Origin of the sequence: Burkholderia sp. MSMB1078WGS (assembly GCF_001528895.1) — a bacterium.
In the GTDB taxonomy this organism is placed as follows: domain Bacteria; phylum Pseudomonadota; class Gammaproteobacteria; order Burkholderiales; family Burkholderiaceae; genus Burkholderia.
Genome location: NZ_LPDI01000089.1, coordinates 1 through 57,545, shown reverse-complemented (window position 1 = coordinate 57,545; position 57,545 = coordinate 1). Strand labels below are relative to the sequence as shown.

Annotated in this window: 50 protein-coding genes, 1 tRNA gene and 1 pseudogene (1 of these 52 running past the window's edge); 22 read left to right on the top strand and 30 right to left on the bottom strand. The window is 66.0% G+C overall.

The annotated features are described in order from the left end of the window. The 3 genes in view from hutU to hutH are tightly spaced (at most 39 nt apart) and all read right to left on the bottom strand, a layout consistent with a single transcriptional unit that may run on beyond the window. Positions 1–560 carry the start of a urocanate hydratase gene (gene hutU, locus WT24_RS22395; protein ID WP_059791395.1) on the bottom strand. The gene continues 1,129 nt to the left of window position 1, outside the view, so 560 of the gene's 1,689 nt are visible here — the first part of the coding sequence; its start codon is at positions 558–560; its stop codon lies beyond the left edge, outside the window. Between the two features lie 39 nt (positions 561–599). Further along, complete coding sequence (gene hutC / locus WT24_RS22390) at positions 600–1,295, bottom strand: histidine utilization repressor (protein ID WP_027786935.1); 696 nt, start codon at positions 1,293–1,295, stop codon at positions 600–602. Positions 1,296–1,299: 4 nt separating this feature from the next. Continuing rightward, positions 1,300–2,823 (bottom strand): histidine ammonia-lyase, encoded by a 1,524-nt coding sequence (gene hutH / locus WT24_RS22385; protein WP_060035885.1) that lies wholly within the window; start codon positions 2,821–2,823, stop codon positions 1,300–1,302. Between the two features lie 212 nt (positions 2,824–3,035). Here hutH and WT24_RS22380 point away from each other — a divergent pair, with 212 nt between their 5' ends. Beyond that, positions 3,036–3,956, top strand: coding sequence for a glutamate/aspartate ABC transporter substrate-binding protein (locus WT24_RS22380; RefSeq protein WP_060035884.1), 921 nt, complete (start codon positions 3,036–3,038; stop codon positions 3,954–3,956). 21 nt (positions 3,957–3,977) lie between these two features. On the opposite strand, the gene WT24_RS22375 is transcribed toward WT24_RS22380, so the two are convergent. Next, complete coding sequence (locus WT24_RS22375) at positions 3,978–4,733, bottom strand: 4'-phosphopantetheinyl transferase superfamily protein (protein ID WP_060035883.1); 756 nt, start codon at positions 4,731–4,733, stop codon at positions 3,978–3,980. Between the two features lie 128 nt (positions 4,734–4,861). Then, positions 4,862–5,899, bottom strand: coding sequence for an alpha/beta fold hydrolase (locus tag WT24_RS22370; protein WP_060035882.1), 1,038 nt, complete (start codon positions 5,897–5,899; stop codon positions 4,862–4,864). Between the two features lie 327 nt (positions 5,900–6,226). On the opposite strand from WT24_RS22370, the gene WT24_RS22365 reads away from it, so the two are divergent. From WT24_RS22365 to WT24_RS35445, 3 genes are all read left to right on the top strand, one after another. After that, positions 6,227–7,168 carry a LysR substrate-binding domain-containing protein gene (locus WT24_RS22365; protein WP_060035881.1) on the top strand — a complete coding sequence of 314 codons (942 nt, stop codon included), beginning with the start codon at positions 6,227–6,229 and terminating at the stop codon, positions 7,166–7,168. Between the two features lie 164 nt (positions 7,169–7,332). Then, complete coding sequence (locus WT24_RS22360) at positions 7,333–8,565, top strand: MFS transporter (protein ID WP_060035880.1); 1,233 nt, start codon at positions 7,333–7,335, stop codon at positions 8,563–8,565. Then, positions 8,556–8,678: a hypothetical protein gene (locus WT24_RS35445; protein WP_031401989.1), complete on the top strand. Its 123-nt coding sequence runs from the start codon at positions 8,556–8,558 to the stop codon at positions 8,676–8,678. Before WT24_RS22360 ends, WT24_RS35445 begins: the two co-directional genes overlap by 10 nt. 22 nt (positions 8,679–8,700) lie before the next feature. On the opposite strand, the gene WT24_RS22350 is transcribed toward WT24_RS35445, so the two are convergent. Together WT24_RS22350 and WT24_RS22345 are read right to left on the bottom strand one after the other, a co-directional pair. Beyond that, entirely contained in the window at positions 8,701–10,179 is a 1,479-nt protein-coding gene (locus tag WT24_RS22350) for a deoxyribodipyrimidine photo-lyase (RefSeq protein ID WP_060035879.1), read from the bottom strand. A gap of 326 nt (positions 10,180–10,505) precedes the next feature. Further along, positions 10,506–11,486, bottom strand: coding sequence for a hypothetical protein (locus WT24_RS22345; RefSeq protein WP_060035891.1), 981 nt, complete (start codon positions 11,484–11,486; stop codon positions 10,506–10,508). A gap of 455 nt (positions 11,487–11,941) precedes the next feature. Between WT24_RS22345 and WT24_RS22340 the strand changes: the two genes are divergently transcribed. Further along, complete coding sequence (locus WT24_RS22340) at positions 11,942–13,309, top strand: MFS transporter (protein WP_060035878.1); 1,368 nt, start codon at positions 11,942–11,944, stop codon at positions 13,307–13,309. Then, a complete protein-coding gene (locus WT24_RS22335; protein ID WP_060035877.1) occupies positions 13,296–14,342 on the top strand; it encodes a beta-propeller fold lactonase family protein in 1,047 nt (348 codons plus the stop codon). Before WT24_RS22340 ends, WT24_RS22335 begins: the two co-directional genes overlap by 14 nt. A gap of 67 nt (positions 14,343–14,409) precedes the next feature. Here the strand turns inward: WT24_RS22335 and WT24_RS22330 are convergent, their stop codons facing one another. After that, on the bottom strand, positions 14,410–15,447 hold the full coding sequence (locus tag WT24_RS22330) for an AraC family transcriptional regulator (protein WP_059503999.1): 1,038 nt from the start codon (positions 15,445–15,447) through the stop codon (positions 14,410–14,412). A gap of 224 nt (positions 15,448–15,671) precedes the next feature. On the opposite strand from WT24_RS22330, the gene WT24_RS22325 reads away from it, so the two are divergent. Beyond that, positions 15,672–16,781, top strand: coding sequence for a fatty acid desaturase (locus tag WT24_RS22325; protein ID WP_060035876.1), 1,110 nt, complete (start codon positions 15,672–15,674; stop codon positions 16,779–16,781). 31 nt (positions 16,782–16,812) lie between these two features. Here the strand turns inward: WT24_RS22325 and WT24_RS22320 are convergent, their stop codons facing one another. The 12 genes from WT24_RS22320 to WT24_RS22265 form a co-directional block, all read right to left on the bottom strand. After that, positions 16,813–17,436, bottom strand: coding sequence for an HAD family hydrolase (locus WT24_RS22320; protein WP_060035875.1), 624 nt, complete (start codon positions 17,434–17,436; stop codon positions 16,813–16,815). Between the two features lie 123 nt (positions 17,437–17,559). Further along, positions 17,560–18,432: a hypothetical protein gene (locus WT24_RS22315; RefSeq protein WP_060035874.1), complete on the bottom strand. Its 873-nt coding sequence runs from the start codon at positions 18,430–18,432 to the stop codon at positions 17,560–17,562. A 51-nt stretch (positions 18,433–18,483) separates the two neighbouring features. Continuing rightward, positions 18,484–19,140, bottom strand: coding sequence for a TerD family protein (locus WT24_RS22310; RefSeq protein ID WP_006482759.1), 657 nt, complete (start codon positions 19,138–19,140; stop codon positions 18,484–18,486). 99 nt (positions 19,141–19,239) lie between these two features. Beyond that, entirely contained in the window at positions 19,240–20,256 is a 1,017-nt protein-coding gene (locus WT24_RS22305) for a DUF475 domain-containing protein (RefSeq protein ID WP_059791372.1), read from the bottom strand. Positions 20,257–20,299: 43 nt separating this feature from the next. Continuing rightward, the gene (locus WT24_RS22300; RefSeq protein WP_059504010.1) at positions 20,300–21,040 is read right to left on the bottom strand and encodes a VWA domain-containing protein; all 741 of its coding nucleotides are present in this window, start codon (positions 21,038–21,040) and stop codon (positions 20,300–20,302) included. Positions 21,041–21,060: 20 nt separating this feature from the next. Further along, complete coding sequence (locus WT24_RS22295) at positions 21,061–22,164, bottom strand: toxic anion resistance protein (RefSeq protein ID WP_060035873.1); 1,104 nt, start codon at positions 22,162–22,164, stop codon at positions 21,061–21,063. Between the two features lie 343 nt (positions 22,165–22,507). Beyond that, positions 22,508–23,845, bottom strand: a complete 1,338-nt coding sequence (locus WT24_RS22290) for a hypothetical protein (RefSeq protein WP_060035890.1) — start codon at positions 23,843–23,845, stop codon at positions 22,508–22,510. Between the two features lie 46 nt (positions 23,846–23,891). Beyond that, positions 23,892–24,155, bottom strand: coding sequence for a PAAR domain-containing protein (locus tag WT24_RS22285; protein ID WP_027784933.1), 264 nt, complete (start codon positions 24,153–24,155; stop codon positions 23,892–23,894). A gap of 9 nt (positions 24,156–24,164) precedes the next feature. Next, positions 24,165–25,646, bottom strand: a complete 1,482-nt coding sequence (locus WT24_RS22280) for a virulence factor (RefSeq protein WP_179949383.1) — start codon at positions 25,644–25,646, stop codon at positions 24,165–24,167. Further along, a complete protein-coding gene (locus WT24_RS22275; RefSeq protein ID WP_060035871.1) occupies positions 25,643–27,904 on the bottom strand; it encodes a DUF3274 domain-containing protein in 2,262 nt (753 codons plus the stop codon). Before WT24_RS22275 ends, WT24_RS22280 begins: the two co-directional genes overlap by 4 nt. Before the next feature lie 23 nt (positions 27,905–27,927). Next, the gene (locus tag WT24_RS22270; protein ID WP_060035870.1) at positions 27,928–30,705 is read right to left on the bottom strand and encodes a type VI secretion system Vgr family protein; all 2,778 of its coding nucleotides are present in this window, start codon (positions 30,703–30,705) and stop codon (positions 27,928–27,930) included. Positions 30,706–31,122: 417 nt separating this feature from the next. Next, positions 31,123–31,752: a LysE family translocator gene (locus tag WT24_RS22265; protein WP_060035869.1), complete on the bottom strand. Its 630-nt coding sequence runs from the start codon at positions 31,750–31,752 to the stop codon at positions 31,123–31,125. A gap of 339 nt (positions 31,753–32,091) precedes the next feature. Here WT24_RS22265 and WT24_RS22260 point away from each other — a divergent pair, with 339 nt between their 5' ends. Both WT24_RS22260 and WT24_RS22255 read left to right on the top strand, forming a co-directional pair. Further along, entirely contained in the window at positions 32,092–34,272 is a 2,181-nt protein-coding gene (locus tag WT24_RS22260) for a TonB-dependent siderophore receptor (RefSeq protein ID WP_060035868.1), read from the top strand. Between the two features lie 57 nt (positions 34,273–34,329). After that, positions 34,330–34,420 (top strand) — tRNA-Ser (locus WT24_RS22255). A 229-nt stretch (positions 34,421–34,649) separates the two neighbouring features. Here WT24_RS22255 and WT24_RS22250 read toward each other — a convergent pair. From WT24_RS22250 to acs, 3 genes are all read right to left on the bottom strand, one after another. Beyond that, the gene (locus WT24_RS22250; protein ID WP_060035867.1) at positions 34,650–36,665 is read right to left on the bottom strand and encodes a sodium:solute symporter family protein; all 2,016 of its coding nucleotides are present in this window, start codon (positions 36,663–36,665) and stop codon (positions 34,650–34,652) included. A gap of 3 nt (positions 36,666–36,668) precedes the next feature. Beyond that, the gene (locus WT24_RS22245) at positions 36,669–37,013 is read right to left on the bottom strand and encodes a DUF4212 domain-containing protein (RefSeq protein ID WP_059504019.1); all 345 of its coding nucleotides are present in this window, start codon (positions 37,011–37,013) and stop codon (positions 36,669–36,671) included. 82 nt (positions 37,014–37,095) lie between these two features. Continuing rightward, positions 37,096–39,078, bottom strand: a complete 1,983-nt coding sequence (gene acs, locus WT24_RS22240; RefSeq protein ID WP_060035866.1) for an acetate--CoA ligase — start codon at positions 39,076–39,078, stop codon at positions 37,096–37,098. Positions 39,079–39,392: 314 nt separating this feature from the next. Between acs and WT24_RS22235 the strand changes: the two genes are divergently transcribed. The 9 genes from WT24_RS22235 to WT24_RS22195 all read left to right on the top strand — a co-directional run bounded on the left by WT24_RS22235 (position 39,393) and on the right by WT24_RS22195 (position 46,677). After that, positions 39,393–40,301, top strand: a complete 909-nt coding sequence (locus WT24_RS22235; RefSeq protein WP_060035865.1) for a DMT family transporter — start codon at positions 39,393–39,395, stop codon at positions 40,299–40,301. Between the two features lie 112 nt (positions 40,302–40,413). Continuing rightward, positions 40,414–40,998 carry a TIGR00645 family protein gene (locus WT24_RS22230; protein WP_059504025.1) on the top strand — a complete coding sequence of 195 codons (585 nt, stop codon included), beginning with the start codon at positions 40,414–40,416 and terminating at the stop codon, positions 40,996–40,998. Positions 40,999–41,042: 44 nt separating this feature from the next. Next, on the top strand, positions 41,043–42,566 hold the full coding sequence (locus WT24_RS22225; protein ID WP_006478316.1) for a fumarate hydratase: 1,524 nt from the start codon (positions 41,043–41,045) through the stop codon (positions 42,564–42,566). A 193-nt stretch (positions 42,567–42,759) separates the two neighbouring features. Continuing rightward, complete coding sequence (bfr, locus tag WT24_RS22220) at positions 42,760–43,236, top strand: bacterioferritin (protein ID WP_006478315.1); 477 nt, start codon at positions 42,760–42,762, stop codon at positions 43,234–43,236. Between the two features lie 34 nt (positions 43,237–43,270). Continuing rightward, a complete protein-coding gene (gene murI, locus WT24_RS22215) occupies positions 43,271–44,128 on the top strand; it encodes a glutamate racemase (RefSeq protein WP_059791355.1) in 858 nt (285 codons plus the stop codon). Between the two features lie 146 nt (positions 44,129–44,274). Further along, complete coding sequence (locus tag WT24_RS22210; protein WP_011885486.1) at positions 44,275–44,511, top strand: bacterioferritin-associated ferredoxin; 237 nt, start codon at positions 44,275–44,277, stop codon at positions 44,509–44,511. 217 nt (positions 44,512–44,728) lie between these two features. Beyond that, positions 44,729–45,466, top strand: coding sequence for an energy transducer TonB (locus WT24_RS22205; RefSeq protein WP_059504031.1), 738 nt, complete (start codon positions 44,729–44,731; stop codon positions 45,464–45,466). A gap of 34 nt (positions 45,467–45,500) precedes the next feature. Then, positions 45,501–46,235, top strand: coding sequence for a MotA/TolQ/ExbB proton channel family protein (locus WT24_RS22200; protein ID WP_027784946.1), 735 nt, complete (start codon positions 45,501–45,503; stop codon positions 46,233–46,235). 13 nt (positions 46,236–46,248) lie between these two features. Then, the gene (locus tag WT24_RS22195; RefSeq protein ID WP_006478310.1) at positions 46,249–46,677 is read left to right on the top strand and encodes a biopolymer transporter ExbD; all 429 of its coding nucleotides are present in this window, start codon (positions 46,249–46,251) and stop codon (positions 46,675–46,677) included. A gap of 405 nt (positions 46,678–47,082) precedes the next feature. On the opposite strand, the gene WT24_RS22190 is transcribed toward WT24_RS22195, so the two are convergent. Continuing rightward, the gene (locus WT24_RS22190; RefSeq protein ID WP_059791404.1) at positions 47,083–48,057 is read right to left on the bottom strand and encodes a LysR family transcriptional regulator; all 975 of its coding nucleotides are present in this window, start codon (positions 48,055–48,057) and stop codon (positions 47,083–47,085) included. 121 nt (positions 48,058–48,178) lie between these two features. On the opposite strand from WT24_RS22190, the gene WT24_RS22185 reads away from it, so the two are divergent. From WT24_RS22185 to hemP, 3 genes are all read left to right on the top strand, one after another. Further along, positions 48,179–49,051 carry a pirin family protein gene (locus WT24_RS22185; RefSeq protein WP_059504033.1) on the top strand — a complete coding sequence of 291 codons (873 nt, stop codon included), beginning with the start codon at positions 48,179–48,181 and terminating at the stop codon, positions 49,049–49,051. A gap of 101 nt (positions 49,052–49,152) precedes the next feature. Further along, the gene (locus WT24_RS22180) at positions 49,153–49,635 is read left to right on the top strand and encodes an SRPBCC family protein (RefSeq protein WP_059504035.1); all 483 of its coding nucleotides are present in this window, start codon (positions 49,153–49,155) and stop codon (positions 49,633–49,635) included. Positions 49,636–49,776: 141 nt separating this feature from the next. Then, a complete protein-coding gene (gene hemP, locus WT24_RS22175; protein ID WP_034207822.1) occupies positions 49,777–50,022 on the top strand; it encodes a hemin uptake protein HemP in 246 nt (81 codons plus the stop codon). Positions 50,023–50,303: 281 nt separating this feature from the next. On the opposite strand, the gene WT24_RS22170 is transcribed toward hemP, so the two are convergent. The 5 genes from WT24_RS22170 to uvrB form a co-directional block, all read right to left on the bottom strand. Then, a complete protein-coding gene (locus WT24_RS22170) occupies positions 50,304–51,701 on the bottom strand; it encodes a 4Fe-4S binding protein (RefSeq protein ID WP_059504037.1) in 1,398 nt (465 codons plus the stop codon). After that, positions 51,698–52,540 carry an FTR1 family protein gene (locus WT24_RS22165; protein ID WP_059504039.1) on the bottom strand — a complete coding sequence of 281 codons (843 nt, stop codon included), beginning with the start codon at positions 52,538–52,540 and terminating at the stop codon, positions 51,698–51,700. The genes WT24_RS22170 and WT24_RS22165 overlap by 4 nt, the downstream gene beginning before the upstream one ends. A 57-nt stretch (positions 52,541–52,597) precedes the next feature. Then, positions 52,598–52,930 (bottom strand): cupredoxin domain-containing protein, encoded by a 333-nt coding sequence (locus WT24_RS22160; RefSeq protein ID WP_006478303.1) that lies wholly within the window; start codon positions 52,928–52,930, stop codon positions 52,598–52,600. Positions 52,931–52,985: 55 nt separating this feature from the next. Then, a complete protein-coding gene (locus tag WT24_RS22155; protein WP_050018184.1) occupies positions 52,986–53,537 on the bottom strand; it encodes an iron transporter in 552 nt (183 codons plus the stop codon). 225 nt (positions 53,538–53,762) lie between these two features. After that, positions 53,763–55,853, bottom strand: a complete 2,091-nt coding sequence (uvrB, locus tag WT24_RS22150) for an excinuclease ABC subunit UvrB (RefSeq protein WP_059504041.1) — start codon at positions 55,851–55,853, stop codon at positions 53,763–53,765. Positions 55,854–56,111: 258 nt separating this feature from the next. On the opposite strand from uvrB, the gene WT24_RS22145 reads away from it, so the two are divergent. Continuing rightward, positions 56,112–57,311, top strand: coding sequence for an amino acid aminotransferase (locus tag WT24_RS22145; protein ID WP_060035864.1), 1,200 nt, complete (start codon positions 56,112–56,114; stop codon positions 57,309–57,311). 124 nt (positions 57,312–57,435) lie between these two features. On the opposite strand, the pseudogene WT24_RS34555 reads toward WT24_RS22145, so the two are convergent. Then, positions 57,436–57,545, bottom strand: a pseudogene (locus WT24_RS34555) (3-hydroxybutyrate dehydrogenase); the annotation flags it as partial.

Here is a 57,545-nt window from a genome sequence, read left to right as displayed (position 1 = left end):
TGCGCGCCGCCCATCCCGCCCAGACCGCCCGTCAGGATCCAGCGGCCCGACGGATCGCCGTTGAAGTGCTGGTTCGCGACCGAGAAGAAGGTTTCGTAGGTGCCCTGCACGATGCCCTGGCTGCCGATGTAGATCCAGCTACCGGCCGTCATCTGGCCGTACATCATCAGGCCCTTGCGATCGAGCTCGTGGAAGTGATCCCAGTTGGCCCAGTGCGGCACCAGGTTCGAGTTCGCGAGCAGCACGCGCGGCGCATCCTTGTGCGTGCGGAACACGCCGACCGGCTTGCCCGACTGGATCAGCAGCGTTTCGTTCTCTTCGAGATCCTTCAGCGACGCGAGGATCTGGTCGTAGCATTCCCAGTTACGCGCCGCGCGGCCGATGCCGCCGTACACGACGAGCGCATGCGGATGCTCGGCGACTTCCGGGTCGAGGTTGTTCTGGATCATCCGGTAGGCCGCTTCGGCCAGCCAGGTCTTGCAGGTTTTCTCGCTGCCGCGCGGCGCGCGGATCGTGCGCGTCGGATCGAGGCGGGGATCGATGTGTTTCGGATGGTTCATGACGACTGCTCCCGAAGGAAAATGAATATCAATAAGGAATCAGAAATGCCCGGTGAAGCGATAACGGCTGCCGGGATGCCACAGATTCGCCACCGAGGCGACGACGCCCTGCGACCAGGTGCGCCGATGTAAAACCAGACACGGCTCGACGTCGTCCATCCGCAGCTGCTCGCGCCGCTCCGGTGCCGGCGCCGCCGCTTCGATCCGGTACTCGACGCGCTGCAGCGGCGCCGCGCGCATCAGGTACAGGTTCGGCGTCGTGTTCGTGAAATCCTGCTCGGCGTAATCCGGCGCGACCGCCGGATTCACCCATCGTTCTTCGAGCTGCACCGGCTCGTCGTTCTCGAAGTGCAGCACCTGCGAATGAAACAGCTTCGTGCGCACGGCCACCTGCATCTCGTCGGCGAGCACCTCGTCGGCGCGGATCGTGTCGAGCCCGAGCACGCTGGCGCGATACGCATGCCCGCGCGCACCGACTTCCTCGGAGATGCTGCGGATCGCCACCAGCGTCGACTCGTACTTCGGCCGCGCGACGTAGGTGCCCGCGCCCTTCATGCGCGTGAGCACCTGCTCGGCCGTCAACTCGCGCAGCGCGCGGTTGACGGTCATGCGTGCCACCTTGAACTCGCGCGCCAGCTCGTTCTCGGACGGCACCTGGTCGCCCTCCTCCCATTCGCCGGCGTGGATGCGGGCCAGGATGAAGTCCTTGATCTCCTGGTAGACCGGCGCGCTCATCGGCTTACTGTTCCGATGCGAACGAGAACGGTGCGACCTTCGCGAACGCGCGCTCGCCGACGAGCTTCGCGATCACCGCGATGTCCGGCGCGAAATAGTGGTCGAGTTCGTAGTGCGCGACCTGGCTGCGGATGATTTCCATCACCGGCGCGAGCTTCGGGCTCGTGTGGTACGGCGCGCGCAGGTCGACGCCCTGGGCGGCGGCCAGCAGTTCGATCGCGAGGATGTGCTTCGTGTTGTCCGCGATGTCGGCGAGCTTGCGCGCGGCGAACGTCGCCATCGACACGTGGTCCTCCTGGTTCGCGGAAGTCGGCAGCGAATCGACCGACGCCGGGTGCGCGAGCGTCTTGTTTTCCGACGCGAGGGCGGCCGCCGTCACGTGCGCGATCATGAAGCCGGAGTTCACGCCGCCGTCCTTCACGAGGAACGGGGGCAGGCCCGACAGCGTCGCATCGATCAGCAGCGCGATGCGGCGTTCGGCCAGCGCACCGATTTCCGCCGCGGCGAGCGCGAGGTTGTCGGCCGCGAACGCGACGGGCTCGGCGTGGAAGTTGCCGCCCGACAGCACTTCGCCGGTATCCGGGAAGATCAGCGGGTTGTCCGACACGGCGTTCGCTTCGACCAGCAGCACGTCGGCCGCATGGCGCATCTGGTCCAGGCACGCGCCCATCACCTGCGGCTGGCAGCGCAGGCTGTACGGATCCTGCACCTTGTCGCAGTCGCGGTGCGACTGGTTGATCGGCGAGCCTTCGAGCAGTTCGCGGTACGACGCGGCCGCGTCGATCTGGCCTCGATGGCCGCGCAGTTCGTGGATGCGCGCGTCGAACGGCTTCACCGAGCCGGCTGCCGCGTCGACCGACAGCGCGCCCGCGACGAGCGCGGTGCGGTACAGGTCTTCGATCGCGAACATGTTGTCGAGCGCGAGCGCCGTCGACGCCTGCGTGCCGTTCAGGAGCGCCAGGCCTTCCTTCGCCTGCAGCGTCAGCGGCGCGAGGCCCGCGACGCGCAAGCCGTCGAGCGCACTCGCCCGCTCGCCGCGGATGAACACTTCGCCGACGCCGAGCAGCACGGCCGACATGTGCGCGAGCGGCGCGAGGTCGCCCGATGCGCCGACCGAGCCCTTCACCGGAATCAGCGGCAGCACGTCGGCGTTGAACAGCGTGATCAGCGCGTCCATCACTTCACGGCGGATGCCCGAGTGACCGCGGCCGAGACTCGACAGCTTCAGCGCCATCAGCAGGCGCACCGACGAGCGCGCCATCGGCTCGCCGACGCCGACCGCGTGCGACAGCACCAGGTTCTTCTGCAGCAGTTCGAGCTGGTCGTGCGGGATGTGGGTGCTCGCCAGGCGGCCGAAGCCCGTGTTGATGCCGTAGGCCGGCTCGCCCTTCGCGGCGATGTCGGCGACGGCCTTCGCGCCCGCGTCGATCTTCGCGAAGCTCGCCGGGTCGAGCTTCAGTTGCACGGATTCGCGAGCGATCCGGCGCAGTTGCGGGAGGGTCAGGTGGCCGGGGGTCAACGTAATCATGTGAGCAATCCTGTCTAGACAAGTTCGGAATGGATTGAAGTGTAGCCACGTCAACTTGTCTAGACAACCCGTTTTTCGCCGATTTCGACTCGGGAGTTTCCCTGATGCCCCGCAGCCCCGCCGGACTGGCCTGCCAGGACCGGGCATTAACATATGTTGCAATTATTTTGTCTTTGGCAACATACGAATCACCATTCGCTCCGGAGACCGCCATGCCCTTCCCGTCACGATTCGCCGCCCGCGTCGGCGGCCCCCTGCTCGTCGCCGCGTGCGCGCTCGCGTGCAGCGCGCCCTTCGCCGCCGAGCCGTCGTCCGGCACGCTGGAGAAAGTCCGGCAGGCCAACCTGATTTCGATCGGCCATCGCGAAACGTCGGTGCCGTTCTCGTATGTCGATGCGGGCGGCAAGGTCATCGGCTTCTCGCAGGACCTGTGCGACCGCGTGATCGCCGCGGTGAAGGCGCGCACCGGCAAGGCCGACCTGCAGGTGCGCTTCATTCCGGTCACCTCGCAGAACCGCATTCCGCTGGTGCAGAACGGCACCGTCGATCTCGAATGCGGCGTGACGACCAATCTCGCCGCGCGCCATGCGCAGGTCGCGTTCTCGACCACCTTCTTCGTCGCGACGACGCGCCTGCTCACTCGCACGAACTCGGGCATCCGCGACTTCCCCGATCTCGCCGGCAAGACGGTCGTGACGAACCAGGGCACGACATCCGAACGCCTGCTGCGCAAGATGAACGAGGAAAAGAAGATGAACATGCAGATCATCAGCGCAAAGGACTACGGCGAAGGACGCCTCACGCTCGAATCGGGCCGCGCGGCCGCGTACATGATGGACGACGTGCTGCTCGCGGGCGTGCGCCAGCTCGCCGCGAAACCGGCCGACTGGCAGATCGTCGGCACGCCGCAATCGTCGGAAGCCTACGGGTTCATGCTGCGCAAGGACGATCCGCAGTTCAAGGCGCTCGTCGACGGCGTGCTCGTGCAGCTGATGAAAGGCGGCGAGATCAACGCGCTGTACGACAAATGGTTCATGAAGCCGGTGCCGCCGAAGGGGCTGGCGTTCGACTTCCCGATGAGCGACGCGATCAAGGCGCGCTATGCGGCGCCGAACGACGCGCCGCTCGAGTAAGCGCAGCGCGCCAGCCCCGGCCTACGCGCGCGTCCACGCGACGCACGCCGCGTAGCCGGGCGCCGCGTCGAGCCACGCGGCGTCGAACGCCGCGACGCCGGCGGCGGGCGCGGCCGGCTCGACGACCGTCGTCGCAGGCGTCGTGGCGTCGCGCGGCGGCACGACCGCGAACGCGCGCAGCCCGCCGACGATGCCGGTGCCGAGCGCCTTGAGCAGCGCCTCCTTCGCGGACCACACCCGCATGAATTCGCGCTCGCGCGCGCCGGGCGGCAGGCCGTCGAGATACGCGACCTCCGCAGGCGCGCACACTTCGCGCGTCAGCGCGCGCCAGTCGGCCGCGCGATTGCAGCCCTCGATATCGACGCCGACGCGGCCCGCCGGCGCCCACGCGATCAGCGCATGATCGCCTGCGTGCGACACGTTGAAATCGAGCGCCGCGCGATGCATGCGGTCCAGCGACGGCCGGCCCGATGCGTCGACGACGATCGCGACCGCGTGCGCGGCGATGCCGAGCGCCGCGCCGAGCACGTCGCGCAGCGCGGCGCGCGTCGCGGCGCTGCGTACCGCATCCTCATGCCGCAGGAAGCGCGCGGCGCGTGCGCGTTCGTCGTCGCTCAGCGCCGCATACGCGGGCGACACGAGCGGCACGCGCCAGTCGAAATCGAGGCGCGCGACCCGCACGCCGGCGCGCGTCGCGGCGGGCGGCACGTCGAGCGCATGCACGCGCCACGCGTGCGGCGTTGCAACGGGAGAAGCGGAATCGGACGGAATGGACATCGGCGCGCGGCAGCTCGCTGGGCTTTAAGACGAAACGTCCGATGTTAATCGATCGCGCCTGCCTGCGGCGGCTGCCGCCGGATCGGAAAGCAAGCCACGAGAGCGGGGTGACGTTCGGATGCGCCGGGTCATCCGTTCGCGGCCCTGCCCGGCGCGCCGCTCCCCGTCAGCCGTCCGCGCGACGCCGGGTGGAGCGCATGCACGGTGCCCGGCGCATCGGCCGGCAGCACGCCGTGTTGCAGCCAGTACGACGCGACGGGCCACAGCGTGTCGGTGAAGCGGCTATGGAAAAACGCGAAATGGCCGATCGCATCGACGCCGATGTCGGCCGGCGCGATCCGCAGATGCGTGACGTTGCTGCCCGTGTAATAGCCGACCAGCCGCTCAATCGCGTCGACCGTGCCGAACGCGTCGTCGTCGAGGCCGATCGCGAGCATCGGCGCCGACAGCCCCGCGAAGCGCGCCGGCAACGCGGCGCGGCTCGCCGCGCCGTCGTCGAGCACGCTGCCGATGTAGCCATCCTCGAAACGCGGCCGCGAACGCGCCCACGACAGCGCGATACCGCGCGGCGTGTCCTCCATCCAGCCGAGCCGCTTCGCGGGCACGTAGCCGAACACGGCCGCGAGCGCGGGCATCGCGACATGCCACTTCCACCACATGCGGCGCCGCTCGGCGGGCAGGTAATCGCGCCAGTACGCATACTGCGCGCCGACGGTCACCACATGCCGCACGTGCACGTTCGACGCCGCGAGGCCGAGCACGCAGCCGCCGATGCTGTGCGCGACCACATCGAGCGGCTGGCCCGCAAACGCGTCGCGCGCGTAATGCAGCGCGGCCTCGCAATCGAGCCGGCCCCAGTCGAGCCAGGTCGCGCGCAGCTTCGCGAGCTGCGCCGGGCGCGACCCGCCGATGCCGCGATAGTCGTAGACGAGCACGTCGCGCCCCTGCGCGAACAGCCACGCCGCGAAACGAAAGTAGTAGTCGCAGCGCACCGACGTCGCGCAATTGACGACCGTCACGGGCCGCACGCCGCCGCCGCGATGGCGCCAGACATGGCCGCGCAACGGGTAGCCGTCGGCCGCGCGCAGCGTCACGGGCTCGGGCGGCAATGCGCCCGCCGCGCGGCTGCCTGGCGCCGCGCCGCTTTCCTCGTTCGAAATCGTCATCGTGTCTCCTGTCGGCCCCAGTCGGCGCTTTAGCGCTTACTGGCGTCACATGCATCGCGGTCGACCCCAGTTGGCACTTCGGCGCTTACTGGGGTGCCATGCATCGCGGTCGACCTAGTTGGCACTTCAGACCTTACTGGGTTTCGTGCATGGCGGTCGCCCCGGTTAGTGTTTCAGCGCTTACTGGAATCCCATGCTTCGCGGTCGGTCCGGGCGGGCGCCTCGGGCTTACTCAGCCCCTCTTCCGCGATCGACCCGCCTCCATTGAACTTGACGCGTGCCGCGTTCTCAACCAATCTTGCTGCTCCGTTCGCATGAGCCACGCGCATGTCAACGCCACTCGTCCGTCTCCCGTCGCTCGATCTCGTCCGCGGTTTCGTCGCCGTCGGCCGCCGCATGAGCATCACGCTCGCCGCGCAGGACCTGTGCGTCACGCAGTCGGCGGTCAGCCGCCAGGTCCATGCGCTCGAAGCGCATCTCGGCGTCACCTTGCTGCAGCGTGGCTACCGGAAGATCGCGTTCACGCCGGAAGGCGAGCGGCTGTTCCGCGTCGCCGATGCGGCGCTGCACAGCCTGCAGGACACCGTCACGTCGCTCGCCGCCGTGCGCGAGCGCCAGCCCGTGACGATCACCGCCAGCATCGGCGTGACCGCGCTCTGGCTGCTGCCTCGGCTCGGACGGTTGCAGGCGCGGCTGCCCGCGATCGACCTGCGCGTCGCCGCGAACGACAAGGTACTCGATTTGCGCGCCGAAGGCATCGACCTCGGCATCCGCTACTGCCCGCGCGACCGTGCGCCGGCCGGTGCGCTGCGCCTGTTCGACGAGATCGTCGTGCCGGTCGCGCATCCCGCGCTCGCCGCGCGGCCGGTCGCGAGCGCGGCGGCGATCGCCGATCACGTGCTGCTCGAATTCGACGGGCCGCCGCAACCGCATCTGCAGTGGCACGCACACCTGCACGCGGCGGGGCTCGGCGATGCGCGCCCGAAAGGCGTGTTGCGCTTCAACCAGTACGACCAGGTGATCCAGGCCGCGATCGCGGGCCAGGGCATCGCGCTCGGCCGGCTCGCGCTCGTCGCGCCGATGCTCGCCGACGGCCGGCTCGCGGTGCTCGGGCCGCACACGCAAACGCGCTCGGAAACGTACGGCTACTGGCTGTTCCAGCACGATCCGGCCCCGCGCCGCGAAGTCGCGGACGTGCGCGACTGGATACTCGCCGAAGCGGCCGAATGCGACGCTGCGATGCACGCGCACGATACGACGTCGGCCTGAGCCCGCGGCGCGGATGCGCGTGAGCGCAGGCAACGGCCGCCCTCTTCGCATTCCCGTTGCGCATGCCAACCTGACCGAATGATCGCTTGAGCGCCGGCCGCCCCGCTCGTTTAATCGGGATCGAGCGCGGCCGTTTCGCCGCGCGCCTTCATCCGGAGACACGCATGACCCCGATCGAGCAGGAAGTCCGGCGCCGCTGGCTGCCCGTGCTGGCAGGCGGTCTGATCATGGGCGCCGCGCTCGGCATCCGCCACGTGCAGGGCCTGTTCCTCGCACCCGTCTCGCTCGACCACGGCTGGTCGCGCGAAGCGTTCGGGCTCGCGCTGGCGCTGCAGAACCTGATCTGGGGCGTCGCACAGCCATTCACCGGGATGGTGGCCGACCGCTTCGGCTCGGTGCGCGTGATCGTCGCCGGCATGCTGCTGTACGCGGCCGGGCTCGTCACGATGGCGCATGCTGCGTCGACCGGCCTGTTCACGGTCGGCGCCGGGCTCGTGATCGGCGTCGCGCTGTCGGGCTCGGCGTTCGCGTCGATCTACGGCGCGCTGAGCCGCCTCTTCCCCCCCGACCGGCGCGGCTGGGCGCTCGGTATCGCCGGCGCGATCGGCGGGCTCGGCCAGTTCTGCATGGTGCCCGTCGCGCAGGAACTGATCGGCGGCATCGGCTGGCGGCACGCGTTCGTCGCGCTGGCGCTCGTCGCCGCGCTGCTCGCACCGCTCGCCGTGCTGCTGCGCGACCGGCCCGCGCAGGCGGCCGGCGCTGCAGCCGGCCCCGGCCAGTCGATCGGCGAAGCCGTGCGCGAGGCGTTCGCGCATCGCGGCTTCTGGCTGCTGAACGCGGGCTTCTTCGCGTGCGGCTTCCAGCTCGCGTTCATCGCGACGCACCTGCCCGCATATCTGCTCGACCACGGGCTGCCGGCGCGCCACGCAAGCGTCGCGCTCGCGCTGATCGCGCTGACCAACGTGGCCGGCACCTACGCGTGCGGGCATCTGGGCGGGCTGCTGCGGCGCAAGTACGTGCTGTCGGTGCTGTACCTCGTGCGCGCATGCGCGATGGCCGCGTTCGTCGCCGTGCCGCTGTCGCCCGCGAGCGTCTACGGGTTCGCGGCCGTGATGGGGTTCACGTGGCTCGGCACGGTGCCGCTGACGAACGGCGTGATCTCGCAGGTGTTCGGCGTGCACTACATCGCGACGCTGTTCGGCTTCGTGTTCTTCGGGCACCAGCTCGGCAGCTTCTTCGGCGTGTGGCTCGGTGCGGTCGTGTACGACGCGACGCATTCGTACCTGCCGCTGTGGATCGGTTCGATCGCGCTCGGCGTGCTCGCGGCGCTGCTGCACGTGCCAATCGACGACGCGCGTGTCGCGCGCCCGGCATCGGGCAACGCGGCATGGGCATGATCCGCGCGGCACTGGCGGCCGGCACGCTCGCGTTCGTCGCGTGGTGCGGCGCGGCCTACTTCGATTCGGGCGTCGCGTACGCGCTGCTCGAGCACGTCGCGCTCTGCAATTGATGCGGCAAAGCGGAGCGGACGGTCAACGGCGCTTCGGCAACGCCGCCAGCGCATCGAGCGCCCGGGCGCGCGCGGCCGCGTGCTCGACGAGCGGCGCCGGGTAGTCGACGCCGAGCCGTACCCCGGCCGCGTCGAGCGCCAGCGGCGCCCCTTCCCAGGGCGCATGGATCGACGCATCGTCGAGGCCGGCAAGCTCGGGCACCCAGCGCCGCACGTACGCGCCGTCCGGGTCGAACTTCCGCCCCTGCGCGACCGGATTGAAGATGCGGAAATACGGCGCGGCATCGGCGCCGCAGCCGGCTACCCATTGCCAGCTCGCCGCATTGTTCGCGGGATCGGCGTCGACCAGCGTGTCGCGGAACCATGCTTCGCCCGCGCGCCAGTCGATCAGCAGATGCTTGACGAGGAACGACGCGACGACCATCCGCACGCGGTTGTGCATCCAGCCGGTCGTCCACAGCTCGCGCAGGCCCGCATCGACGAGCGGGTAGCCGGTCCGCCCGCGCTGCCATGCACGTAACGCCGCAGGATCGTCGCGCCACGGCATCGCATCGAATTGCGCGCGGAAGTTGTCGGTCGCGAGCGCCGGGAAGTGATACAGCAGCATGTAGCTGAATTCGCGCCAGCCGAGCTCGCTGAGGAATTTGTCGGCGTGCGCCGCATACGCCGCGCCGCCTGCACTCGCGGCGCCCTGCACCGCATGCCACACCTGTCGCGGCGACACGTTGCCGAAGCGCAGGAACGGCGACAGCCGGCTCGTCGTCGGAGGGTCGGGCCGATCGCGCGCCTGCGCATAGCCGGCGAGCGACGTCGTCAGAAACATGTCGAGTCGCGCGTGCGCGCCGGCCTCGTCGGGCGCCGGCCACGCATCGCGCAAGCCGCCGGCCCAGTCCGGCGCATGTGCACGCAACGCGAGCGCGTCGAGCGCCAGCGCGCGGTCGCGCACGGCCTTCGGCCATGGATGAAACGCGATCCGCCCGGGTGCCGGCAGCGGCACGGCAACCATGCGATCTCGCCGCACCGCGCGCCAGTACGCGGTGAACACCTGATACGGGCCGCCGCTGCCCGTCAGCACCTCCCACGGCTCGTTCAGCAGGCTGCCGTTGCTGCTCTCCACCGTCACGCCGCGCGCCTTGAGCGACGCTTTCAGCGCCGCATCCGCGTCACGCTGCAGCTGCGCATAGCGACGGTTCCAGTACACGGCCGCCGCGCCCGTATCGCCGACGAGGCGCTCGATCTCGCGCTGCGCGTCGCCGCGCAACAGCAACAAGCGCCCGCCCTGCCGCGCGAGCGCGGTGTCGAGCCCTGCCAGCGACCCGTGCAGCCACCAGCGCGCCGCACCGCCGAGCGCGGGCCCGGCGCCGGCGCTCGTGTCGTCGACGAAAACGCAGACGAGCGGCCGTCCGGATGCGACCGCGCGCGTCAGCGCGGGCTGATCGGTCACGCGCAGATCGTCGCGGAACCAGACGATCGCGGGGGCAACGGACTGCCGGGTGGACATGGGCAGGCACCTCGATGGCGAAAGCAAAAAGAGACGCGTATTGTCGCGGCTGCGCTGCACAGCGTCGACGCCGGCCGTCTCGGCCAGCACGCCACCGCGCCACCGCGTGCAGCCGCACGATCCGCTTCAATTCGATGGAAATCGCACTGCCGGAAGGCGGCACGCGCGGCATATTTCTCCGGCTGCGGTGCGTCGAGCGGTTCGTGCACACCGCGCACCCGCACGGCCGATGCAACGCCGAACGCATCGCATCGCGCTGCGGCGGCCCCACGGGCCGACCGTGCCGCCGATGCAACCGACCGATCGGGTCATTACGATGCGTCGCGTCAATCGAGCCGGAACGCGGCCTCGAAGCGCTCGGCAAACGCATCGAACTCGGCTTCCGGCAGATGGTTGATGCCGCCCGCGCGCTTGCGCCCGCCGCCGGTCGAGAAGCCGCGGCAGAACTCGTCCGCGCCGATCGGCCGGCCGTCGGGCACGCGTACGCTGACGACGAGCCCGCCGCCTGCGCGCGGCGACAGCACCGCGAGCGCCGCATGCGGCGCGTTGCGCATCCGCTCGTTGGCGAGCATGCCGGTCGCGCGCCGCGCCCACGGGAGATCGGGCATCCGCACGAGCGTCGCGCCCGGCACCTCGCGCACCGGCGCGAGCGCGCATGCGCGCGCCATGTCGTCGCGGTAACCGTCGCGCAGCGCGGCGAACACGGCCGTCTCGCGCACGAAATCGAGCGGATCGATGCACGGCAGCATCGCGTCCGCGAGCGCCGCCGGATCGAAATGCAGATCGCCGACGCACTCGCCGTATGCGTTGTAGTTCAGATAGCGCCCGAGTTCCGCGAGCACGCAACGCTCGGCTTCCTCGACGCCGTGCTCGCGCGCCAGCGCATCGCCGAGCGCCGGCAGCTCGTCGCCGAATGCCGCGACGATCGCCCAGCGCGCGTACCGGCCGCCGAGATGGCGGTTCACGATCGCGCTGGTGCAGACGTCGGCCGCCGTGTCGATATGCGCGTCGAAGCGCGGATGGTCCGGCAGTTCGCCTGCAAAGTGATGATCGAAGTAACGGACCGTCGCGCCGTCGCGCAGCAGCCGCGCGCACGCGTCGCGGTTCTGGTCGTGCGACACGTCGAGCACGGTGACGAGGTCGCCTGCGCCCGCGTCGATACGCTCGAGCAGCCTGATGTCGCGCTTCACGCCGGTCACGAGCGTGCCCTGCACGCGTTGCGCGAGCCGCAACTGCTGAAGCGCGCACAGGCCGTCCGCGTCGCCGTTGAACGCGAACACATGCCGCGCGTACTGGTTGTCCTGCATGATCCGTTGCTCCGTCGTCAAGGCATGAAATCGCCGCGGTTCGCGGCGAGCGTCGCGCCCGTCTCCGGGTTCGCACGCGAGGTATTTTGCCGCAACCGCGAGCGCATCCGTCGATGGAACGTAGCCGCCCTCCGCTGCAAACGGCTGGCGAGTCGCCTGCGCGTCGTTGAACGCGATCGCGCCGAGCTTCTGCCCTTCTTCATATGCGGTACGACCTCCCGCGACGGTACCGCTCGTCGCGACGGCAACTAGCTTGATGTCATACGTCATCAGATGTTTCGAGCAGAACATCTCTTGTCGAAAACTTCACCATCATTGGGAGATTTCCGGGTAAACCCGCGACGCCATCCCCGATACTCCGGCGTACCATGTCATACGACGACGTACTACACAAACCGCCACCCAGACGCCGACGCGGGGCCACCGCCCCGTCCGCCGCCCGACCGGAGACACCGTTGAACCCGCCCTCGTCCGCCCTGCCCGGCCGCGACCCGCTCGCATCCGCCGTCTCGAAAGTGAAGTGGCACGTGCTGCCGCTCGTGCTGATCATGTTCATCGCGAACTACATCGACCGCGTGAACGTCGGCTTCGTCGATCGCCATCTCGAAGCGTCGATCGGCATCGGCGCGGCCGCGTACGGGCTCGGCGCCGGGCTGTTCTTCGTCGGCTATGCGCTGTTCGAAGTGCCGTCGAACCTGCTGATGCAGCGCTACGGCGCGCGCGTATGGCTGGCGCGGATCATGGCGACGTGGGGCATCGTCGCGGCCGCGATGGCGTTCGTGTGGAACGACACGTCGTTCTACGTGCTGCGCTTTTTGCTCGGCGCGGCCGAGGCCGGCTTCTTCCCCGGCGTCGTGCTGTACCTGTCGCAATGGCTGCCGCCGCAGGAGCGCGGCAAGGCGATGGCGATCTTCCTCGGCGGCTCCGCGTTCGCGTCGGTGCTGTCCGGGCCCGTCACCGGCGCGCTGCTGTCGATCCATGGCTTCGGCCTCGAAGGCTGGCAATGGATGTTCCTGATCGAGGGGCTGTTCTCGGTTGCACTGTGCGGCGCGAGCTGGCTGCTGCTGAAATCGCATATCCGCGACGCGACGTGGCTCACGCCGGCTGAACGCACGGCGCTCCAGAACGCGCTCGACGACGAGCGCGCCACGCGCGACGTCCGCTCGAACGTGCCGGTGCGCGCCACCACGCTGCTGCGCGATCCGCAGATCATGCTGTTCTGCTTCCTGTACTTCTCGATCCAGCTGACGATCTACGCGGCCACGTTCTGGCTGCCGACCATCATCCGCAAGATGGGCGGCCTCACCGATTTCCAGGTCGGCCTGTACAACACCATTCCGTGGATGATCGCGATCGGCGCGATGTACGGCTTCGCGGTGCTGTCGTCGAAATGGAAGCATCCGCAGCGCTGGCTCGCGTTCGCGCTCGTGCTCGCCGCGTGCGGGCTGTTCGCGTCGACGTCGCCCGATCCGGTGTGGTCGTTCGCGTCGATCTGCTTTGCCGCGCTCGGCTTCAAGGCGGCGGCGTCGCTGTTCTGGCCGATCCCGCAGGGCTATCTCGACACGCGCGTGGCCGCGGCCGTGATCGCGCTGATCAATTCGGTCGGCAACCTCGGCGGCTTCGTCGCGCCGACGGCCTTCGGCTATCTGAAGCAACATACGGGTTCGATCACGGGCGGGCTGTATGCGCTCGCGATCGCTTCGCTCGTCGCCGCGGTCGCCGCGCTGTTCGCGCGCACGCAGCGGCGCAGCGATCCGCCGCGCGGCCGGCCGGCCGACGAATCCTTCACGCACGCCCCGATGCTCCGCCATGCCGAACACTGACCGCCTGACCGTCGTCGTCTCGAATGCCGCCGACGGCGACCTCGCCACGTTCTCCCTCGCCGGCGACGGCACGCTCGCGCCGCTCGCCCGCTATCCCGCCGCCGACGTCGCGATGCCGATCGCCGTGCAGGCCGACCGCACGCGGCTCTACGTCGCGACGCGCGGCGAGCAGCCGACGATCGTCGCGTTCCGCGTCGCCGCCACGGGCGCGCTCGCGCGCATCGGCACGACCGCGATCGACGCGAGCCATGCGTACCTGTCGCTCGATCGCAGCGGCCGCTGGCTGCTCGGCGCATCGTACGGCGGGAGTTCGCTGAGCCTCTACGATGCGGCACGCGTGCGCGACGGCGACGGCGCGCCGCTGCAAGTTGCGGGCGGCATCGCGAACGCGCACGCGGTGATCGTGTCGCCCGACGACCGTTTCGCGTACGTCAGCTCGCTCGGCTCGGACCGCGTGTTCGGCTTCGCGCTCGTCGAGGACGCCGCCGGCTTGCGCGCGGTCGAACACGGCGAGACGCGCGTGCCGGCCGGCTTCGGTCCGCGTCACCTGCGGTTCGCGGATGACGGCCGCACGCTGGTCGTCGTCAGCGAATTCCAGGGCACGCTCGCAACCTTCGCCCGCGACACCGACACCGGCCGGCTCGGCGACGCACGCGTGAGTGCGCGCCACCCGGCCGTGGCCGAACTCGCGCAAGGCCATGCGCGTCCGCCCGCCCCCGCCGAGCCGTCCGTGTGGGCCGCCGATCTGCACCTGACGCCCGACATGCGTTTCGCGTACGTCAGCGAGCGCACGTCGAGCCGGTTGCTCTGCTATCGCCGCCACGAAGACGGCTCGTTCGAGCCCGCGCACGCGACGGCCACCGAAACCCAGCCGCGCGGGTTCGCGATCGATCCGTCGGGACGCTGGCTCGTCGCCTGCGGCGAACGGTCGGAACACGTGGCCGTGTATGCGATCGCGCCGGACGACGGCACGCTGTCGCTGCACGCGCGCGTGCCGGGAGGCCGCGGCGCGAACTGGATCGCGATCGTCTGAAGGCGGGAAGGCTTGAAGAAGCATCGGCGCGCGAGCGGGCGCCGGCACGCCGATGCGGGCCCGGCGTTCAGCGCCGCTCGCTCGGCGCAACGCCCGTCCAGCGCTTGAACGCGCGCGTGAAATTGGCGCGGTCGGTATAGCCGACGCGCGCCGCGATCTCGTCGACCGGCAGCCGTGTGCCTTCCAGCAGCCGCAGCGCGTCGCGCAGCCGGATCTCGTCGAGCAGCGCCGAATAGGTCGCGCCGTATTCGGCGAGCTTGCGCTTGAGCGTGCGCGCCGACACGTGCAACTCGCGCGCGACGTCGTCGACCGACGGATAGCCGCCTTCGTCGCAGATCAGCAGATTGCGCACGCGCTCGACGATGCTCTCCGCATAGCCGAGCCGCGCGAGCTCCGCCTCGCACTGCTGGACGATCATCTGTGCGGTCTGCGCGTTCGCGGTGCCGATCGGCTCGTCGAGCAGCGCGGCGTCGCAGCGGATGCGGTTCGCGCTCGCATCGAAATGGCAGCGCGGCAGCCGCGCACGATAACGCTCGAACCACGGCGGCTCGGGCCATTCGAAGTGGAGTTCGGCACGCGACTGCAGCGTGCGCCCCGGGGTCGGATACAGCAGCGAATTGAACAGGATCGCGGTCTCGACCAGGAAGTTTTCCACCGCGAACTGACGCAGCCGGCCGAGCGGAAACGCTTCGAACACGTCGATGTCGACGATGCCGTCGAGCTGCGCGAGCCGCACCGAGAAAAACGGCACGCGCGTCGGCAGGTAACGGATGCCGAGCGCGATCGCCTCGCCGAGCGTCGCGCAACTCATCAGCCCGAAGCCGATCAGCCCCGCCTTCGTCAGGCTGCTGCGCAAGCCGATCTCGATCGCGATCGACGGATCGCCGGTCGCATCGAGCAGGTTGAACACGATCGTCGCCTGCTGCAGCGGCGTGATGCGCGCATCGGGCTGCGCGAGCCGGTCGCGCTCGACGCCCGAGCCGGCGAGAATGCGGCCGCCGTCGATGCCGCGCTCCTCGGCCAGCATCAGCATGAACAACGCATACGCGGACGACACCGTCGCCTTGTTCAACTGGCGCGCGGCATCCGGAACGGACGGGACCATGCGGCTCACTCCGGGCGGTTTCGGCGGATTGTAGCGTCGCTGGCCCGCAATGACACCGCGGCGGCACTCTAGCCACGTATCGGCGCATCGACTGCGGATTGCCGGCCAACGTGGCCCGAAATGACACCACCATTGGCACCGCCGGCCCTCGCATGCGCTCCGGCACGCGCCTATGCTTGTCACATCGGCATTGCGCCCTACTCTTTCCGCACGGATTCCGGTCGATGAGCCTACCCGCACGAACCGTCTTTCGAAACGACGCCGACAAGGTCGCGTACGTCCGCCGCGAAGTCAATGCCGCGAGCGACGCGATCCGCGCGCGCTTTCCGCTGCTCGACAACCAGAACCTCGTCGGCGCGACCGTGATGGCCGTGTCGGTGAGCGCGATGCTCGCGATCGCATGGCTGTATGCGCGCGGCGCGATCGCGTGGTACGTCGCGCTGCCGCTCGCCGCGCTCGTCACGTCGCTGATCCACGAGCTCGAGCACGACCTGATCCATCTGATGTACTTCAAAAAGACACCGTGGGCGTATCACCTGATGATGGCGCTGTGCTGGCTCACGCGACCCGGCACGATCAATCCGTGGACGCGCCGGCGCATGCACCTGCATCACCACAAGGTGTCGGGCGGCGAATCGGATCTCGAGGAATTCGGCATCACCAACGGCGAACGCTGGGGGGTGAAGCGCCTGCTGATGATCGCGGACGGCATGCTCGCCGTCGTGCTGCGGCCCGCCGCGATGCGCCGCAAGGTGAAGCAGTACGTGGCCGCGCAGCCGGTGCAGCATCCGTCCGAGCGCCTGCAGTTGCGCGTCGAACAGGTGTCGTCCTACATGCCGATCGGCCACCTGTACTACACGCTATGGCATGCGTTCGTCGTCTATCACGTCGGCCTGTTCGCGCTGCATGCATTCGGCTACGCGGTGACGGTGCCGGCCGTCGTCGAGCACGTGATGCGCGTCGTCGATTTCCTGGCGGTGGTGTGGCTCGGGCCGAACTTCGTGCGCAGCTTCTGCATCAACTTCGTCAGCTCGAACATGCACTATTTCGGCGACATCGATTCGCGCAACGTGATCCAGCAGACGCAGGTACTGAACCCGTGGTGGATGCTGCCGTTCCAGCTGTTCTGCTTCAATTTCGGCAGCACGCACGCGATCCATCACTTCGTGGTGCGCGATCCGTTCTACATCCGGCAACTGACCGCGCGCACCGCGCACGCGGCGATGCGCGAAGTCGGCGTGCGCTTCAACGACGTCGGCACGTTCGCGCGCGCGAATCGCTGGGGCGGCTATCGCCCGTCTCGCGACACGCACCCCGCGCAAGCCGACGCGTAACGCCGACGGCGCGCGTCAGCGCATCGGCGCTTCATCGATCGCCGATCGGCGGCATCGGCCCCTGCCCGCGGATCCACGACCAGTTCGCGAGTTCGGCCATTTCCTTGTCGCCGCGGCTGTCGCCGTATGCGAACAACTGCTGCGGCGGCCGGTCGCCCCACCATCCGCGCAGCCGCACGACCTTCTGCGGCCCCCAGCAGTTCTCGCCGTCGAGCCGCCCGGCGAAGACGCCGCGCTCGAACGCGAGCCGCGTCGCCAACACGGCGTCGAAGCCGGCCGTCTTCGCCCACTTCTCCAGATACAGCGAAGGCGACGCGCTGACCAGCACGATTTCATGCCCGCGCGCGCGATGCTCGCGAATGCGCTCGAGCATCTCCGGACGCACGAGGTTCGGCAGATAGCTGTCGACGAACCTGCGCGCCTGCGCATCGAGCGCGTCTTCGCGGATCGGCCCGAACGCGAACGATGCGAACTTCGCCTTCGCGTCGCCGCGCGACAGCAGCCCGGCCTTCATCGCGACGATCCACGGCAGCGCCCGCAGCCCGGCCCACGCGAAACGCGGCGTGCCGACCGCATGGCGGACGAAATGGCGAAAGCTGTCGGTAGTCGTGATGGTGCCGTCGAAATCGAAGGCGGCGACGATGCGGTCGGTCATGGAGAATCGGCGGGAAAGCGATGAGATGCCCGGGAAGATAGCAGACTCACGGCCACGCGCGTGAAACCGTGGCGCCCGACACGAGACCGCGCGCGCCGAAGCGCATGCGCTCGTATCGTTCGCTCAGCGCGACGGCCGCGCGGCCAGCGCCGCCGGCAGCACGACGTTCATCAGGTGATCGGCGCGCGACAGCAGGTCGGTCACGCGCTCGTCGAGCCCGCGCAGTTGCGCCGGCTGCATCCGGATCTGCTGCACGGCCTGCCCGACGATGTTGCGGCGGTCGAACAGCGTGCGCTCGACGCCCGCATCGTCCGGCGCCCGCACGACGTCCGACACCGCGCTCAGCGCCGCGAGCACGACCACGAGGTTCTCCTCCGCACGGCGAACCTCCGCGGCGAGCGCCTCGGTACGGCGCGGGAAAAAGCCGAGCGACTGCTTGAGCGCGCCGAGCGCCGCGCGGTAGTCGACATGGCCGGACGCCGCACCGAACCAGCGTTCGAACATGCCGGCCTTGCGTGTCGCCTGCGCGAGCAGCCCCGCCATCATGTCGGCCGCGCCGAGTTCGTTGAATTCGCGCGTCGTCGCCGCGACGGCCTCGACGAGGTTGCCGGCCGTCTCCAGCGCGCCGTCGCCGATCGTCGCGACCGTCGCGAGCTTCAACGGCACCAGTTGCCGGATATGCCGCTCGATGCGCGACGCGTAATCGGGATAGAGATTGGGAAAGCTGGCCTGCGCGGCGCGGAAGCACGCTTCGAGCTGCGGATGATTCGATTCGCCGAACAGCGCGCGGCCGACCGCATCGGCGGGCGCCGTGCGCACGGCTCGATCGGACGCCGGCGCCGGCCCGAAGTCGAGCGCCTGGGGTGCAGGCCGCGCCGACACACGCGCGACCGGCGCACCGGGCGCGGCCGGCGCGTCGAACGCAAGACGCCCGGGCGTGCGCTCGGGCGTCGTATCGAACTCGAGCCGCTTCGGCTCGTCGGACGGATTCGTCATCGCCGCTTCCTGCCCGGCGCGGCGGGGTGCCGCGCGCCGAGCTGCCGCCAGTCAGACCGCGCCGCCGTACGCGCGGACGAAATCGCCGAGGCCGCGGTTGTAGCCCGCGCCGACCGCCTTGAACATGAAGTGGCCGTCGCGACGATAGAAGCTGCCGACCTGCACCGACGTCTCCATCGAGAAGTCTTCCTCGAGCGCGTACTTCGCGATCACCGCGCCCGACACCTCGTCGGCGATCTGGATGTAGCTGTTGCGAACCTGCCCGAAATTCTGGCGGCGCGCTTCGGCCTGGTCGATCGTCACGACCACCGAGATTTCCTCGACGTCGGCCGCGAGCTTCGTCATGTCGATGAAGATCACTTCGTCGTCGCCGTCGCCGCTGCCCGTGCGATTGTCGCCGCTATGCACGACGCCCAGGCATTTCGACGAAGGCATTCCGCGCTTCGGGAAATCGTCGCCCGGCTGGATGAAGGTTTCCTTGCGTTCCATCGTGCGCACTTCGCTGTTGTAGAACACGAAATGCTGATCCGAGATCAGTTTCGGATTGCTCTGCGCGTCGTACTTGCACAGGAACACCGACACGTCGAGATCGAAATCCGTGCCCGTGTCCGTCGCGTTCGCGTCCCAACCGAGACCGATGCGGAATTTCTGCGTGCCGGGCGCTTCCTTCGACAGATTGACGCGACCGCCTTTCGACAAATTGATCATCTGAACCTCTTGTGCTGGAACCGCCGTTGCGCCGGCGGCGATGCCGGGCCGCCTGCGGCGGCCCCTTCGTTGATGCTGTTCGCGCCGCGTGACGCGCGCTTACTTGCCCGCCACCACCGCGCGGTCTTCCTTGCGCTGCACGACGATCGACGACCACACGGCCGCGGCGATCATCGCCGCGCCGATCAGGCCCGTGACGACCTCCGGCACCTCGAATTTCACGCCCAGGAACATGATCGTCGCGAGCGCGCCGATCGCCCAGAACGCGCCGTGCTCGAGAAAGCGGTACTGCGCGAGCGTGCCCTTCTTCAGCAGCACGAGCGTCATCTCCCGGATGTAGGCCGCGCCGACGCCGAGGCCGAGCGCGATCAGGAAGATGTTGTTCGACAGCGCGAACGCGCCGATCACGCCGTCGAAGCTGAACGACGAATCGAGCACTTCCAGATACATGAAACCCGCGACGCCTTCGCGCACCACGCGCGTGCCCGTGTCCTCGCCGCCGACCAGGTCGCCCACGCCGTGCGCGATCACGAAGCCGATCACGCCGAACGCGCCCGCGAGCAGGAAGCTCACCTGCTCGGCCGCCGGCACGTAGAACGACGCGACGATCACGATCGCGAGCGTCAGCGCCACTTCCAGCGCGGTGATGCGGCCGAGATGGCGCATCGGGCCTTCGAGGAAGCCGATCCAGTGCTCGTCCTTCTCGGTATCGAGCATGAACTTGAAGAACACCATCAGCAGGAACGCGCCGCCGAACGCCGACACCTCGTGATGCGCGGACGTCAGCACCGCCGCGTACTTGTCCGGCGATTCGATCGCGAGCGTCAGCGCATCCCACAGGCCGATGTGGCCGATCACCGCGACGATCAGCAGCGGGAACACGAGCCGCATGCCGAACACCGCGACGGGGAGGCCGAACACCATGAAGCGGTTGCGCCACTTCTCCGACCAGTTCTTCAGCACCGATGCGTTGACGACCGCGTTGTCGAGCGACAGCGAAATTTCGAGCACGCACAGGACCGCGACGATCAGCATGTCCTTCACGCCGCCGAGGAGATAGGCCGCGATCAGCGCGAGCGCCGTGAGCGACAACGGGATCTTGAAGTCTTTCAACATGATGGGGTAATCGAGTTCAGAAAAATGGGCAGGCGGCACGCGCTTACTTCGCGCGTACCCAGTCGCAGAATTCCTGCGTGATCAGTTGTTCGTAGATCTGTTCGTCGCTGAGGTCGAGCGATTCGAGATGCAGGAAGCCGACGTTCGGCATTTCGTCCGCGACTTCCGCGAGGAAGTCGAATTCGCTCGGATCGCCGACGCCGACGAGCGACCAGTACAGCGGGAAATGCTGCGATTCGGCCAGCAACTGGCGCACGCGCTTGCGGTCGTTCTTCGGGTTCTGGCCGTCGGTGACGAACAGCACCCACGCGGGCAGATGGCCGTTCACGGGCGCCGAAGCGGCCGGCGCGGACGTGTCGTCCGCACCGCCGAACAGCCGGCTCAGGAAGCCGCGCTTTTCCTCGCGCTTCGGCTCCGGCGCGCGGAAGAAGAAGTCGACGATGTCGTTCATCACCGGCGCGTACTGCGTGCCGCCCCACTTGTCGATCCGCGCGTTGAGCACGTGGTCGGAAATGTACGAGCCGTAGTTGTCGGGCGTCGCGGTCGGCAGGCGGTCGTAGCCTTCGGTGAAGGTCCACGTGTCGACTTCGCCGTTGTCGTCGAACTTCAGGGCGATGCCGAGAATCCGGTCGTGCGTCTCCTGGATCACGCCCGACTGGTACAGCGGCTTCGCGGAGCCCGAGATATCGAGCGCCGCGCCGACACGCACGACGGGCGGCTTCAGGATCTGACGTTTTTCGAGGACGATCGCGACCTTCGCCGCGCGTTTCTCAAGCGTAATCATGCAGTGTTCTCTCGGTTCTCTTAGTTGTGCTTCGGAGCGAATCGGGTGATCAGGTCCTGTTCGAGCTGGCGCAGGCGCGGCGCGTCCTGCTCGCGCTGGCGTCGGCCGTCGGCGATGATCTGCGTGATGTCGTCGAACGCGCCGAACAGCTGCTGCTGCGCGTATTCGAACGTGTCGGTCGAGATCACCGGACGCTGGCCGAGCTTCGCGACTTCCTGCGCGTTCCGGCGATTCAGGTCGGCCTGCGCGCGGATCGCCTCGTCGGCCGCGTCGTACGTCGCGTTCGCGAGCGCCGCCGCGCGCTTCGTGCCGAGCTGCTCGAGATAGAGCGCGAACGCGTTGGTCCACGCGGGGATCAGCACGGTCTTGATCGTCATGAACTTCGACGTCAGCGTGCGTTTCTGGTCCTGCTCCATCCGGATCTGCGGCGCGAGCTGCTTCGACATCAGCATCGCGCGATCGAGGTCGTCGAGCTTGCTTTCGAGTGCGTCGACCTTGCGCTTCACGTCGAGCAGGCGCTGCGCGGCGAATGCGTCGTCCGCCGGCTGCTGGCCGGCCGCGAGATGCGCGCGCAGCGCCGCGAGCGCCGTTTCGCCGTGCGCCTTCGACTGCGCGAGCTCCTGGTGCAGCGCGTAATTGTCGTTGTACATCCGCTCGAGCTCGTCGATGCCGGCCTTCTGACGCTCCGCATGGTTTTCGAGCTCGACGACGAGCGTGTCCATCCGCTTGCTCACCGATTCGTATTGCGACAGCAGCTTCTCCTTGGTCGAGCGAAACAGCCGCGTGACCTGCGTGAGCAGCCCGCCCTTGTCGGCGCCGCGCGGGTCGAGCCCCTTCGCGGTCGCGATCAGCTCGTTGAGCTTGTCGCCGAACTGGTCGGCATCCGATGCCCGGACGCTCGCGAGAATCTGCTGGGAGAAGGCGGCGATGCGCGTGCCCTGCGTCGCGCCAAGCTGGTCGATCTCGTCGACGGTGATCAGGCGCGCATGTTCCGTCGGCGACGCTGCCGATGCCGGCACGACGACGTTGGCGACGGCGGCCGGCACGGCGACGGGTGACGAAGACGAGGTGGACGGACGATCGCTGACCGCATCGGATTTGTTGTCGTCGAATAGCGGCTTCATGTGGCTACCACGTTTCCTTTTCTGCTTTTTGCTACGTGTTGTCGTGCGCGCGAGGTACGTTCGCGCGATTGCCGTCGTGCTCTCTCACGGGCGGCAGACGGACAATAAAGGGGGACGGTGCGGTGCGTCAAGCCGGGCGATTCTTTCAATTACCATACGATTCGTAAGACATGCGATAGGAATTCCGATACGGCCTCCGACATGTCAGGACCCGTGCCTTGATGGAGCGCGAATCCGGATTTCCCCGTGCACATCGGCAAAGAGAAGCGGAAAGTTTTTTGAAAGAATCGGCCTCTCGCTATTCCGCTGATTGTTACAGATTGCTTAACGCGGGTGTCGCGTCCTAGTACGAGTAGCCTTGCGACGTCGGGCGCGCGTCGTGACGGCGGCCCCACCACGGCAAGTACGCGTTGTTCTCTCCGCGTGCGCGGAACCAGTCCTTGTCGGGATCGATCGGCGTCAGCTTCGACGGCGCGACGACGACCACGGCCGTCGGACGCTCAGCGTCGGTCGTGCCCGCCACGAGCACGTTTCCGCCGAGATGATTTGCGCGGCCGATCGCGAGCGCCACATCGGTCAACGCCGCGCCGGCCCCCATGTCACCGAGCAGTGCCGACGTGTTGAAGGTCGCGCCGCGGAGGTCGCTTTCCGGCACGGCTTCCGCGAGCCCTTGCAAAAGGGACGCGGCCCTTGCCGAAGCGGCGGGGCTGCCCTTGCCTGCGTCGTGGATAACGTAGTTCAGCGACGAGACCGTGACGCCCGCATTGGCCGCGGCTGCGTCGATCGTCGACTTCCATGCCGGCACCGCGCGGCTGCCGTTCTGCTTCGCGTCGAGATCCATGACGCTACCTTGCGCCGCCTTGCCGATCCATGCCAGCGGTTCGCGTTCGGTCTTCAGATCCGGGCCGGCGAGGAACAACACCACCATGTTCTCGTTGATCTGTTCGTCGTGCGGGGGAAAACTTGGTGCGTCCCAGTTCATCACCCACACGCTTTTGTCGGGATGCGCGGCCAGGTAGTCCAGCGCGGCGTTCAGCGACGTGAAGCCGGCATTTCCGTGGCCCGACGTCACGTGCACGTCGGGTGGCGTATCGCGGATCCATAGATTTTTTGCGGAGGGGTTGCCGATTTCATACATGTTTACCATTTCGTCGCGCAAGAACGCGCCGGCAGCTATCGGATCGAGACGGCCGGCAGGAAGTGCAAGTTCGACACGCACCCCGGCCAGTTCACGCCATTCACGCTTGTACTTCGAGCCGATGCTGTAAAAATAATCGGGGTTCATCACGTAGCGCGTCCGAAACAACACAAGAAGTTCGCCGACGTATTTTTCATAGAACCCGGCAAACGATTCACGTCCCCGGTTGCCATCCGCGACGATGGATATCGCTTGCAAGGTCGAGTATTTCACGGGGTTGGTCCGGACCATATCGTCGTTGGCATTCGGCTTCACCAACCCGAGCGTCCACAGCAATTGCCACTCGGTCGGATAGTCGCGACGCTGCAGCGGATTGAGCCATTCAAGTCCGACGACTTGAGCAACAAACGGCGCGGCAGACGCACCTTCGACGGATCGCGTCGATGCAGCGCGCGTCTCAACCCGCAATGGCGAGCACGACAAGAGCGTCGCCATCACGATCGAGACGCACCCGATACGTCTGGCAAGAGTGAAACAGTGCATGAATACCCCGATCGAACCGGCCAACCCGGCGCGCCGGTCCGCAAATTCATTCCCGTCCGGACGACGCTAGACTCGAAATCAGCGTCGCACCGCACGATGTCTTGTGACCATCGAATGCAGCGGGTTTCCCGTCGACGATGACCTGCGGATCGCCTTCGGCGATAAAGCAGGCCTGATGGCCCGCGATCGGGCAGACGCACGTGTCACCGAGCCGGGCGACCGGCCGCCCCATCACTTCGCTGACCGCACTGCCGGTCACGACCTGACCGCCGTGGCTCGTTGCGTCGCCGACTCGAATGATGCCGCGCATGCGCGCTCCTTATTTTGAATAGCCTTGAGTCGTAGGGTCCGCATCGTGACGACGTCCCCACCAAGGCAGATAGGCGTTGTTTCCACCGCGTGCGCGAAACCAGTTCTTACTTGCGTCGATCGGCGTCAGTTTCGAAGGCGCGACGACGACCACTGCCGTCGGATGCTCCGCATCGGTCGTTCCGGCTACGAGCACATTTCCACCGAAGTGATTCGCGCGGCCGATCGCCAGCACCACATCGGTCAACGCCGCGCCGGCGCCCATGTCACCGAGCAACGCCGATGTATTGAAGGTCTGCGTACGGAAATCGTATTCCGGCAGTATTTCCGTCAGCGTCTGCGACAGTGAAGCAATTCGCGTCGATGCAGCATCGCTGCCCTTGCCCGCGTCGTGCACGATGTAATTCACCGACGACACCGACACGCCTGCATTACTCGCCGCCGCATCGATCGTCGACTTCCATGCCTGCACCGCGCGGCTCGCGCCTTGCTTGGCCTCGAAATCCTTGACGTTGCTTCGTGCAGCCTTGCCGATCCAGGCCAGCGGTTCACGCTCGGTCTTCAGGTCGGGGCCGGCAAGGAACAGCACCACCATGTTCTCGTTGATCTGTTCGTCGTTCGGCGGAAAGCTGGGCGCGTCCCAGTTCATCACCCATGCACTCTTGTCCGGATGCGCAGCCAGATAGTCCAGCGCGGCATTCAGCGACGTGAAGCCGGCATTGCCGTGGCCCGTCGTCACGTGCACATCGGGTGGAGTGTCGCGGCTCCATAGATTCTTTGCAGACGGATTGCCGATTTCGAATATATTAACAATGCGATTGCGCAGATATGACGCCGCCGATACAGGTTCAATTCTTCCAGAAGGAATAGCCAACTCCACGTGCACGCCGGCCAACTCACGCCACTTCCTTTTTTCATCCGAGCTTACGGTATAAAAATAATCTTCATTCGTAAAATATGGAACCCGGAATAGCAACAACAATTTATCGACATACTTCTCATAAAACCCGGCAAAAGATTCACCTCCACCGTTACCATCAGCGACAATGGAAATTGCCTGTAACGTCGAATATTTCTTCGGGTTCGTTCGAACCATATCATCGTTGACATTTGGCTTGACCAAACCAAGCGTCCACAATATTTGCCACTCGGTAGGGTAGTCCCTGCGTTGGAGGGGATTCATCCATCCGAGTCCTACGACCTGGGCAACGAAAGGTCTGGATGAGTTAGCCCCAGCTATCGGCACTCCCTTATCGGCCGATGAGGCAGCCGCTGGGCGTGAGGCTGCAATCACTGTTGCGAACGCAAATACCATGATTGCCACGAGGCCAGGGACCAGCACCAATCGTTTCATCAGATTACCCATACTCAATAACTCTCCCGCCGGCTTGCCAGACGAAATCAATATCAAAAACGATGCCCCTAAAGCAAAAAGCAACGCGAGGCTCGCAACTCCGACTCGACGCGGCCACGTGGCAATGACCGCCCTCATAAAATACCTCCCAGCTTCAGGAAAAATCCGCCATCTCGCTCATCATATATTTTCCTTGGCATCGTGGCATTTTCGTCATTTTTCACCCAATCAGGCAGAAACAAATCGCCATGCTTTCCGGTATTTATATAATCCATCAGATCGAAATTAGGATCACTCTTCTTGGAATCACTGGCAAACCTCCAATCAGCTTGAATTCTGAGATTTTTGAAATCATCTTCAGTCAGATAGCAAAGCCCAATTGCGACATCATAGGCCAATGCCCTTTCAGCATGGTCCTTATTGGTCATGATGGTCGAATGGTTGGTGGGGTTGTTCTTGTCCCCGCCGTTCAGAATTTGAAAAATCTCGTTGTTTCGCCATTCGGTATAGTCAGCACTCGCTGCCTCAGGATTGTCCTCCCCAACCACATTTCCTTCCTTGTCGACCCAGCGACGGTTTCCGGATCTGCGCGCTTCCATCCGGAGAATGGAATGATCCTCATATCGCTGCGCAGCTTCGGATGCAGTATCCCCCTGCGCCTTCAGCGCATCACCCTCAGTCTTGAATTTTTCCGATTTCGCATCGAAGTTGTCGTACGGATCGTCATCGCGCTTGTTCTCCTTGTTGGCGTCACGCGCGGCCGACGGCGGATCGTAGCTCTCGTTGAAGCTCCCTTCCTCGATCGGTTTCCCTTGCGCATCGCAAGCGCCCGACGGTTTGTCGTAGCGAAACGCCTTCGGGAGAAAGCGCGTTTCCTTGTCGAGCATCGGTGCCGTGATCGGGATTTCCCAGTCTTTTGGCGGATCGGCATTGACCTTCATGTCGGTCAAATTGAACAGGTAGAGGGCGGGGCTCGTTATAAGCGTGACGAACTTCGTGAGCAACTTGTCATTGGAATGCATGCCTCGTCCAAGACCATACCGTGCCGGCGGTGATGGCGGATACCAGAAACCTTCCTTCTGGTTCTTGTCCTTGCGCCAGTCGTCCAGCCAATACCGATAGAGCTTGTTCTCTCCGCCCACCTCGAAATTCGACGCGAATACGCGTTGCGAAAAAACACCCCACCCGTTCGTCGCACTGATTTCATCGATACTCATCCCGCGCCAGCCGATTCCCTGAACGGTCAAGGCCGAAATGACCTGATCGTGCGGGCAGCAGTACAGCGTCACTCTCCCGTAAGTGTTCTTCTGGTACAGCCCATGCGCCTCCCGGTCCTTGGCTGCGCTATAAGGTTTGCCCCCGTTCTTCGACGGTCTCGCGTTTTCCATCGCCCGATCGAGATCCTCCGCAGGCATCTCGAGCTCGGCCCGCGCACGCAGGATATCGAAGTACTCTCTCAGCGTTTCCTTGCGCGCGACATAGGTCTCGCGCCCCACGCGCCCGTTCTTGTCGCGCACCCCGCGCTGGGCCCACGAGTCGGTCATGTTGGCTTCGACGAGACTGTACGGGGGATTGGCGAGCACATAGGTGTCGGCCACGCAGCGCCCTTTCTTGCCCCACTGATCCGTCACCTCGGGCAACCGGTCACCGAGGAACGCTGCGGCGAGACCGATCATGTTTCCCTGGCTGTGGCACACGATCGTGATCGGCGCGTCGGCCTGTCGCTTGCGGATCGATTCGACCAGGCGTGCCAGCCGCAGTGCGCCAAGCACACCGTAAGTGCGCGGTGGCGTGGAGTAGATTTTTCGATTGCCGATGCCGTTCATGTGCTGGACGGTCAGCCACAGAAAAAGCCGATCGTTCAACCCGTCGTTCCACAGATCCGGCAGACTCGTACACCCGCCCGCGAACGGACCACCGCCCCAGTAATTCTTCTCGTTGAGCATGATCTTATCGCCATACTCCTTCAGCTCCTCCGCATTCGCGGCATAGCCCCACCGAAAGTGGATGACGGGCGAGAACGACGGATCGGGCTTGATGTACGTCTTCGACGACATGTCCGGATTCAGGAAACCGTCTGGCGTCAGGCTTTCGATATAGCTGACCGGCGTCATCTGCCCGGCCACCGGCCCCCAATGGAACAGCTGATCGTCATAACGCCCCATGCGCCGGTTCAATCCGGCACACAACCCCTTCTCGGCCTCCTTGAACCATTCCCCTTCCGAATTCACCCCGTGCACGAAAATGACGACGCCCGGCAACGGCATCTGCATCACGCACTCGAGGTCGTTGCGGTTGAACAGCGTCGTCCCCAGTCCACCGCCCACCGGAGTCTGCGACGGGTCGTCCGTCGACGGTTGCCCGCCCGGGTTCTGCGCAAAGTTGTAGTTCGACATGTTGTTTTTCTTGAAGACTCAACTCAGGTTCTAGACTTGAAGAAGCGAACCGCCAATTGTTCGAACTGATCGCTGCTGACTGGCGTCAGCTTGCCCTGCGCGTCGGTCTTCCCCTTGATCAATTCGCCCGACGCCTTTCGCACCTCGGCTTCCATGCCCTCGACCGGCTGCCCATCGGTGGCCCGGACCAGCTTCGGCACCCGCCCCAGCGAGCCCTGGTCGAACTTCGGAAAATCGGCGCTCATGCTCGCCGGCCCGGCCCACGTATGCGACGCCGACTTGACGGTGAAACTCCCCGGACACCCGAGCTCGATATCCCCGCCCTGCAGCTTCAGATACGCGCCGCCCGACGTCACGAACACGACCTGCTCGCTGGCCATACCCGCGAGTTTGCCGCCGCCCGCCGTCATCTGGATGTTCTTCGCCGAATCGATCTGCGTGTCGTCGTTCTGGCTCTGCAGCGCCACCTTTCCCTGGTTGGCGATCGCCGACACGCCGTCGCTGTGCGCGAACATCGCGACGCCATGCCCGGCCTGCAGGTTGATCCGCTGCCCGCTCGTGTACTGAAGATGGTTCTGCGCAACGACATCGACGTTGCCGCCCGCGTGGGTCGTCACGGTCTTCGGCGTGGCCATGCTGATGCCGGCCGGCGCGGTGATGCCGATGGCCGCCATCGACGCGCCTGACGACTCACCGCCGCCGGACGCCTCGCCATTCGGCCAGCCTTTCACCGTGGTCATGAGCGCATCGTGCGGTTGCGTATCGGGCGCCACGCCCTGATGCTGGCCCGCGTAGTCGCCGAGACTCTTGAACAGCTCGACGCACTCCTGCATCAGTTGCAGATACTCGTCCCGAGCGAGGTGGCCGTCGCTCGCGCGAAGCCGCTCCCAGGCCGAAATCAGCATCGCCTTGCCGCTGCGAATCGCCACGTGCGCATCGCTGCGCAATTCGGCGCCCTCGCCGCGCGCCGCCCCCTGCCCGTTGTCGCGCGGCTGCGTCAGATAGCCGAGGTTCAGCTGACTGTACGCATGCTCGCTTGCCAGCTGGCTGCTGATCTGCCCGGGCGTATCGTCGAAGCGGATCTGGTTGTACCGCTGCCCCTTGATCTCCTTCGTCTTCGTGCCGGAAAGATAGCGGTTGCCCGGCAGCGCGCCGGTATGGCTGAAGGTCGCCGGCATGTTCGGCCCGTTGGCCAGTACACCCATCACGACGAGCCGGTCCGGATCGCCGCCGATGTGACCGATCAGCACTTCCATCCCGACGCGCGGCAACGTATTCGCACCGAAACCCGGCCCGGCGAGCGCGCACGCGACGCGTACCGGCGCACTGTCGGACGGCGTACCGCTCGTGCCGGCACCCTGTGCGTGCGCATGATCGTCCGGGCTCAGTCCCTGGATCTGCACACGGATGCGGCCCATTTCATCGCAGAACACCTCCTCGCCCTGCGGCCCGACGACGACCGCCGTCATCGGATGCACGGGCGGCAGATCGACGTGGGGATCGTAGGCCGGCGTCAGCGGCACGCCGCGGCGCACGCACGAGAACGTGTTCTCGTAGCGCCTGTCGTTTTCGTCGCCCGGCTTGCCGCTCACGTCGGTCGGCACTGCGTTGAACAGCACGCGGCTTGCCGCGAACAGCGATTGCGCGCGCTCGTTCAGTTCCTTCGGCAGGTTGTTCCGCACGCAATGATGAAGCGACGTGACGACGAACTGTCGCTGTTCGGCCGGCAACATGTCGAGTTGCGGATGCTCCGCGAGCGCAAACCAGTGACCGACGGCCAGATCGCGCACATTGCTCACGCCGTCGACGGATTCGGCGCGCAGTTCATGCGCCAGCATCCGGTCCTTGCCGATCCGGTCGAGATCGGACGACGAATCCCCGGCATGCGGGATATCGATGACGACGTCGGCCAGCAAATGCACGAGGTCGTTGCCGCCGTCGCCCTGATCGACGATCGTCGCCTGCTCGGTTTGCGACATCCGGCCGCTCTTGTAGTCCCACGTCGGCCGAACGATCTTGCCCGGGATCAATCGGCGGCTCGTCGCCCACAGCGTGATCGAGTCGCGCTCTTCGGTGGCGGCGTCGCGATGGTAGCGGACGGTGCCGGCGGCCGTCTGCGGCAACTTCATCGAGTCGTCGGCAAAGACGAGCGTATGAACCGGCGTGTCGTGCGCATTGCCGCTCGCCCGTTCGCCGGCCTTGCCCGCCTTGACGAAGACGGTCGCCCCCTCCCGTCGCAACAGCCGCCGGATGAAATGCGCATCCGACTCGTTGACCTGCCTCGTGAGTTCACGCGCGGGATAACGCTCGGCTTGCAGACCGGACAGGTCGAACTCGAATGCGCCCGCGAGCGCCGAGCTGCGCTGGCGCCATTCCTGTAGCAGCACACCCAGGATGTCGGGCAGGCTCTTGGACCGGAACAACCGTGAATTGGTCCGCCGCTCCATCACGGACAGCACGTCGCGAATCGTCAGTTGGTAGCAGGTCAGTGAACCGTCCGATTGTCCGGTGCGAACGTCGGTGACGATGCCGTTGATGGTATGGAGACGCCCACGATCGGTCGTCATCTCGACGGAGACTGGCAGCCCGATGAAGCTGCGGATCGGCAGATCGGCCCGTGCCGACACGCAGGTCAAATGCCCCTCGATACCGGTCATCAACCCTTCGCGGATATCGGCATACTGGAGCGCAAGCACTTGCTCGAGCGTTTTCTGGGCGGACCCCCAGTTCATGCGAACCGGCCGATTGTTCTGATCGACCACCCCCGACGCAAACGTGCGTAGCAATTCGGCTGTATTCACAGCGTGACTCTCAGGATTTTGTTTGACTTCGTTGTTCGGCGAGCAATCACGCCCGCTGGTCCGCCCTGGGAGTGCCGCCCGTCTGATTTTCGGCGAGCATAGCAAATTTGTCAGATTGGTGACGGCTTTTTGACAGGATTTAGAATCTTTTTTGCAAAGCCCACAACGGGCTCAACCCTTCACATTCTTTCGAAACGGGCCGTCCCGCCCCGTGCCCCTCGATCGTCGCTCCGGTCTCGTTCCCGTCCGTGCCCGCATCCCCACTACGCGCCGAACGAACGGCACCGCCAAGTGACGAATCGTGTACCTTCCTCGCCTGTCGATACCGACCAACGTCGCGCCGAAATACCGATCGCCGGCCCACGTCACTCGTCCTGATGGCACGACGCTACGCCGCTTCTCCGCTCCATCATCGCGTCAATGCACGGCCTTGCGATACAGCGCAACGTACCCCGCGAGCATCAGCAGCAGCGATCCGCTGATCCGGTTCAGCCACTTCTCCCCGGCCGCCTTCCATACGCGAACCGAATGCACGCCCAGCAGCGCGTAACCGGTCATCCCGATTGCGTCGATGGCGACGATCGTCGCCGCGAGAATCGCGTACTGAGGCGCGATCGCATGCGACCGGTCGACGAACTGCGGCAGCAGCGCGGACATGAACAGGTAGTACTTCGGATTGCTCATCGCGACGAAGAAGCTCTTCAAAAAAGCGCTCCGGCGATCGGGCGTCGCGGGCACGCAAGGCTGTGCAGCCGCGGCCCCGCGGCTCGACATCAGCATCCGGATGCCGACATACGCGAGCCACGCCGCACCGAGCAGCTTCAGCGTCACGAACGCCGTTTCCGACGCGTCGAGCAGCACGCCGAGGCCGAACCCGACCAGCGCGACGAGTACGACGTCGGCGGTGACGGCGCCGAGCATGCCGACCATCGCGTGACGCAATCCGTAGCGCGAACCGTTGCTCATCGCGAGCAACACCGTCGGGCCGGGCGTCGCGACACCGACGGACAGAATCAGCGCAAAGGCGAGCAAGGCGGAGAGCGACATGGCGTGGCGTTCCTTTTGAAGAGAGCGGTGCGGACGGCATCGACACGATCGGCCCGACGGACCGCAACCGATACGGACGGTTTGTTACGACGAATACGGACTTCGCATGATCGCATGTCCATCCCGACATCCGCCGGGCGGTTGAGCACCGTCGCCGGTGAACGGCACCCGGTTATCTCAAATAGTGGACTGATCTTTCCGTAAACGACAATGATTCTCGTTTACGTTAGACTCCGCCGTTCGAAAAAACACGTCCGCGACAGTACGGACGCGTCACGCCGCCCGGATTCCGACTCGCCGCCCCGGGATGGATCACCGACCACACCCGATTTGCGTCCCATGTCGACACGTTCGTTACCCGTCCGGCGTCTCACGCCGATTGCCTTCGGCATTGCGCTCGCCTGCACCTTCCCGGCCGCGGCCCGGGCCCAACAGGCCACTTCCGCCGCCAACGCAGCACCCGACGCCGCCATGCTGCCGTCGATCAACGTGACCGGCGCGGCCGAGCCGCTGCCCGGCGACCTCGCGCCAACCTACGCCGGCGGCCAGGTCGCGCGCGGCGCGGATTTCGGCGTGCTCGGCCGGCAAAAGGCGAGCGACGTGCCGTTCAGCATGACCACCTACACGTCGAAACTGATCGAGGACCAGCAGGCGCGCACGCTTGCCGACGTGCTCGACAACGATCCGGCCGTGCGCAGCGCCTCCGGCTACGGCAACTTCTCGCAGGTCTTCGTCATCCGCGGTTTCGAGCTCGCCGGCGACGACGTGTCGCTGAACGGCCTGTACGGCGTCACGCCGCGGCAGCTCGTCCAGACCGATGCGGTCGAGCGTGTCGACGTGTTCAAGGGCGCGAATGCGTTCCTGAACGGTGCATCGCCGAACGGCTCGGCGGTCGGCGGCGGCGTGAACCTGCAACTGAAGCGCGCGGACGACAAGCCGCTCACGCGCGTCACCGTCGACGGCGCCACGTCCGGCTCGCTCGGCACGCATGTCGACATCGGCCGCCGCTTCGGCAGCGAAGGCCAGTTCGGCGTGCGCGTGAACCAGTCGATCAGCGGCGGCGACACCGCCGTCGACGACGAGCGCCGCCGCAGCAACGTGACGGCGGTGTCGCTCGACTGGCGCGGCGACAAGCTGCGCCTGTCCGGCGACTTCCTGTATCAGCGGCAGCGGATCGACAACGGTCGCCCGGTCGTGCTCGTCAGCGGCAATCAGTTGCCCGCCGTGCCGTCCGCGACGCACAACTATGCGCAGCCGTGGAGCTTCAGCGAACTCGAGGACACGGTCGGCATCGTGCGCGCCGAGTATGACTTCCTGCCCGCGTGGACGGCCTACGTATCCGCCGGCGCACGCCATACGAACGAGCACGGCGACTACTACACGCCGACTTACTCGTCGTCCGGCACGACCGGCTCGCGCCTGAGCGTGCCGCACAAGGAAGATGCGCAGTCGGCCGAAGCCGGCGTGCGCGGCCGCTTCACGACCGGCCCCGTGTCGCACTTCGTGACGGCCGGCGCGTCGTTCATCCGCATCGACAGCCAGTCCGCGTACACGATGTCGAACGCGTTCCCGACGACGCTCTACGATCCGGCGCCGCTCGCGTCCCCGCCAACCGCCTATGCAGGCGGCGACATGAACGATCCGGGTACCATCACGAAGACCTGGCTGCGCAGCCTCGCGGTATCCGATACGCTCGGCTTCCTCGACGACCGCGTGCTGTTCACGATCGGCGCGCGGCGCCAGTCGATCTCGGTCGACAACTTCGACTACACGGGTGCGATCGCCACCGCCTACAGCGACGCGATCACGACGCCGGTGTTCGGTCTCGTGGTGAAGCCGTGGCGCAACGTGTCGATCTTCGCGAACCGCAGCGAAGCGCTCGCACAGGGCGAGATCGCGCCGAACACCGCACGCAACGCGGGCCAGGCGCTGTCGCCGTACCGATCCAAGCAATATGAAGCCGGCGTCCGCTACGACACCGGCAAGTACGGCGCGTCGCTTGCGCTGTTCCAGATCGAGAAGCCGATGGCATATACCGATCCGGCGACGACCCTGTTCGGCGCCGACGGCACCCAGCGGCACCGCGGCATCGAGACGGCCGTGTACGGCGAGCCGTGGAAAGGCGTGCGGCTGATCGCGGGCGCGACGTATCTCGACGCGACGCTGCGGAACACGGCGGGCGGCGCGAACGACGGCCACCGGCCGATCGGCGTGCCGTCGTTCCTGCTCAACGCGGGCGCCGAATACGACGTGCCGATGCTGAACGGGCTCACGCTGACCGCGCGCTGGATCCACACGGGGCCGCAGTACCTGGACGTCGCGAACACGATGTCGATTCAGGCGTGGGACCGCGTCGATCTCGGCGCGCGTTACGCGACGGACGTGTTCGGCAAGAAGACGACGTTCCGCGCGACCGTGCGCAACGTCGCGAACAAGTCGTACTGGTCGTCGACGATCGGCGGATATCTGACGCAGGGCGACCCGCGCTCGGTGTGGCTGTCGGTGACGACGGATTTCTGACGGGCGCCGAAGGGAGTGGCGGGCAGCCGCCAGAGTTTGCTATACTCTCGGTCTTCCGGAGAGATGGATGAGTGGTTTAAGTCGCACGCCTGGAAAGCGTGTATAGGTTAATCGCCTATCGGGGGTTCGAATCCCCCTCTCTCCGCCAGTATTCAATGCCCGCGCCAGCGGGCATTTTCGTTTCCGGAGAAAAGCAGGCCGATGGTTCGGCTTGCGCGGGGATTCGATGGGATTCGCTCGCAAGCGAATCCGCAGCCCGCGCTTCTTTGGGCGAATCCCCTCTCCTCGCCAGAAAGCATGAGGCCCCCGATTTCCCGAGAAGTCCGAGGGGGCGTTTCATTTTGCACGTCGATACGCGCTACGGCCGCCTTGCATCCTCACGGATGCCGAATGTAATCCACCAGCGCCCGCGTATATTCATCCGGCCGCTTGTCGCACAGACTCACCGCGATCGCCACCGCGAACCCCGCCGGCACGCCGAACACGCCCGAGCTGATCGGCTCGATCCCGAACCACGCGCGCCCGGCGAATCCGGTCAGTTGCGTGAAGAACGGATAAGTCGACACGATGTAGTACACGCACACCGCCAACCCCGTCACCATCCCGGCAATCGCGCCGCGCGTCGTCGTGCGCTTCCAGAACACGCCCAGCACCAGCACCGGAAAGAAGCTCGACGCCGCCAGCGAAAACGCGGCGCCGACGAGAAACAGGATCTTCCCGGTATTGAGCGACGCGACATACGACGCGAACAGCGCCACCCCCAGCAGCAGCACCTTCGAGATCGTCACGCGCCGCTGGCTCGTCGCATCGGGCGCGACCATGCAGTAATAGACGTCGTGCGACAGCGCGTTCGCGATCGTCAGCAGCAGCCCGTCCGCGGTCGACAACGCCGCGGCCAGCGCACCGGCCGCGATCAACCCCGACACCACGTACGGCAGTCCCGCGATCTCCGGCGCGGCCAGGACGACCATGTCCGGCTGCATCTGGATTTCCGACCAGTGCACGATGCCGTCGCGAATCACCTCGACGACGCTGATCAGATCGGGTTCGAAGTGATGCCATTGCGTGACCCACGCCGGCAATTCGGCGAACGGCCGCCCGACGAGATTCGCGAGGATCTCGTACTTGATCAGCACCGCGAGCACCGGCACGCTCAGGTAGAACAGCGCGATGAAGAACAGCGTCCAGCCGACGGAACGCCGTGCGGACGCGACCGACGTGGTCGTGTTGTAGCGCGTCAGGATGTGCGGCAGGCTCGCGGTGCCGAGCGACAGGCACAGCAGCAGCGCGAGGAAATTCCGCTCGCGCGGCTTGCGTTCGTCTTCGCTCGCGGCCGGAAACGGCTCGTGCATCGGCACGGGCGGCTCGGCACGCGCGAGCAGGTCGTCACGCGCCTGTGTCCACGCCACGCGCGCCGCCGCCGGATCGCGCGGGAAATCGGCCAGCTCGCGCTCGAGCTGGCTGATCTCGCGCAGCGGCCCGTTGTGGCGCCGCAGGTCGGCAAGCCGGTCGACGAGATGCCGGCGCGCGTCCGCATGGGACGCCGGCAACCGGTCGAGCCGCGTCTGGATATCCGCGGCTTGCCGGCGGTACGCATCCCGCACCTGCTGCTCGTCGTAGGCGTCGCGCACCTGCGCCTCGCGCGCCGCGACACGCTCCATCAGCTTGCCGTAATTGAACTGCGGCACGGGCCCGAGGCCATTCTTCAGCGCGATCAGCGACACCGGAATCAGGATCGCGCTGATCAGGATGATGTACTGCGCGACCTGCGTCCACGTGACCGCCCGCATCCCGCCGAGAAACGAGCACACGAGAATGCCCGCGAGCCCGCAGAAGATGCCGATCGCGAAATCGACGCCGATGAAGCGCGTCGCGATCAGGCCGATCCCCTGGATCTGCGCGACCAGGTACACGAACGAACACAGGATCGCCGCGCCGGCGGCGAGCGCGCGCACGGCCGTACTCGAAAAGCGCGTGCCGAGAAAATCGGGAATCGTGTAGCGCGCGAGCTTGCGCACATACGGCGCGAGCAGGAACGCGACGAGGCAGAACCCGCCCGTCCAGCCCATCACGTACGCGAGCGCGTCGTAACCGGTGGCGTAGAGCGAACCGGCCAGGCCGATGAAAGACGCGGCCGAGAGCCAGTCGGCCGCCGTCGCCATCCCGTTGAACGCGGACGGCACGCGCCGCCCGGCCACGTAGTACTCGACGAGATCGGACGTGCGCGACAACAACCCGATCACCGCATACACGGCGATCGGCACGAACAGGAACACGTAGCCGATCCAGACGCCCGAGCCCGTCGCGCGCTCGATCCGCCACATCAGCAGCACGAACCCGAGAAACCCGAGCGTGTAGAGCGCGTACGCGCGTATCAGTCGATGCGTCAGCATGAATCAGCGCCCGCCGCTCGCAGGGCCGGCGCGTGCCGCATGCTCGTCGTACGCGCGGCGCAGCGTACGGTCCGCGCGTTGCATCAGCCCGATGTAGACGACGATCAGCACGAGGTAGACGAGAATCGCACCCTGTGCGCCGACATAGAACGGCAGGCTGAAACCGGCGAAGCGAACGCCGGCGAGCGCGGGTCCGAAGAACGGCACGATGAACGACACCGCGAAGCCGATCACCATCAGCACCGCGATCAGCGCGACGTTGAAGCGCCAGTAGCGTGCGTGCGCACGCGCGAGCGGCGCGGGAACGGGGGGTGGCGCGGCAGGCGCCGAACGGGTCGGAACGGTCATGCCGTTATGTAGCAAAAAGCCCCTGCGCGGGCAATCGGGATTGCCGCGCAGGGGCTCGCGCGCATGACGCGCAACCGTGTGCTCAACGCACTTCGGTGAGCTGCTCGAGGATGGCCGGATTCTCGAGCGTGGACGTGTCCTGCGTGATCGCCTCGCCCTTCGCGAGCGAACGCAACAGGCGCCGCATGATCTTGCCCGAGCGCGTCTTCGGCAGGTTGTCGCCGAAGCGGATGTCCTTCGGCTTCGCGATCGGCCCGATCTGTTTGCCGACCCAGTCGCGCAGCGCCTTCGCGAGCGCCGCGGCTTCGTCGCCTTCCGGGCGCGAACGCTTCAGCACGACGAACGCCACGACCGCCTCGCCCGTCGTGTCGTCCGGACGGCCGACCACCGCCGCCTCGGCCACCAGCTCGTGCGACACCAGCGCCGATTCGATCTCCATCGTGCCCAGCCGGTGGCCCGACACGTTCAGCACGTCGTCGATCCGGCCCATGATCGTGAAGTAGCCGGTCTCCTTGTCGCGCACGGTGCCGTCGCCGGCGAGATAGAGCGTGCCGCCGAGCTCCTCGGGGTAATAGCTCTTCTTGAAGCGCTCCGGGTCGCCCCAGATCGTGCGGATCATCGCCGGCCACGGGCGCTTGACGACGAGAATCCCGCCTTGCCCGTTCGGCACGTCCTGGCCCGTCTCGTCGACCACCGCGGCCGTGATGCCCGGCAGCGGCAGCGTGCATGAGCCCGGCACGGTCGGCGTCGCGCCCGGCAGCGGCGTAATCATGTGGCCGCCGGTTTCGGTCTGCCACCACGTGTCGACGATCGGGCAGCGCTCGTGGCCGACGTGCTTGTGATACCACATCCACGCTTCCGGATTGATCGGCTCGCCCACCGTGCCGATGATGCGCAGGCTCGACAGGTCATAGCTCTTCGGGTGAACCTTGTCGTCGGCTTCGGCCGCCTTGATCAGCGAGCGGATCGCGGTCGGCGCGGTGTAGAACACCGTGACCTTGTGATCGCCGATCATCTTCCAGAAACGGCCGGCGTCCGGATAAGTCGGCACGCCTTCGAACACGACCTGCGTGCCGCCGCACGCGAGCGGCCCGTAAGTGATGTACGTATGGCCCGTGACCCAGCCGATGTCGGCCGTGCACCAGAACACGTCCGTGGGCTTCCAGTCGAAGGTCCATTTCATCGTCTGCGCGGCCCACAGCAAGTAGCCGCCCGTGCTGTGCTGCACGCCCTTCGGCTTGCCGGTCGAGCCCGACGTATACAGGATGAACAGCGGATGCTCGGCACCGACCCAGGTCGGCTCGCAGCGCTCGGATTCGCCGTCGACGAGTTCGTGCATCCACAGGTCGCGCTCGGCATGCCAGTCGATCTTGCCGCCGGTGCGGCGATAGACGATCACGCTCTTGACCGCCTCGCAGCCGCCCATCGCGATCGCCTCGTCGGCGATGCTCTTGAGCGGCAGCGTCTTGCCGCCGCGCGCCTGCTCGTCGGCGGTGACGAGCGCAACCGCGCCGACGTCGACGAGCCGCTCGTTCAGCGATTTCGCGGAGAAGCCGCCGAACACGACCGAGTGCGTCGCGCCGATGCGCGCGCAGGCCTGCATCGCGACGATGCCTTCGATCGACATCGGCATGTAGATGACGACGCGATCGCCCTTCGCGATGCCGCGTTTCTTCAGTGCATTCGCGAAGCGCGACACGCGTGCGAGCAAGTCGGCATAGGTGACGCGGGTGACGGTGCCGTCGTCGGCCTCGAAGATCACCGCGACGCGCTCGCCGTTGCCGGCTTCGACGTGGCGGTCGAGACAGTTGTACGACGCGTTCAGCTCGCCGTCCTCGAACCACGTGTAGAACGGCGCGTTGCTCTCGTCGAGCACCTTGGTGAACGGCTTGTGCCACGCGAGGCCCTCGCGCGCGAGGCGCGCCCAGAAGCCTTCGTAATCCTGCTCGGCCTCGGCGACGAGCGCGCGATAGGCCGGCATGCCGGAAATGGTCGCCGTCTTCTCGAGCGCCGCGGGCGGCGCGAACTGACGGGTTTCGTGAAGAACCGATTCAATCGCAGACATCGACTACCCCTTGGTGAACATGAATCCTCTGCATGGCGGCGCGATCGTGCACGCCGCGCGTCTTGGCCGGCGCTCGCGCGCCGCTGTCTCCCACCCACCCGCACGCGGCCGCGACGGCCTGCGCACGATGCTGCACCGCACCACATCACGCGAACGCGACCTGCGGCCCGGCAGTGTCCACGATAAGCGCTCCAACTTACCCGTCACTTACGCGGCCTGGCCGTTTCGTGCGCGGGGCGGCGCATCGAGTCAGCTTTACGCTGTTACAACCGCGACCCTACAATCCTAACTGAACTCGCCTTCCGGATTCCAGCTTGAATCGCTACGCCCTCTTCCTCATCCTGTCGATGCTGTTCGTCGGCAGCAACGTCGGTATCGGTAAATCCATCGTTGCATTCGTCCCCGTCGCCATCCTCGCCACGCTGCGCTTCGTGATCGCGATCGCCGTGCTGTGGCCGCTGTTCAGGCCCGTGAAAATGCGCGCGGTCAAGCGCGGCGAATGGCTGAACCTGTTCCTGCAAGCCTTCTTCGGCACCTTCATGTTCACGCTGCTGATGCTCAACGGCGTGCAGCGCACGAGCGCGGTGGCCGCGGGCGTCATCACGAGCACGATCCCGGCGATCGTCGCGCTGTTCGCGTGGCTGATCCTGCGTGAAAAGCCGAACGGCCGTGCGCTCGTGTCGATCGCGCTCGCGATCGTCGGCGTCGTGACGATCAACCTCGCCAACGGCGGCGCGGCCGGGCATGGCGCGCACGGCGACGCGTCCGGCTCGCTGACCGGCAACCTGCTGATCCTCGGCGCGGTGTGCTGCGAATCGATCTACGTGATCCTGTCGCGCCGGCTCACGCAAACGCTCGCCCCGATCGACATCTGCGCCTACACCCACCTGTTCGGCCTGTTCCTGATGCTGCCGCTCGGCGCGACAGCGCTGTGGCGCTTCGATTACGCGAGCGTGCCGGCCGGCACCTGGGCGCTCGTCGTCTGGTACGGGCTGTCGGCGAGCATCTTCTCGTTCTGGCTGTGGATGAAGGGCATCCGGCACGTGCCGGGCAGCCTCGCCGGCGTGTTCAGCGCGGTGCTGCCGATCGCCGCGGCCGCGTACGGCATCGCGTTCCTCGGCGAGCGCCCGACGCTCGCGCACGGCATCGCGCTCGCGTGCGTCGTCGCCGGCATCGTGCTCGCGAGCCTGCGTGTGAAAAGCGTGCCGGCCGCCGCTTCGTGATCCGTCCCTCGCAGTGCCGGCGCGTCGCTGCAGCCGCGCCGGCCGACGCGTTACAATAGCGCGCCTTTTCAAGATTACCCCCGATACCTGCGCCCCGCGCCCGTACCCCGACATGTCCGCCCCGCATTCGCCCGGTCATTCTGGCCGTCGCCCGCTTCGTCCGCTTCCCGCGCTGATTTTCATGAGCCGCTGGCTCCAGGTTCCGCTTTACCTCGGCCTGATCGTCGCGCAGGCCATCTATGTGTTCCTGTTCCTGAAGGAAGTCTGGCACCTGCTGTCGCATGCGACGGGCCTCGACGAAATCAGCGTGATGCTCGCGGTGCTCGGCCTGATCGACGTCGTGATGATCTCGAACCTGCTGATCATGGTGATCGTCGGCGGGTATGAAACGTTCGTGTCGCGGCTCGGCATCGAGGGCCATCCCGACGAGCCCGAATGGCTCGACCACGTGAACGCGGGCGTGCTGAAGGTCAAGCTGTCGATGGCGCTGATCAGCATTTCGTCGATCCACCTGCTGAAGACCTTCATCAACCCCGATCAGCACACGACGCACGCGATCATGTGGCAGGTGATCATCCACGTGTCGTTCCTCGTGTCGGCGCTCGTGATGGCATGGGTCGATCGCCTCACGACGCACACGCATCCGGCCCATTTCCACGAGACGCATGCGCCAGCGGCGTCCCGACCGGCGGCCTGAACCGTCGGCAAATCCTTCCCCACTGTCCCCACAGAGTCTCAGCCATGACCGTCATCAAACAGGAAGACCTGATCCAGAGCATCGCGGATTCGCTGCAGTACATCAGCTACTACCACCCGCTCGACTACATCCAGGCCCTCGGCCGCGCGTACGAGCTGGAAGAGAGCCCGGCGGCGAAGGACGCGATCGCGCAGATCCTCACGAACAGCCGCATGTGCGCGGAAGGCAAGCGTCCGATCTGCCAGGACACCGGCATCGTGACGATCTTCGTGAAGGTCGGCATGGACGTGCGCTGGGACGGCGCGACGATGGGCCTCACCGACATGATCAACGAAGGCGTGCGCCGCGGTTACACGCACCCGGACAACGTGCTGCGCGCGTCGATCGTCAATCCGCCGGAAGGCGCCCGCAAGAACACGAAGGACAACACGCCGGCCGTGATCCACTACGAGATCGTGCCGGGCGACAAGGTCGACGTGCAGGTCGCGGCGAAGGGCGGCGGCTCCGAGAACAAGTCGAAGTTCGTGATGCTGAACCCGTCCGACTCGATCGTCGACTGGGTGCTGAAGACGGTTCCGACGATGGGCGCCGGCTGGTGCCCGCCCGGCATGCTCGGGATCGGCATCGGCGGCACCGCCGAGAAGGCGATGCTGATGGCGAAGGAATCGCTGATGGAGCCGATCGACATCCAGGAAATCATCGCGCGCGGCCCGAAGGACTGGGTGGAGGAATTGCGCGTCGAACTGCACGAGAAGGTCAACGCGCTCGGCATCGGCGCGCAGGGCCTCGGCGGCCTCGCGACCGTGCTCGACGTGAAGATCATGGCGGCGCCGACGCACGCGGCCTCGAAGCCGGTCGCGCTGATTCCGAATTGCGCGGCCACGCGCCACGCGCACTTCGTGCTCGACGGGTCGGGCCCGGCCAAGCTCGAAGCGCCGTCGCTCGACGCCTGGCCGAAGGTGCAGTGGGAACCGAACACCGAAACCAGCAAGCGCGTCGACCTGAACACGCTGACGCCGGAAGAAGTCGCGAGCTGGACGCCGGGCCAGACGCTGCTGCTGTCGGGCAAGATGCTCACCGGCCGCGACGCCGCGCACAAGCGCATCGCCGACATGCTCGCGAAGGGCGAGAAGCTGCCGGTCGACTTCACGAACCGCGTGATCTACTACGTCGGCCCGGTCGATCCGGTGCGCGACGAAGTGGTCGGCCCGGCCGGCCCGACGACGGCCACGCGCATGGACAAGTTCACCGAGACGATGCTCGCTCAGACGGGTCTGATCTCGATGGTCGGCAAGGCCGAGCGCGGCCCGGTCGCGATCGACGCGATCAAGAAGCACAAGGCGGCCTATCTGATGGCGGTCGGCGGCGCGGCCTACCTCGTGTCGAAGGCGATCCGCGGCGCGAAGGTGCTCGCGTTCGAAGACCTCGGCATGGAAGCGATCTACGAGTTCGACGTGCAGGACATGCCGGTGACGGTCGCCGTCGATTCGTCGGGCACGTCGGTGCACCAGACGGGTCCGAAGGAATGGCAGGCGAAGATCGGCAAGATCCCGGTCGCCACCGCTTAAGCGCGATCGAACGAAAGGCCGGACGGAAGTCCGGCCTTTTTACTTCTCATTCTCATTATTGTGTGCGGCCGGTTGTTCGAGGCTGATTCTCATTACACGCAAAAGGCAGGCCCGACAAGGCTTCGAGGCTTGGCTTTTCTCGTTCGAGCGATTATCGTTCGGTTTCTGAAGCCCCACTGAACAAGGAACAGCCATGCAAGGCGACAAGAAAGTCATCGAATATCTGAACGCCCAACTGAAGAATGAACTCACGGCGATCAACCAGTACTTCCTGCATGCGCGCATGTACAAGCACTGGGGGCTCGACAAACTCGGCAAGCACGAATACGACGAATCGATCGGCGAAATGAAACACGCCGACTGGCTGATCGAGCGCGTGTTCATGCTCGACGGCCTGCCGAACCTGCAGGACCTGCACAAACTGCTCGTCGGCGAGGAAACCGAAGAGATCCTGAAGTGCGACCTGAAGCTCGAGCAGATCTCGCAGTCCACCTGCAAGGAAGCGATCGCCTACTGCGAATCGGTGCGCGACTACGTGTCGCGCGAGATCTTCGAGAAGATTCTCGACGACACCGAAGAGCACATCGACTGGCTCGAAACGCAGATCGACCTGATCGGCAAGGTCGGCCTGCAGAACTATCAGCAAACGATGATGGGTTCGGCCGAGTAATCGCGCCACCCGCCAGCCCGCCGCCCACCCGACGATGACGAACCCGTCCGCCGCTACCGCGCCGCGCGCCGCCGCCCCTGTCGGCATCTTCGACTCGGGGCTCGGCGGCCTGTCGGTGCTGCGCGCCGCGCGCGCGCATTTGCCCGACGAATCGTTCGTCTACGTCGCCGACTCGCACCACGCGCCGTATGGCCCGCGCGACGAGGCATTCATCACGGAACGCACGCTGGCGATCGGCGAGTGGCTCGCCCGCGAAGGCGCGAAAGCGCTCGTCATCGCGTGCAACACGGCAACGGCACGGGCGATCGCGACCATCCGCGAACGCCTGTCGATCCCGCTCGTCGGCGTCGAGCCGGGCATCAAGCCGGCCGCCGCGCTGTCCGCGACCGGCGTCGCGGGCGTGCTCGCCACGCAATCCACGTTGAACAGCCCGCGCTTCCAGGCGCTGCTCGACCGCTACGGCGCGGGCCGTCGCTTCATCTGCCAACCCGGCCACGGGCTCGTCGAAGCGATCGAACGCGGCGACACGAACTCCCCCGCGTTGCGCGCGCTGCTCGAGCGTTACCTACAGCCGATGCTCGACGACGGCGCCGATACGCTGGTACTCGGCTGCACGCACTATCCGTTCTTCACGGAAACGATTCGTAACCTTGTGGGCGAGCGCCTGACGATCGTCGACACGAGCGATGCCATCGCCCGCCAGCTCGCGCGGGTGCTCGACGAACGCGGGCTGCGCGCGCCGGCCGGCACGCACGCCGCGCCCCCGCGCTTCTGTTCGACGAGTGACGGCCTGCAACTGCGCGCGCTCGCGTCGACGCTGCTCGGCCTCGATGCGCCGGTCGAATCCGTCACCATTTCCTCGCCGAACGCGCGCGCCTGCGCGACCGCCTGACGCGGGCCGGCGCGTCCGCTCTCCCTGCTTCGCCACGCCCGCCGCTTCAAGGGTCCGATGGCTTTAAAAAAAGCCGACCCAGGCTTGTCAACGCCCGCAAAATTAATGATAATAATTCGCATTAACGTTAGCTATCGCAACTCATCATGATCGTCTGCGTGTGCAAGTCTGTTTCCGATCGCAAGATTCGCGCGTCCCTCGCCGAGGGCGTGAGCTCTTTCGACGAACTCCAGTTCGAGCTCGGCGTGGCCACGTGCTGCGGCAAGTGCGAGGAGTCCGTACGCGACCTCATGGCCGAGCAAGGCGTCTGCGCGAGCCGGTGCGGTGTCGAGCATCATGCGCATCCGATCCCGGTCACGTTCTACGACCGCAAGGCGGCCTGAGCGACGCTGAGCGTGCGCATGCGGCCAGGCCGCATTTTTTGTTTTGACCGTCAGCAAGCCACCGTCTGCGCGAGCCAACGGCTTACCTGCCAAGGAGCCTGTGATGGAATTGCTGATCGGATTCGTAACCACCGTTTGCATCTCGCTGCTGATCTTCCGCAAGTGATGCCGATTCACCTGCCGCGCCCCGGGTGCGACGTCGTTCTTTCAAGCTAACATGCAGGCTTCGCATCTCGCTCCTGCCGGCGCCATGCCGGCTGCACCACGTATGAATCCCCGAGTGATCGTCGTCGCGGTCGGTGTGCTTGCCGCACACGCGATCATGCTCACGGCCGCGTGGCTCCATCGCAACCCGCCGCCGCCGAAATCGGTCGAGGTGCAGTCGATCACCGCGCAACTCATCGCGCCTGCGCCGATCGCGCAACAGGTCGCGGCCGAGTCGATCCCGCAGCCCGCGCCGCCGAAGCCAGTGCCGCGCGTGAAGCCGAAGGTCGAGCCGAAACCGATGCAGAAAGCGGCGAAGCCGACCCCGCAACCGGTTGCGCCGTCGCCGGCCCCGTCGCCCACGCCCGCTCCCGCCGCCGATCCGACACCTGCTCCCGCCGCCCCCGCTCCCGCGGCACCGGCCGCCACGCCGGGCCCGGCGCGCGAAACGATGCAGGTCAGCGCGCCGAAGAACGTGCCGACGCTCCAATGCAACTTCGTGAAGCCCGACTATCCGTCGATGTCGCGCCGCCGCGGCGAATCGGGCACCGCCTATGTTCACTTCGTCGTTGGCGTGACCGGCAAGATCGAAAGCGACAGCATCGTGTTACAGAAGAGCAGCGGCTATCCGCGCCTCGACGATGCCGCACTCGACGCGATGCGCTCGACCACCTGCCGTCCATATATCGAGAACGGCCAGGCGATCCGCGCCGCCCGCACACAGCCCTACAGCTTCGGGCTCACCGACTAACCTGCCTCATCCGGAAGATTCAAAGGAAACAAAAATGCAAAGCTACGGTATCGCGCACGTCTGGGCGCAAGGTGATTTCGTCACACGCGCGATTGCGATCACGCTGCTCGTGATGTCGGTCCTGTCGTGGATCGTGATCGTCGTCAAAGGCTGGAACGTGATCCGCCTGAACCGCCTCACGAAGAACGCCGAACAGGCATTCTGGCATTCCGACAATTTCGACGATGGCATCAAGAAGCTCGGCCTCGCCGCCTCGACGCCGAACGACAACCCGTTCCTCGCGCTCGCGCTGTCGGGCAAGGAAGCCGCCGACCACCACCATCAGACCCAACCGCACCTGCACGATCGCATGGACGTATCGGACTGGGTCACGCGTTGCCTGAAGGACACGATGGACGAGGGTATTTCGCGCATGCAGAGCGGCCTCGCGATCCTCGCATCGGTCGGCAGCACGGCGCCGTTCGTCGGCCTGTTCGGCACGGTCTGGGGGATCTACCACGCGCTGCTCGCGATCGGCGCCACCGGCCAGACGTCGATCGACCAGGTCGCGGGCCCGGTCGGCGAATCGCTGATCATGACGGCCTTCGGCCTGTTCGTCGCGATTCCCGCCGTGCTCGGCTACAACGCACTGACCCGCGCGAACAAGGGTGTCGTCAGCAAGCTGCGCCGCTTCGCGCACGGCCTGCACGCGTACTTCGTGACGGGCGCGAGCCTCGCGTCGTCGTCGACGCGCGACGGCCTGCGTCTCGCATCGCGCGCCGCCAGCTGAGACGAGGTGATCCATGGCCATGAACACCGGTTTCAGCGACGATGACGACGATGCCGTGATGAGCGAGATCAACATGACGCCGCTCGTCGACGTCATGCTCGTACTCCTGATCATTTTTCTCGTGACGATCCCGGCGATGCAGCATGCGGTGAAGATCGACTTGCCGCACGCCAGCAGCCAGCCCGTCGACGAAAAGCCGCAGACCGTCGACGTCGCGATCCAGGGCGACGGCACGATCCTGTGGGACGACCACACGGTCACGCGCGAACAACTGCAGGCACGCATCGCGGAAGCCGCGAAACGCACGCCGCAGCCGGAATTGCATCTGCGCGCGGACCGCAAGGTGGCGTACGAGCACGTCGCGGAAGTGATGTCGGATGCGCAGGCAGGCGGCTTGACGAAGCTCGGCTTCGTGACGGAGCCCGGCGCGAAAGCGAAGTAACGTGCGCGCGCCCCGCCGTCGCGGGTAGTATCGGCGCACCTAGCCGGCCACCCCTAACCGGGCGTCCCTGACCGGGCGTCCCCAAAGTAAAAGGCCTTCATCGCCAGATGAAGGCCTTTTTTCATGCGCACGCGGGCGCCTTCGGGCGGCGGGCTCTTTGGCGGTATCGGTTGCGCCTCGAGCAACGCAAATGCGACTCTGCCGTGGTCTGCACGGACTGCGCGTTCTGCCCTATCTGGCTCACAATATATGCGGCCACCTGATTTCGCTCAGAACTTCCTTCACGAAATGGGATTTCAATATAGGCCCGCCCGTCCGCGCATTCAAGGTTCCGGCGATTGAAACTTGCGATTGCAGGCGACGCTTCAATGACAAAACAAATTTGCGTCGCCGTGGGCGCCGTGTTCAGGTCGCCGAAACATCGGCCGCCGCTTCCTTCTTCGCGCGCTCGGGGCAACCCGGCTCCTTGTACGCGCCATGGTCGAGCTTCTCGACCAGGTAATCGACGAACGCTCGTACCGCGGGCGGCATCCCCTGCCGCGATACGAACACCGCATACAGTTGCGGCACCGGCAGCGTCCAGCCGGGCATCACGGGCGACAGTTGCCCCGCGCGCAGCGCGTTGCCGTACATCATCTCCGGCAGCGCCGCGATGCCGAGGCCATCGAGCACGGCCTCGCGGATCGTCATCAGGTCGGCCGTCACCAGCCGAGGATCATGCTCGTGCACGTGGCGCGTTCCGTCCGGCGCGATCAGGTTGAATACGTGCCGGCCGTCGACGCTCGGCGTATCGAGCGTCTCGAAGCCGGCCAGGTCGTCCGGCGCCAGCGGCGGCGCATTCTGGCTCAGCAGGCTCGGCGCGCCGACCAGCATCTGCTCGGTGCGCCACAGCGGCCGCACGACGATGTTGGCGTTTTGCGGTGGCTCCGAGCGCACACGCAACGCGACGTCGATCGAATCCTCGAACAGATCGATCACGCGATTCGTCACGCGCACATGCACCTTCACCTCAGGATAGCGGCGCAGGAATTCGGGCAGGATGCGCGACAGCATCGTCTGCGACAGCGTCACCGGCACGCTGACGCGCACCGAGCCGCGCGGCGACGCACGCAACTGCTGCACCGCATTCATCGCGGCCTTCGCTTCGGCGAGCATCGCCTGGCAATGCTGGTAGAACAGCTCCCCCGCCTCGGTCAGTGCGAGCTTGCGCGTCGAACGCTGCAGCAGGCGCACGCCGAGCGCCGCTTCGAGCTCGGTCAGGCGCCGCGACAGACGCGATTTCGAGATGCCCAGCACGCGCTCGGCGGCCGAGAAGCCGCCATGTTCGACGACCTGCGAGAAGTACATCAGGTCGTTCAGGTTATGTGCATCGATATTCATCTCATCGTTCCAATTCCAGAACAATCCATTGCGAACCGCCGCGAATCGCGCGGTAAAACGCCCAATATAATAGCGCCATGTTTCAAAAATAACGCTATTCCGATGATGTCGAGGGCTTCCCATGACCACCGCTCGCTCGCTTGATCGCACCTACCCCGCGCTTCGCACCACTGAAGGCGGCGGTTTCGTGGTTCACCGCCCGTTCCCCACGCGGCTGCTGATGGATTTCGATCCGTTCCTGCTGCTCGATGAAATGGGCCCCGTCGACTACGCCCCCGGCGAAGCCGTGGGCGCGCCCGACCATCCGCATCGCGGCTTCGAAACCGTGACCTACGCGCTCGACGGGCGCTTCCGTCATCGCGACTCGTCCGGCCACGCCGGCACACTCGGCCCCGGTGACGTGCAGTGGATGACGGCCGGCGCCGGCGTCGTGCACAGCGAGATGCCGGACCCGGCGTTCGCTCAGGCAGGCGGGCGCTCCCACGGCTTCCAGCTGTGGGTCAACCTGCCGCGCCGCGACAAAATGATCGCGCCGCGTTACCAGGAGATCCCGGCTGCCCGCATTCCGACCGCGACGTCGCCGGACGGCCGCGCGCGCGTGCGCGTCATCGCCGGCGAAGCATTCGGCGTACAGGCCGCGATCGAGACGCGCACGCCGATCCTCTATCAGCACTTCACGCTGGAACCCGGCGCAACGGTCACGCAGCCCGTGCCGGCCGGTTACCGCGTGTTTGCCTATCCGATCGACGGAACGGGCCTCTACGGGCCCGACAGGCAGGCTGTCGACGCACGGCACATGATCGTCTACGGCGACGACGGCGACACCGTCACGTTCGCTGCCGGCGACACGTCGCTCGATCTGCTGCTGATCGGCGGCGTGCCGCTCAACGAGCCGATCGTCCGTTACGGCCCGTTCGTGATGAATACCGAGGAAGAAATCCGGCAGGCCGTCGTCGACTACCAGACCGGCCGCATGGGCCGCATCGACGCGTGAACCAGTTGGGGCGCAGGTGCCGCGAAGCCCGTGGTTTTGCGTCACAATAAGTGCTTGAATCATGCATGTGGCGACCCCGTCACCAGAAGGAACCCCTGCCCTTGAACTTCGAACATCTGATCCAGATCAACTCCGACGATCCGGCCGTGCCGGCCCTCACCCGCGACCAGCTCTGGGAAGGCCTCGTGCTGCGTGCGGAACAGCCGCAGCTGTTCGTGATCGGTCTCGACAGCTGCGTCATCCACGAACGGACAGACACGACGCTCGAACGCGAACTGCATTACGGCCACGCGACCGTGCGCGACCACGTGACGTTCACGCCGAACCAGCAGGTCCGCTACGACATCCGCGCGGCCGACGGCGAGATCGGCGGCTCATTGACGATGACGATCGAGGAGCGCGACGACAACGAGCTGTTCCTGCGTTTCGAGTACCGCACGACGCTGACGGTCACGGACGACAGCGAAGAAGCGCGACAGACGCACGGGATCGTCAAGGAGGCGTACCGCACGTCGGATATCGATACCGTTCGCCTGATCCGCGAATACGCGCAGGGTCGCAAGGATCCCGATCCGCTGCACTGAATCCCCGTGGCGGCCTGCGGGCCGCCTTTTTTGATTCAAGCTATCAGCGCTGATATTTCGATTGACAAAGAGTTTTTGTAAATGGGAATGGTTATCATTTAGAATTCATTCCATCGTATCGACAGTCACCGCTCAAACCGAATGACCGACACCATGCGCCCGACCACGCTGACCCTGCGCCGCACCACCGGCACCGCAGCCAGCAGCCGTCAGAAGACGGCAGCGGTCACCACGCCGGCGAAACCCGCCGGCAACCGCGATGCAGGCACGCGGGTCGTCAACAGCGATGCGCTGCTGCAAGGCCAAAGCCATGTCAGCATCGCGCATAACGGAGAGACTTATCAGTTGCGCGCCACGCGGCTCGGCAAACTGATCCTGACGAAGTAACGACCGAGTATTGTGGGGACCACCTCCCTGAGAGGTGTTGGGCAGTAGCCAGCGTAACGGCTTGCACGCGAGATCTAGACCCCTTCGTGCAAACACACTCAAGCAGCCGTTGCAGCAAGCCAAGCCACTTTTTTTTTGGTTCTCGCACAAGGAAGAAAAAAGCGACACGTCGAAGGACGTGTCGCTTTTTAGTTTGATCTGCCAATGCGCGAAGCACGTTGCCCGGGTGTCGCGTTGCTGCCGCCGGTGCGGCGACAGCGAGGAGCGGCATGCTCGCCGCTTCAGAACCCCCAGAACATCAACCACCATGCGCTGTCGACGACGGCCAGCCCGACGGCGAACCACGCGAATGCCGCGAGCCGGCGCGGCCATGCCGCATAGCGCCCCGCTACCTTCCACGCGAGCCACGCACTCCACACATTGGCGCCGACCAGAATCGCGATACGCACATCGGATGCCCAGCCGAGCGGCACATGCTCGGCGCGCAGCAACGACAGCGTCGTGGCCGACAGCCCGAGGAACACGCCCGCACCCGCGATCGGAATCAGCGCCTGTGCGAGATGATGCAGGCGCACGCGATCGAAGCGGCCGAGCATCAGCGTGGCGCCGGCCAGCAACACCAGCAGCGCCGTGCCGTACACGAGGCCCGTGCCGACGATGTAGCTGACGACCAGCCCGCCATCGAGCCAGGAGAACACGTCGTTGCGGTCCGGGTAGTGCGTGAGCAGGAACCACGGCGCATTGGTCTCGAGCGGCCACGTGATGTCGCGGTCGATCAGCCAGCCCGCGAGCCATTGCTTGATCTGCACGAACCAGGGGCTGACGGTCCAGTGGAACGCGCCGATCGCCACGCCGAGCAGGCCGTACAGGATCAGCGCGGTGTCCCACGGGTTGGCCTGTTCCGCACCGAGGTTCACGACTTCGTCGGACGGCGAACGCAGCGACAGCGAAATCGCGTCGCGGTGCCCGCTGCAGCGGCCGCACATATGGCAGGCCGCCGCACCCTTCATGTTGCGCAACGGCACGAGCGGCGCGCAGTTGATCGGAATCACGCGATGGCCGTGCTCGCCGTTCTTGTACGAACGGCGCCATGCATCCTCGTCGACCTTGTAGCGCATCGGCGCGAGCCGTGCGAGCAGCCCGAACACGCCGTTGACCGGACACAGGTACTTGCACCACACGCGTTTCTCGCGGCCGTACAGCACGCCGATCACGATCGCGCCGACGGTCGAGCCGCCGAGCACGAACAGCACCGCGAGCGGGTACTGGTACACGCTCACCATCTGCCCGTAGATCGTCGTGATGCCGAACGCGACGAACGGCCAGCCGCCCCACCGGATCCAGCGCGGAATCGGGCCGCCGCGGCCGAACTTGCTCGCGTATTCGGTAAGCGCGCCCTCAGGGCACAGCACACCGCACCAGACGCGGCCGAGCATCACCATCGACAGCAGCACGAACGGCCACCAGATGCCCCAGAACGCGAACTGCGCGATGAGCGTGAGGTTGTTCCACAGGTGCGCGGAATCGTCCGGCAGCGGCAACACCGCCGGCACGATGATCAGGAACGCGTAGACGGCGACGACGATCCACTGGATACCGCGGATCAGCGCACCGTGGCGCTGCATCCACTGGCCGGCCTGCGCGAGCCAGCCCGGCTTGACGGCGGCGACAACGCTCATGCCGCGCGACCCGCTGCAACGGCCGGACGGCGGCTCGCGCGCTTCATCAGCAGCCAGACGACCGCCCAGTACACCGCATACGCCACCAGGTTGGTCAGCGCCGGGTGCGCGCGATAGCCGGTCAGCGTCGCGACGAGCGAACCGAACGTGCCCGAATCATCGAGGATCGCGGACGTATCCCACACCTGCGAGATGCCGAGCGGCAGGATTTCCTTGTCGATCAGCTTGTCGACGCCGGTCTGGAACAGGCCCGCGCCGAGAAACAGCAGCATCACCTCGGTGACGCGGAAGAAATGCCGCCACGAGAAATACTTGCCGCCGAGCTGCAGCAGATAGAACGTGAGGAACGCGAGGCCGAGACCGATCACGACCGCGAGCATCTGGCTGCCGTCGACGTGGCCCGACTGGCCGAAACCGAGGCCGTACAGGAAGATCACCGTCTCGCTGCCTTCGCGCGCGATCGCGAGCGCGACCAGCACGGCGACGCCCCACCAGTTCGAATCGCGCGTGCTTTGCTGCAGCGACTGCTCCATGTCGCGCTTCAGCGTGCGGCCGTGCCGGCGCATCCACAGCACCATCTGCACGATCAGCACGCACGCGATCAGCACCATCGCCGTCTGGAAATAGTCCTGCGCGTCGCCGGACAACACCTCGGTGAACCCGACCAACGCGGCGCCGAGGCCGACGGCCATCAGCAGGCCGGCGCCGACGCCGGCCCAGAGGAAAGGCAGGCCGCGGCGCGCGTCGTCGTCGCCGTTTTTCAGCCATGCATAGAGAATGCCGACGACGAGCAGCGCTTCGACGCTCTCCCGCCAGACGATGAACAAGATCTGACCCATCGATACCTCCTGACGCGCGGGGCAAGGGACTGGACGCCCGCGCGCAGATAAAACGCGTTACTTCGCGACGATCACGCCCTGTGCCTGCTGGTGAAAATCGTCGAAAAACTTGTATTCGCCCGGCGACAGCGGGGCGACGACCACGAACGAATCGGCGCCCGGCGCGAGCACCTTCTCCTTGCGCAACTGCACGCTCTCGAATTCGGCGGCGCCCTTGCCGGTGTTCCTGATCTCGATCTTGAAGCGCTGGCCGGCCGGCACTTCGATGCGCGCGGGATTCAGCTTGCCGTCCGTCATCTCGAGCTTGAACGTCGGCAGATCGGCCGCATGCGCCGCGCCGGCAAGCCACAGCGCAGCGGCTGCGGCAACGATTTTCTGGGGAATTTTCATTCTGGGTTCTCTACGCCGACGGCGCGCCGAAGCGCGCCGTTCGTCATGCCACCGATCAGTAACCGCCCTTCTTGCCGATACCGGCGAACGGGAAGTCGTACTCGAGCGTGATGGGCTTGAACCACGGGCCCACGCCCGTTTCCTTGTCGACGTGGCGGCCGAACGCCATGTGACCCGACTGCATCGGCGGCTTGACGACCAACGTCAGGTGATACTTGCCCGGGCCGGCGAGCTTCACGTTGTCGCCATAGTGCGGGCCGTCGCTCGCGACCATGCCCATCAGGTCGCCCTCGGCCTTCCACTTCGTGTCGCCCTGCTTCGTCAGCTTGTACGTGACCTGCAGGTACGGCATCCAGTCGCCTTCCGCGAAACCGGTCGGGTTGTTCTTGACCGCATGGATGTCGGCCTCGAGGTGGATGTCGGAATCCGACGCCTTGCGCATCATGCCTTCCGGGTCCATCGTGATCGGCTGCAGATACACCGCCCCGATTTCCATGCCGCCCTGGATCTGCTGCTTGCCGATCGGATACTCGGCCGCCGAGGCCGACATCGCGGCCAGCGCCGCCGCTACCGCAACCGTCGTGCGGATGAACGAAGAACCCAACATGGACACTCCTTGTTATTTGTCTGACTATCTTGACGACATGCGAGCCGCCGCCGGGCGCCCGCTGGAAACACTAACGCGACGAAGAACGTTAATGCGAACTATTCTCAATACATGAGGAGTTTAGCACCGAACCCGTTTCCGAACAAACGGAGAGGGCCGTAAACCCCTGATCCGACAAGGCTTACAGGCGCTTTACCAAAAGGATTCGGTGACGCTTGGAAAGATTTACCGCCCGCCGCTGATGTGATCGCCGACGTTCGCGCCGAACACGCGTTCGCGCAGCACGGCAAGCTGGTCGCGGGTCGCGGCGGCCTTCTCGAATTCGAGGTTCTTCGCGTAGTCGGCCATCTGCTTCTCGAGACGCTTGATTTCCTTCGCGAGTTGCTTTTCCGACATGTCCTCGAATTTCGCGCGCTGCTGCGCCTCCTTCAACTCCGCACGCGCGTCGTCGGCGTTGTAGACGCCGTCGATGATGTCCTTGATGCGCTTCACGACGCCGCGCGGCGTGATGCCCATCTTTTCGTTGTAGGCGATCTGCTTCGCGCGGCGCCGCTCGGTTTCGTCGATCGCGCGCTTCATCGACTCGGTCATGTTGTCCGCGTAGAGAATCGCCTTGCCGTTCACGTTCCGCGCGGCACGGCCGATCGTCTGGATCAGCGAGCGCTCGGCGCGCAGGAAGCCTTCCTTGTCCGCGTCGAGGATCGCGACGAGCGACACTTCGGGAATGTCGAGGCCCTCGCGCAGCAGGTTGATCCCGACCAGCACGTCGAACGTGCCGAGCCGCAGGTCGCGGATGATCTCGACGCGCTCGACCGTATCGATGTCGCTGTGCAGATAACGCACCTTGACGCCATGGTCGGCCAGGAACTCGGTCAGCTGTTCGGCCATGCGCTTCGTCAGCACGGTGATCAGCACGCGCTCGCCGGCCTGCACGCGTGCGTTGATTTCGGTCAGCACGTCGTCGACCTGCGAGCTCGCCGGCCGCACCTCGATTTCCGGATCGACGAGGCCCGTCGGTCGCACGACCTGCTCGGCGATCTGCCCCGTCACGCGCTTCTCGTAGTCGGCCGGCGTGGCCGACACGAACACGACCTGACGCATCTTGCGCTCGAACTCGTGGAACTTCAGCGGCCGATTGTCGAGCGCCGACGGCAGGCGGAAGCCGTAATTGACGAGGTTTTCCTTGCGCGCGCGGTCGCCGTTGTACATGCCGTTCAGCTGGCCGATCAGCACGTGCGATTCGTCGAGCAGCATCAGCGCATCGGGCGGCAGGTAGTCGACGAGCGTCGGCGGCGGATCGCCGGGCGCCGCACCCGAGAAATGCCGCGAATAGTTCTCGATGCCCTTGCAGAAGCCGAGTTCCTGCAGCATCTCGAGATCGAAGCGCGTGCGCTGCTCGAGGCGCTGCGCCTCGACGAGCTTGCCCTCGCGATGGAAGAACTCGAGCCGTTCGCGCAATTCGTCCTTGATCGTCTCGACCGCGCGCATCACGGTGTCGCGCGGCGTCACGTAATGCGACGACGGATACACGGTGAAACGCGGAATCTTCTGCCGCACGCGCCCGGTCAGCGGGTCGAACAGGTGCAGCGTCTCGACCTCGTCGTCGAACAGCTCGACGCGCACGGCCATTTCCGCGTGTTCGGCCGGGAAGATGTCGATCGTGTCGCCGCGCACGCGGAACGTGCCGCGCTGGAAATCCTGCTCGTTGCGCGTGTATTGCATCGCGATCAGCCGCGCGATCACGTCGCGCTGGCCGAGCTTGTCGCCGGTGCGCAGCGTCAGGATCATCTGGTGATATTCGGACGGATTGCCGATACCGTAGATCGCCGACACCGTCGCGACGATCACCACGTCGCGACGCTCCATCAGGCTCTTCGTCGCCGACAGCCGCATCTGCTCGATGTGCTCGTTGATCGACGAGTCCTTCTCGATGAACAGGTCGCGCTGCGGCACGTAGGCCTCAGGCTGGTAGTAGTCGTAGTACGAGACGAAATACTCGACCGCGTTGCGCGGGAAGAACTCGCGGAACTCCGCGTAAAGCTGGGCCGCGAGCGTCTTGTTCGGCGCGAACACGATCGCCGGGCGGCCGAGCCGCGCGATCGTGTTGGCCATCGTGAAGGTCTTGCCCGAACCTGTCACGCCGAGCAACGTCTGGAAGGCAAGGCCGTCGCCGACGCCTTCGACGAGCGTGTCGATCGCGGTCGGCTGGTCGCCCGCGGGCGGGTATGGCTGGTAAAGCTGGAACGGCGACCCTTCGAAAGTGACGAATTTGGATTCGTCGAGCGCGTCGCCGACTTCGGCATGATGTTCGGACATGGAATGCGGCCGGAGCAAGGGCAAAGAAAGCATTCTAGCGCTTCGCGGCCGCGCGAACTGCTGTCGGCTCCTGACGCGCGACGGCCGCCCGAATTCACGATTCGCCGCCCCGATCGCGATGGAATCGCCGCCCCCGCCAGCGCGAATTCGCTACAATGTCAGGCTGCTGCGCTTTCCGGCGTCGCGCCGTTGGCACGCTGCTCCGCGCCCGCCCCGCCGGCGAAAGCCTGACCCTCTTTTCACTACTGCCGAATCATCATGTCGCTCTTCTCCGCTGTCCAGCTTGCTCCCCGCGACCCGATCCTGGGCCTGAACGAAGCCTTCAACGCCGATACGCGTCCGACCAAGGTCAACCTCGGCGTCGGCGTGTACACGAACGAAGACGGCAAGATTCCGCTGCTGCGCGCGGTTCGCGACGCGGAGAAGGCGCGTGTCGAGGCCGGCCTGCCGCGCGGCTACCTGCCGATCGACGGGATCGCCGCCTACGATGCGGCCGTGCAGAAGCTGCTGCTCGGCAACGACTCGCCGCTGATCGCGGCGGGCCGCGTGGTCACGGCGCAGGCACTGGGCGGCACGGGCGCGCTGAAGATCGGCGCCGATTTCCTGCGCACCGTGAATCCGAACGTGAAGGTCGCGATCAGCGATCCGAGCTGGGAAAACCACCGCGCGCTGTTCGAAGCGGCCGGCTTCGAAGTCGTCGCGTACCCGTATTACGACGCGGCCACCAACGGCGTGAACTTCGAAGGCATGCTGTCGGCGCTGAACAGCTACGCGGCCGGCACGGTCGTCGTGCTGCATGCGTGCTGCCACAACCCGACCGGCGTGGACCTGACCGAAGCGCAGTGGCAACAGGTCGTCGACGTCGTGAAGGCGCGCAACCTCGTGCCGTTCCTCGACATGGCCTACCAGGGCTTCGGCGAGAACATCGAAGCCGATGCCGCTGCCGTGCGCCTGTTTGCCGCGGCCGACCTCAACGCGTTCGTGTCGTCGTCGTTCTCGAAGTCGTTCTCGCTGTACGGCGAGCGCGTCGGCGCGCTGTCGATCATCACGTCGAGCAAGGAAGAAGCCACGCGCGTGCTGTCGCAACTGAAGCGCGTGATCCGCACGAACTACTCGAACCCGCCGACCCACGGCGGCGCGGTGGTCGCAGCGGTGCTCGCATCGCCGGAACTGCACGCGGCGTGGGTGCAGGAACTCGGCGAAATGCGCGACCGCATCCGCGCGATGCGCAACGGTCTCGTCGAGCGCTTGAAGGCGAGCGGCGTCGATCGCGATTTCAGCTTCATCAACGCGCAGCGCGGGATGTTTTCGTATTCGGGCCTGACCTCGGCACAAGTCGATCGCCTGCGCGACGAGTTCGGCATCTATGCGGTCAGCACGGGCCGGATCTGCGTCGCCGCGCTGAACACGCGCAACCTCGACGCGGTCGCCAATGCGATCGCAGCGGTCCTGAAGTAAAGCGGCACCGGGCGGCAGCCGTCACCGGCTACACGCCCTGCCGACATGAAAAACGCGCTCCACGGAGCGCGTTTTTTTGTTGTGCCGTTCAGCGCGGCGGGCGGCTACACCGCCCGCCACCGCGTTACTGCATGAACCAGCCGTGGCTGACGACCACCGACTGGCCCGTGAGCGCAGCGCTCGGGAATGCCGACAGGAACAGCACCGTCTGCGCGACATCCTGCACCGTCGTGA

What these genes read in the sequence shown, in the direction of transcription:
- WT24_RS22145 (WP_060035864.1), top strand. Translation starts at nt 56,112, where the DNA reads ATGTCGCTCTTCTCCGCTGTCCAGCTTGCTCCCCGCGACCCGATCCTG.
- WT24_RS35445 (WP_031401989.1), top strand. Translation starts at nt 8,556, where the DNA reads ATGGGCATGATCCGCGCGGCACTGGCGGCCGGCACGCTCGCGTTCGTC.
- hemP (WP_034207822.1), top strand. Translation starts at nt 49,777, where the DNA reads ATGACCGACACCATGCGCCCGACCACGCTGACCCTGCGCCGCACCACC.
- WT24_RS22260 (WP_060035868.1), top strand. Translation starts at nt 32,092, where the DNA reads ATGTCGACACGTTCGTTACCCGTCCGGCGTCTCACGCCGATTGCCTTC.
- WT24_RS22365 (WP_060035881.1), top strand. Translation starts at nt 6,227, where the DNA reads ATGTCAACGCCACTCGTCCGTCTCCCGTCGCTCGATCTCGTCCGCGGT.
- WT24_RS22200 (WP_027784946.1), top strand. Translation starts at nt 45,501, where the DNA reads ATGCAAAGCTACGGTATCGCGCACGTCTGGGCGCAAGGTGATTTCGTC.
- WT24_RS22380 (WP_060035884.1), top strand. Translation starts at nt 3,036, where the DNA reads ATGCCCTTCCCGTCACGATTCGCCGCCCGCGTCGGCGGCCCCCTGCTC.
- WT24_RS22295 (WP_060035873.1), bottom strand. Translation starts at nt 22,164, where the DNA reads ATGAAGCCGCTATTCGACGACAACAAATCCGATGCGGTCAGCGATCGT.
- WT24_RS22265 (WP_060035869.1), bottom strand. Translation starts at nt 31,752, where the DNA reads ATGTCGCTCTCCGCCTTGCTCGCCTTTGCGCTGATTCTGTCCGTCGGT.
- WT24_RS22170 (WP_059504037.1), bottom strand. Translation starts at nt 51,701, where the DNA reads ATGAGCGTTGTCGCCGCCGTCAAGCCGGGCTGGCTCGCGCAGGCCGGC.
- acs (WP_060035866.1), bottom strand. Translation starts at nt 39,078, where the DNA reads ATGTCTGCGATTGAATCGGTTCTTCACGAAACCCGTCAGTTCGCGCCG.
- WT24_RS22250 (WP_060035867.1), bottom strand. Translation starts at nt 36,665, where the DNA reads ATGCTGACGCATCGACTGATACGCGCGTACGCGCTCTACACGCTCGGG.
- WT24_RS22210 (WP_011885486.1), top strand. Translation starts at nt 44,275, where the DNA reads ATGATCGTCTGCGTGTGCAAGTCTGTTTCCGATCGCAAGATTCGCGCG.
- bfr (WP_006478315.1), top strand. Translation starts at nt 42,760, where the DNA reads ATGCAAGGCGACAAGAAAGTCATCGAATATCTGAACGCCCAACTGAAG.
- WT24_RS22280 (WP_179949383.1), bottom strand. Translation starts at nt 25,646, where the DNA reads ATGAGGGCGGTCATTGCCACGTGGCCGCGTCGAGTCGGAGTTGCGAGC.
- WT24_RS22375 (WP_060035883.1), bottom strand. Translation starts at nt 4,733, where the DNA reads ATGTCCATTCCGTCCGATTCCGCTTCTCCCGTTGCAACGCCGCACGCG.
- murI (WP_059791355.1), top strand. Translation starts at nt 43,271, where the DNA reads ATGACGAACCCGTCCGCCGCTACCGCGCCGCGCGCCGCCGCCCCTGTC.
- WT24_RS22310 (WP_006482759.1), bottom strand. Translation starts at nt 19,140, where the DNA reads ATGATCAATTTGTCGAAAGGCGGTCGCGTCAATCTGTCGAAGGAAGCG.
- WT24_RS22205 (WP_059504031.1), top strand. Translation starts at nt 44,729, where the DNA reads ATGCAGGCTTCGCATCTCGCTCCTGCCGGCGCCATGCCGGCTGCACCA.
- WT24_RS22155 (WP_050018184.1), bottom strand. Translation starts at nt 53,537, where the DNA reads ATGTTGGGTTCTTCGTTCATCCGCACGACGGTTGCGGTAGCGGCGGCG.
- WT24_RS22290 (WP_060035890.1), bottom strand. Translation starts at nt 23,845, where the DNA reads ATGCACTGTTTCACTCTTGCCAGACGTATCGGGTGCGTCTCGATCGTG.
- WT24_RS22285 (WP_027784933.1), bottom strand. Translation starts at nt 24,155, where the DNA reads ATGCGCGGCATCATTCGAGTCGGCGACGCAACGAGCCACGGCGGTCAG.
- WT24_RS22300 (WP_059504010.1), bottom strand. Translation starts at nt 21,040, where the DNA reads ATGATTACGCTTGAGAAACGCGCGGCGAAGGTCGCGATCGTCCTCGAA.
- uvrB (WP_059504041.1), bottom strand. Translation starts at nt 55,853, where the DNA reads ATGTCCGAACATCATGCCGAAGTCGGCGACGCGCTCGACGAATCCAAA.
- hutH (WP_060035885.1), bottom strand. Translation starts at nt 2,823, where the DNA reads ATGATTACGTTGACCCCCGGCCACCTGACCCTCCCGCAACTGCGCCGG.
- WT24_RS22360 (WP_060035880.1), top strand. Translation starts at nt 7,333, where the DNA reads ATGACCCCGATCGAGCAGGAAGTCCGGCGCCGCTGGCTGCCCGTGCTG.
- WT24_RS22315 (WP_060035874.1), bottom strand. Translation starts at nt 18,432, where the DNA reads ATGACGAATCCGTCCGACGAGCCGAAGCGGCTCGAGTTCGATACGACG.
- WT24_RS22225 (WP_006478316.1), top strand. Translation starts at nt 41,043, where the DNA reads ATGACCGTCATCAAACAGGAAGACCTGATCCAGAGCATCGCGGATTCG.
- WT24_RS22350 (WP_060035879.1), bottom strand. Translation starts at nt 10,179, where the DNA reads ATGTCCACCCGGCAGTCCGTTGCCCCCGCGATCGTCTGGTTCCGCGAC.
- WT24_RS22330 (WP_059503999.1), bottom strand. Translation starts at nt 15,447, where the DNA reads ATGGTCCCGTCCGTTCCGGATGCCGCGCGCCAGTTGAACAAGGCGACG.
- WT24_RS22325 (WP_060035876.1), top strand. Translation starts at nt 15,672, where the DNA reads ATGAGCCTACCCGCACGAACCGTCTTTCGAAACGACGCCGACAAGGTC.
- WT24_RS22245 (WP_059504019.1), bottom strand. Translation starts at nt 37,013, where the DNA reads ATGACCGTTCCGACCCGTTCGGCGCCTGCCGCGCCACCCCCCGTTCCC.
- WT24_RS22275 (WP_060035871.1), bottom strand. Translation starts at nt 27,904, where the DNA reads ATGTCGAACTACAACTTTGCGCAGAACCCGGGCGGGCAACCGTCGACG.
- WT24_RS22165 (WP_059504039.1), bottom strand. Translation starts at nt 52,540, where the DNA reads ATGGGTCAGATCTTGTTCATCGTCTGGCGGGAGAGCGTCGAAGCGCTG.
- WT24_RS22160 (WP_006478303.1), bottom strand. Translation starts at nt 52,930, where the DNA reads ATGAAAATTCCCCAGAAAATCGTTGCCGCAGCCGCTGCGCTGTGGCTT.
- WT24_RS22190 (WP_059791404.1), bottom strand. Translation starts at nt 48,057, where the DNA reads ATGAATATCGATGCACATAACCTGAACGACCTGATGTACTTCTCGCAG.
- WT24_RS22335 (WP_060035877.1), top strand. Translation starts at nt 13,296, where the DNA reads ATGCCGAACACTGACCGCCTGACCGTCGTCGTCTCGAATGCCGCCGAC.
- WT24_RS22320 (WP_060035875.1), bottom strand. Translation starts at nt 17,436, where the DNA reads ATGACCGACCGCATCGTCGCCGCCTTCGATTTCGACGGCACCATCACG.
- hutC (WP_027786935.1), bottom strand. Translation starts at nt 1,295, where the DNA reads ATGAGCGCGCCGGTCTACCAGGAGATCAAGGACTTCATCCTGGCCCGC.
- WT24_RS22370 (WP_060035882.1), bottom strand. Translation starts at nt 5,899, where the DNA reads ATGACGATTTCGAACGAGGAAAGCGGCGCGGCGCCAGGCAGCCGCGCG.
- WT24_RS22345 (WP_060035891.1), bottom strand. Translation starts at nt 11,486, where the DNA reads ATGCAGGACAACCAGTACGCGCGGCATGTGTTCGCGTTCAACGGCGAC.
- WT24_RS22185 (WP_059504033.1), top strand. Translation starts at nt 48,179, where the DNA reads ATGACCACCGCTCGCTCGCTTGATCGCACCTACCCCGCGCTTCGCACC.
- WT24_RS22230 (WP_059504025.1), top strand. Translation starts at nt 40,414, where the DNA reads ATGTCCGCCCCGCATTCGCCCGGTCATTCTGGCCGTCGCCCGCTTCGT.
- WT24_RS22305 (WP_059791372.1), bottom strand. Translation starts at nt 20,256, where the DNA reads ATGTTGAAAGACTTCAAGATCCCGTTGTCGCTCACGGCGCTCGCGCTG.
- WT24_RS22195 (WP_006478310.1), top strand. Translation starts at nt 46,249, where the DNA reads ATGGCCATGAACACCGGTTTCAGCGACGATGACGACGATGCCGTGATG.